Here is a 56,846-nt window from a genome sequence, read left to right as displayed (position 1 = left end):
CACGGCGGCCAGCAGGCGGTCGCCGACGCGGTGGCCGAGGGTGTCGTTGACGGCCTTGAAGCCGTCCAGGTCCAGGTAGCACAGGCCGATCCGGCCGGTGCCGCCCTGCTCGTACGACTCCGTCTCCAGTGCGGCCGTGAGGCGTTCGAAGAACAGGGTGCGGTTGGGCAGCCGGGTCACCGGGTCGTGCATCTGCAAGTGGCGCAGCCTGGCCTGGAGTTCGCGGTGGCCGCTGATGTCGGCCACGGACAGCAGGACGACGCCGGGTCCGTCCTGCGGGAGGGGGGCGACCGTGACCTGAGCCCAGAAGGACTGGCCGTCGGGGTTCTTGATGCGGCGCGTGCAGCGCAGCTTGGCCTGCCGGCCGCGCAGGATCTCCCGGTAGGCGTGCCAGGAGCGGGCGTCGGAGGCCAGGTCCACCAGATCGGCGGCGATGCGCCCGGCCAGTGCCTGAGGTGCGCTGCCGAGGAGTTCGCCGAGCTGGTCGTTGGCGCCGACGACCAGACCCTCGCGGTCGACGACGGCCATGGCGAGCGGCGCGGCGTCGAACACCGAACGGTACGCCTCCGCCGTACGTGGAGATGCGATGCTGTCACTCTCTGTGGCGGCGGACCCGTCGAGGTCTGCCGCGGGCGTCGGCCCTTCGGACGTTCCGCTCACCGCTCACTCCCGCAGTGCATTCGATCGCTGTCCGCCAGGAAAGTGTGCCGATCATAGGGGGCTGGCCCCGGGCCCTTCCAGCCACTGTCCAGTGTCCCGGACGGACCGGCACTTCTGACAGATCGTTTCTGCTCGCGTCTGGACGGGTTCCTCGGACGCCTGACCAGTTGTGACGTTCCGTGAGCGATCCGGGGTGTCGCTTCTGACGATCCCTCCGCCTTCTCACTCGTCCGGTGCAGCCAAACAGGGCGTTGTATGACAAATTCTCACAAGCTGGGTTCGGTGTCCCGTGAACCGTTCCCGGAGGTCCCAGTGCCGCGTCAGTTCCCGCGCCCCCGACTGCGCAACACCGCGGCCGTGTTCACCACCCTTTCGGCGCTCGCCGCGACCTCCGTCGTGACCGGCCCCTCGGTCGCCGAGCCGTTCGCGGCGGCCCCCTGCGCCCTGGAGCGCACCGACGCCCACCACTCGGAGGGGCTGGACACCTGGAACGCCGCGTATCCGCGCCCGAGCCGCTCGCTCGACGCGGTGATGGTCTTCCTGTCCTTCCCGGACTCGGTGCCGTTGACCACACCCGCCGAGTTGACCGCCGACCATTTCCCGGCCACCAGCGACTTCTTCGAGCGCGCTTCCTACGGCCGGTTCACCCTGCGCCCGCACCCGCTCCGGCACTGGATCCGGATGCCGCGGCCCTCGATGTCGTACGCCATGCAGCGCGACTGGAGCACCGCGCACCGGGCCGCCTACCTGCGTGACGCGCTCGCCGTGGCCGATGGGCAGGTCGACTTCTCGCGCTACGACATCGTCTACTTCGTCGCCGATCCGCACGCGCCCGGCGTGGACTCGGACGCGACGAAGGTGGTCAACCTGGACGAGCCGATGCGGGTCGACGGCACGGACCTCCGGCGGGTCGTCACGGTCTTCGAGCGGCATCCGCCGGACCGGCTGGTGCTGGCCCACGAGACCGGGCACGTGTTCGACCTGCCGGACCTGTACCACCGGCCGATGGACGGCAAGGGCGACTGGGACACGTTCGTCGGGGACTGGGATCTGATGGGCAGCCAGTTCGGACTGGCGCCGGACCTGTTCGGCTGGCACAAGTGGAAGCTGGGGTGGATCGAGCCGCGGCAGGTGGCGTGCGTACGGCCGTTCGAGCCGACGCGGCTGACTCTGGAACCGCTCGGCGCGGGACCGGGCGTCCCCGTCGCGGGCGCGGCCGGGGCTCCGGCCTTCGGGCTCGGCAGCGGCACCAAGCTGGCCGTCGTGCGCACCGGGGTCGACAGCGCGCTCGCCTTCGAGGCGCGCGGGCCGGTGGGCAGCGACGAGGCGGCCTGCCGGCCGGGGATCCTCGTCTACCGGGTGCACAGCGGGGCCGAGTCCGGTCGCGGACCGGTCGAGGTGATCGACGCCCACCCGCACACCGAGGCGTGCTGGGAGGACTCCGTCTACCCTCCGCTCGCGGACGCGCCGGTCGCTCTCGGGGAGAGCTTCACCGTGCCGGGGGAGGACGTGCGGGTGGCGGTGGAGGGGCGTACGGCCTCGGGGGCGTGGACGGTGAAGATCGCGGTCGGGTAGTGCGGTGCCCTGCGGGAGCATGCGAAAAGGCCCCTCGCTTCCGCGAGAGGCCTTTCGGTGTCGTGCGCCGCCAGGGACTCGAACCCCGGACCCGCTGATTAAGAGTCAGCTGCTCTAACCAACTGAGCTAGCGGCGCCTGCTGACGTCGTAGACCTTAGCACCCTGATCGGCGGGAGGAAAAATCGATATCCGCACGGCCGCGCGGGCCGCCCGGACAGCCGCCCACAGCAGGACCTCGGGACCTGGCAGCCAGGGGCGACGGGTGTCCGGCGCGACCAGCCAGCGGGAGCCGAACCGGTTGCGCGAGGCGCCGCCCGCGGGGGCGGGGACGGTCACCGCGTCGCCGGTGCCGTGGCACAGCAGCGGCGGGACGGCCCCCGCGCGGCCGAACTCCTCCCAGCGCAGTAGCGAGGGCAGCCGCTGTGCCGTGCCGGGGGCGGCGAACAGAAGCATCCTGCCCCGGAACGCCGCCACCGGCCCCGATCCCGGGCCCTCGTCCCACAGCCGGTCGAGCATCCGGCGCCCGAAGAGCGCGGGCGCGCTGACGACGTCGAAGGCGGTGCCGCTGGGCAGGACGACCGGTGCGTCCGGCCGTTCCTCCCAGAGTGCGAGGGCGCTGCGCGGATACGTTGCCGCGGAGGCGAGCCAGGCGGCGCCGTCCGGGGTGACCCCCGAGACGTCGCTGCGGTCGTCGATGCGGTGGGGGGTGCGGTGGGGGATGGTCTCGTCGCGTGTGCTGCTCATGCCACTACGTCTACCGGGCGTGAGGAATCCGTCTCCGAGAGTTGCCGGAAAACGGGACGAGAGGGGGTGGGAGCGAGTACCTTGCCCGCCTGGCATATGCCCCGTGGCGCCGGCGCCTCACACCGGGTCGGGGTGGTTCCGGCCCTCGGCGCCGCGCATCAGGTCCCGGCCGAACTCGACCATCTTCTTCGCGTAGTCCTCGGTCCACTCCGCGCGCGCGGCGATGTCCGCGGGCGTCAGCCGGTCGAAACGCCGCGGGTCGGCCAGCTGCGCAGCCGCGATCGCCTGGAACTCCACGGCACGGTCGGCGGCCGCGCGGAACGCCTGCGTCAGCTCCGTGGCGCGGGCCAGCAGCGCGCGGGGGTCGTCGATCGACTCCAGATCGAAGAAGTGCTCCGGGTCGGCCGCGGCCTCCGCGGGCTCGAAGAGCAGGGGCGCGGGGCGTAGCCGCGGTTCGTTCCGACGCGGCGTGGGCTCCGCCATGTCTTCTCCTCCTCGTACGTACCGGATGACCCGTCGGTGAGTGGGCCACCGTCCATTGTCCCGCGAACGCGCAAGAGGGTCGGAGGCCTCCCGCGGTATCAAGGTCTCCGGGCCACGCGATGTTCCCCTGACGTCACTGGCGCCAGGTCACTCGGTGTTCGGCCGCCATCCGGGCTGCATGCGTTGGCCACGCGTGTTCCCCAGGCTGCCGTCATGGCCAGCTCCGCGAGGTGCGCCAGCACGGCGTGGTTCGCCTCCCAGCCGTCCGGGCTGTATCCATTGGCCGCCTCCGGCGGCGTGCCGGGCTCCGCCCGGCGGCGTGGGGGCGCGCAGTCGGTGTGAGCCGGGTGAGGCCGGAGTGCGGATCTGCCCGGCCATGCGTGTTCCCCAGGCTGCCGTCATGGCCGCCAGGGCACCTTGTGCTCCGTGAGGTGCGCCAGCACCGCGTGGTTCGCCTCCCAGCCGTCCGGGAACTTCACGACCGTGCCGAGCTGGACCGGTTCCGTGGACGGGTAGTCGTCCAGGAGGTCGGTGACCCCGGCCCGGCACACCACGACGCAGGCGTGGCGGTGGCGGGAGGCCAGGACGCACAGGCGGCCCGTCTCCAGGTGGAAGGCGGTGGCGTCGGGGCGGCCGGAGAGCGGGTGGAGGACGACCGTGACGTCGTACTCGCGGCCCTGGAGGCGGTTCGCCGTGTCGACGGTGACGTCCGTGACGCCCAGGTCGGCGAGCGCCGCGCGGACGGCGGCCGCCTGGTCGCGGTGGGCCGTGCCGACGGCGATCCGGTCGGGGGTGAGGGGGGTGGGGTCGGGCGCGCGCTCCGACGTGGCCGCGCCGCCCCGGTCCAGCAGCCGTCGTACGACCGTCGCCACCGCCCGCACCGCCTCGGGATCCGTCCGCGGGGTGTGCCGCGCGGGCAGCTCCAGCAGGCCCCAGCCCGACTCGGCCGCCTCGTCGATCACCCGGTCGGGGCCCGAACCGTCCGAGGGGACCGCGAAGGCAAGGTGGCGGTCGCCGTGGTCCGTGCCGCTGCGGAAGGGCGTGTACGGGTAGAAGGCGTCGGAGACCAGGGGCGCGGCCGACGCGGGGAGCCGCCAGGACACCGGCAGGCGGTGCTGCGGCAGCTCGGGATTGTGCGCGAGCAGGGTCGTCACGGCGGACGCCGAGGGGTCGTACGACAGCCCCGCCCACTGCTCGCTGCCCACGATCGCGAACGGGTCCAGCTGGCCCGGGTCGCCCACGAACAGCGCCCGCTCGAAGAGGCCGGCCACGGCGAGCAGCGCGTCGGAGCGCATCTGGTAGGCCTCGTCGACGATCGCGTGCCGCCAGGGCTCGTCGACCTTGACATGCCCCCACTTGGCGGCGGTGGAGATCACGACCGCGAGCCCGGTGAGGTCGGCGGCCTTCGCCGACTTCCGTACGTTCGGCAGGTCGTCCAGCGCCTTGTCGTACGGGTCGGCGTCGCTGCTGTGCAGCCGGCCGACGGGCAGCTCGGGGTTCTTCTCGGCCAGTCTGAGCACCAGGTCGTCGACCTGGGCGTTCGTCTGTGCCACGACCATCAACGGGCGCCCCGCCTCGGCGAGCTCGAGCGCCGCACGGACCACGAGCGTGGATTTGCCGGCGCCCGGCGGGGAGTCCACGACGACGCCGCGCGCCGGACCGTGCAGGGTGTCGCGGAGGATCGCGTCGGTGGCACGGGAGGCCTCGGCGCCGGGGTCGAAGGCCTGCGGGGCAAAGGCCTGGGTGGTCACAGGACGTCCTCCTCGGTCACGGGGTCGGGATCAGGAGTCGACGCCTCGCCCGGCGGCCCGCCGTGCGTCCACGGCGTGTCCTGAGGGTCGGGCAGTTTCGCGCCGCCGCGCTGCTCGTGCTCGAAGAGCGTGAAGCAGACCCGGTCGCCCTTCTCCGGCACCGAACCGGCCTCGGGTTCTTTCCCCCGGCCCATCTTGTCGACGATCCGCAGGACCAGCAGATCCTCCGCTTCCTGGCCGACGAACTCTGCCGCCTGCGGCTTGCCGCCCAGCGACCGGTACACCTTGGCCCGCTCGCCGAGGTGCGGCCGGTCGTCGGTCCGTACGGTCACCAGCGGGCGGGGGCTCGGCCGCTTGCCCTCGCTGTACGCCATGACGACATCCGTGACCTCGCCCGCGAACGCCTCCCCGGACAGCCGCCGCCCCGCCATCACCAGCGGGTCGTCGAGGGCCTCCTGGGCCTCGAGGCGGGCCTGTTCGCGCTCGCGCGCGGCGAGCTTGTTCGCGGCGGTGACCGCGTCGTCGCGGCGTGGCTGCGGGGGCTCGCCGGCCAGGACACGGTCACGGTGGCCGGTGAACGACCAGCGGTCGCGCGTCCACCGCTCCTCGACGTGCGCGCCGTCGGGCAGCGCCCGCAGCAGGTCCACACCGCGCCACACCGCGTCCCAGGTGGGGCGCGTCCGGCTCTCGACCAGCGCGCGGATCTCACGCTCGGCGGCGGTGAGCGCGCCGAGCCGGTCGTCGGCCTCCAGGCCGTCCTCGGCGGCGGCGAGGGCGGTGCGGGCGCGGTCGTAGCGCTCGATGGCGGGGGCGAGGAGCTTGTTGTCGAACGCCGGGTCGGTGGCGGGCCCGGCGGGTGGGCACAGCAGCTGGCCCTGCGCGTCCCGCCGTAGCTCGGCGTGGAGCGCGGCCTCGGCGCCGGTGGTCCCCTCCGGCGGGTCGATCCAGGCGAGCAGCGCCCCCAGGTGCTGGTCCTCCAGGGTGGACTGGCCGGTCGCCCAGTGCCGGGCCAGTACGTCCGTCATGGCCAGCAGCAGCGAGGACCCGGGGACGCGGGCGCGCTCGGCGAAGTGGGTCAGCCACCGGCCGAGCAACGGCAGCCGCGGCGGCGCGGGGTACGGGGTCTCCGGGTCCTGTTCCGCCGTACGCCTGAAGCGCATGGAGCGCCCGAGCAGCCGGAGGAACTCGATGCCCGCGCGGCTCGGCACGATCAGCTGCGGGGCGTCCGCGCACAGGTCGACCTCGACCTTGACCCGCTTGCCGGTCTCCGCGTCGGTCTCGGTGCGCTCGGCCGCCTCGACGACATCGGCGTACGCGTCCACATACGGCAGTACGACATCGGCCAGCTCGGCCAGGAACACGAACCTGAGGTCGCGGTCGCGCGGCTGCGGGACGACCAACAGCCGTGGCGCGTCCCGGTCGGTGCCCACCAGCGCGCCGAGCGGCGCACCGGCCTCACCGGCGGTGGTGAGCGGCACGAGGACCAAGGGCCGCTCGGACAGGTGCCGGTGCCGGACGGTGGCGGCGGGCTGGGCGCGGCCGGTACTGACGGCCTCCAGCCGGGCCAGTGTGGCGATCAGCGACATGCGGCCCCCTGCTCTGCCCGCAGCACTTCCGCCCGCAGGGCCGCCGCACGCCGCAGCGCCGCCACGGCCGGGTCCTCGGGGTCCCCGGCCTGTCCGTGGGCCGCCGCGAGGACGTCGTCGACCGTCGTCAGACCGCCCAGCTCGGCGCGCACAGAGCGGCCGAGGGAGGTCACCGCGCCTTCCGTCCGGGAACGGTCGCGGCAGTGGAAGGCCAGCTCGCACGCGGACAGGCACTCGGGCGCGTAGGTCGCCGGAACCGATTCCACCGCGGCCGTCAGCTCGTCGGCCGGCAGGTCGGGGGAGAAGCAGGTGCCCTCGGGCAGGCCGTCGGCGATGTCCTGGACCCGGGTGAGGCGAGCCAGCTGACGGGCGGTCACCGCGCGCTGCTTGCGGACATCGACGGCGGACGCGGTGGGCAGGTTAGAGAAGTCCTTGGGGCAGACGAGCAGGACGTGGTGCCGCACGCGCGAGGGTGGGATCAGGTGTGCCGCGACCCCTTCCAGCGCCAGCACGTACACCGCGGCCTGCCGCGCGGCCGCGCCCACCTTCGCCGGGTCCGCAGAGCCGTCCAGCATCGGGAACGACTTGATCTCCACGACCGTCCAGCTGCCGTCCGGGTGCACCACCACCGCGTCCGGCTCCAGGAAGGCGGGCGAACCGGCGACGTCGAGCGACAGCATCGGATGGTCGAGCAGCGTCCAGGCACCGGCCGCGGTGGCCTCGCGCAGGGCGAGGGCCGTACGGGCCGTGCGGCCCTCGGGGCCGATCGCGGTGAGCTCGGGCACCTGGGCGTCCGACGGTGGCTCGGCGCCCCGGTCCAGCTTCTCGTGCACCAGCCGCAGCAGCTCCGCGCCGCCGTCCGCCTTGACCCGTTTCTCGAAGGCGTTCCCCCGCGTGAGCGCGAACTGCGACTGCCCGAAGGCGGACGGCGAGCCCAGTGCGCTCGCCAGCGACGCCTTGTTCACCCCGGCCCCGTCGAGGATCGCGCGCCGTCTGCACCCGGGGTTCGCGGCGAGCGCCGCGAGGGCGCGTGCGTCCAGGGCCTTGGCCGGTACGTCGGGACCGCGCAGCTCAGCGAGCCGCTGCCGGAGCGCCGTCCCCCGCGTCCTTGGGGGCGGCACTGGGCGGCTCGGCTCCGTCTGAGAACCGTGACTCGCGCTGCCGTGGAATTCGCTCACCCGCGGAAGTCTTCCATCCGCCACTGACAATCGAGGCACGTGCGCCCGGAGAGACCGGCGCGACGGCCGCGACCCGGGCCCGCATCCGCGCCATCACCGGGTCCGCGTACCGCAGAACGACCGGGGCGAGCAGCAGCCCGATCGCCATCACGACCGCGCCCGCGGCCGCGTCGAGGAAGTAGTGGTTCGCGGTGCCCATCACCACGATCGTCGTCACCAGCGGATAGACGACGCCGGCGACCTTCGTGGTACGCGTCCCGCCGTACTTCCACAGAATCACTCCGCACCACAGCGCCCAGCCCACGTGCAGACTCGGCATGGCCGCGTACTGGTTCGTCATACCGCCCAGACCCCGCGGCGCGCTCGCCTCGCCGCCCCACCAGCCGTACGAGCTGTACTGGGCCATCGTGTCGACGAAGCCGTGGTCCGAGGAGAGCAGACGGGGCGGACAGGTCGGCAGCAGGGTGAAGCCGATCAGACCGATGAAGGTGGACGTCATCAGCCAGGTGCGGGCCATGCGGTAGTGCACGGCGCGGGATCTGAAGAGCCAGACCAGGAGCACGGGCGTGACCAGGTAGTGCAGCGACGCGTACCAGAAGTCGGCGGGTATGCCGATCCACGCCTCGCGCGTGAACAGCCGGTTGAGCGGGTGCTCCGCGTTGATGTGCAGGAACTTCTCGACGCGCAGGATGGCCAGACCGTGGTCGACGGCACTGGTGACGTCACCCCGTACCATCAGCCGGCCCGCGGAGTAGCAGGCGTACACCAGGAGGATCAGCGGCAGCTCGGTCCACCAGCGCAACCGGGTCCTCGGGACCGCCTCGATGCCTGGTGACTCGGTCTGCGGCATCCGATCGCCCTCCCCCTTCGTGTCGCGCGGCGTCCCGTGGTGTGTTTTCGGTCGTGCCACTTTACGGCGCGTGTGCGCGCTCCCGTGGAGCGCCCCCGGCCCTCAAAGACGCAAAGATCGCCCGTCGGGTTGCCCCTGAACAGGGTGCGCGATGATGGAGCGGTTCCGCCTCTCATTTCTCCTGGAGGTTCCGTTCATGGCACCGCGCATCCTGCTCGCCCGGCACGGACAGACGCAATGGTCGCTGTCCGGCAAGCACACGGGCAGGACCGACGTGCCGCTCCTGGAAGAGGGCCGCCGGGGCGCGAAGCTGCTCGGCGAGCGCCTGCACCGGGCGCCGTTCGACGGCCTGACCGGAGTCGAGGTGCGCACCAGCCCTCTGGCACGCGCGCGTGAGACGTGCGAACTCGCCGGGTTCGGCGAGCGGGCGCGCACCTGGGACACGCTGATGGAGTGGGACTACGGGGCGTACGAGGGGATGACTCCGGAGGAGATCCAGGCCGTGCGGCCGGGGTGGCTGATCTGGCGGGACGGGGTGCCGGAGGGTGAGTCGACGGCCGAGGTGACGGCGCGGGCGGACGAGGTGGTGGGCTGGGCGCGGGCCGAGGAGCGGGATGTGCTGGTGTTCGCGCACGGGCACATATTGCGGACCATCGGGGCGCGGTGGTTGGGGCTGCCGATTGATTTCGGGGCGCGGATCAGGCTGAATCCGACGTCCTTGTCGGTGCTCGGGTGGGCTTATGGGGAGCCTGCGATCGAGAGCTGGAACGACTTGGGGCACCTGACGGGGTAGTGCGGTGCTCGGTGCTGGTGCGGGCGGGTGGGTTTCGCTCGCCGGCGCTGGCCGGGTGCCGCTCTCTTTGGGTCGGGAGCCGCCCCAGCGGCACGACTGCCCGCAGCTAGGCCGTGCGCGGCAGGCTCCCGTGCCTCTCCAAGAACGCCGAAACCCCCGAAGCCCGCCGGTGAGGCAGCAGCACCCTCGCCGTCCCCGCCAGCATCGTCTGGATCCGCGACGACTGCACCTCGCCCAGCAGATCCAGCACCCGCATCCCCGCCGCCGCGGCCTCGTCGGGGCGCCCGCCGCGCGCGAGGTCGTCCGCCAGCTCCGCCGTGTACAGCGCGATGTTCCGCGTGAAGTGCGGGTCCTGGAGGCGGGCCGCACGGCGCGCGTGCCGGGCCGCGCGAGGCCAGTCGCCCAGCATCGACCAGCACTGCGCCTCCAGCCCCTCCAGCTCGGCCTCTCCGTAGAAGCTCATCCACTCGGGGTCGGCGTCCGAGTGGCCGCGCTCGTAGAGGGCCTGCGCGCGGGCGAGCGCCTGTTCGCAGCCGGTGCGGTCGGCGAGCCCGGCCCAGCCGCCCGCCTCGCGCAGTGAGAGCAGCGACATCAGGCGGGCGGAGCCCAGGGGGCGCGCGACGCGTTGCGCGGCCTGCGCGGCGCGCACTGCTTCCCGTGGCCGTCCGGCGTCGCGCGCGAGGAACGCCGTATTGCAGAAGGCGTGCGCCTCCAGGGCGTCGTCGCCGGTCATCCGGGCGGTCGCGAGCGCCTCCGCGTAGTGCGAGCGGGCGTCGTCGAAGCGGCCCGAGTCGTGGGCCAGCCAGCCCACCGAGATGGCCAGCTCACCGGCGCCGGAGTGGAGTCGTTCGGCGCTCGTCGGCCGGGTCACGCCCGCGTCCAGCAGTGCGTAGGCGGCGCGCAGAGGTTCCGCCGCGCGCCGGTACAGGCCGTCGGCGCCGTGCCGGTCGTCGAGCAGCCGGATCCTGCGAACGGCCTCTTCGAGGGCGCTCACCTCGTTCGTCCCGACGCGACGGACGGGACGTTCCGCGGCCGCGGCGTCGAAGGCGAGCCCGATGGGGCCCAGGGAGGCGGCGGCCACCGTGGCACCACCGCCGGTCATGAATGCGCGACGCAGCACGTCGCTCTCCTCGTAGTTGTCGTGCGTCTCGTACAGGTCCTGCGGGTCGTACGGGTCTTGCGGGTCGTGCGGGTGATAACGCTCGTGCGGGTCCTGCGTTTCATACGGCTCGTACGCCCCTGGCGTCTCACTCGTGGCGTACGCCGGGAGTGTGGCGCCCGAGGGGGGCGCGTCCTCGGGTGCGTGCGCCCGGCGTCCGCGTACGGACGAGCGGGGCGCGAACCCAAGGTCGGTGAGGGTGCGGCCGGGAAACATGTGCAAGAACACCCGCTCGTACGCGTAGTTGGGGCAGCGGATCTCACCCGCCTCGACCCGGCCGACGTAGCGTGCGTCGCAGCTGACCCGCTCGCCGATCTCACGGGCGGCCCGCCGTACCGCCGCGGCGAACTCGGCCGGCGAGCGCTGTCCGCGCAGGCGCCGGAACGCGAGGTTCGGCTGCGGTGGTGTGGGGGACTGGGGCGGGGTGTCCTTTGACGACGCCATGGCCGGGTCCTCTCGTGCGAACCGTCGAACCATGCCGGATTCACCATGACTTGACCGATTAATCGAATTAATCGATGTTGTCACCTTGCTTCCGGCGGGCAAGAACGTACCGGCTGTGCCGGACCCGCCACGCTGTGTTTGGCTACAAACCGGATATCTCATCCGGGATCTGCCATGAACTGCCATCCTTTGCGGCGGACTTCCGCCGTAGCCGTTGACGCGTGGGCGCGTTGAACCTTGCGGACCGGGAGCGGCCCGACTCCCGAGCCGCTCGTTGGAGGAGAGGTTCCGTGGTGGAGGCCGGGATGGAGACCAGCCAGAGCATCGATCCTTGTACGCCGACCATGTCCAGTGCGCCGCCCGCGTGTCCGGACCCCGGGTGCGATGTCGTCACGGTGCCGACGCGGCACGGGCTCGAGGCGGTCGACATCCTGCGGCGCGGGGCGGGTGACGAGGCGGTGGGGCCCGTTCTGCACGACGACGGCGGCGACACCCTCGGGTTCGTGGTGCCGCCGGGGACGGCGGCCGGGTGGGACGTGCCGGGCAGCTCGTGCACGGAGACGGACGGGCGCGGGGTGCGGCTCAGCCTCGAGCCGCCGGTCGAGGGCTCGGACTGGCTGCTGCCGCCGGGCGATGCGGACCTCGCGACCGATCCGGCGGTGCTGCGGGAGGCGCTGGGGGAGGCGGCGCGGATCATCGAGGCGGCGGACAACTGCACGTGACGGCCAAGGCTCACTGAGCCCACCGCCCCACCGCGCCGGATAATGGCCCAATGGGAAAGTCCAGGAGCCCCCGGCGCGACAGCGCGGCCGTCGTCGTCGAAGCCGTCGACGGTGGGCTCGCCGAGCTCATACCCGACCGGGACCGGACGCGGGCCTGGACGCTGCTTGTCGACGGGGCTCCGCAGTCGCATGTCGATCTGGACGACCCGGCGTATCTGTCCTTCGAGTACCAACGGCGGCTCGGGCACGTCATCGACCTGGTCGCCCCACCCGGCCGGCCCGTACACGCCGTGCACCTCGGCGGCGGCGCGCTGACCCTGGCCCGCTACGTCGCCGCCACCCGCCCCCGCTCCACCCAGCAGGTCGTCGAGCGCGACGCGCCCCTCGTCCAACTGGTCCGCCGGGAACTGCCGTTGGCGCCGAACACGCGGATCCGGGTCAGGTCGGCGGACGCCCGCGAAGGCCTCGCCAAGGTGCCCGACGGCTGGGCCGACCTCGTCATCGCCGACGTCTTCAGCGGGGCCCGGACCCCGGCCCACCTCACCTCGACCGAGTTCCTCGACGAGGTCCGCCGGGCCCTGAAGCCGGGCGGTTTCTACGCCGCCAACCTCGCCGACGGCCCGCCGTTGGCCCACCTGCGCGGCCAGATCGCCACCGCGTCGGCCCGCTTCCCCGAGCTCGCGCTGCTCGCCGACCCGGCCGTCCTGCGCGGCAAACGCTTCGGCAACGCGGTCCTCGTCGCCTGCGACCACCCGCTCCCGCTCACCGAACTCACCCGCCGCGCCGCCTCCGACCCGCACCCGGGCCGCGTGGAACACGGCAAGGCCCTCACCGACTTCACAGGAGGGGCCGTACCGGTGACCGACGCGGCCGCGGTGGCCTCTCCGGCGCCGCCGCCATCCGTATTCAGGTGACGCGGGGGTCTCCTGGCAGTTCCCTGGCGGCCGGGGTTTGTCCACAGCCGCGGAGTTGTCCACAGATGCCGGATGGGCCTGTTCGACATGGCGTACGGTGCGGCGCATGGCAAGTGTGCTCGTGGTCGAGGAGGACCAGTTCGTACGCTCGGCGCTCATCCGGCATCTGACCGACGCTTCGCACACCGTGCGCAGCGTCGGTACGGCACTGGAGGCGCTGCGCGAGGTCGCCCATTTCCGCTTCGACGTGGTCATTCTGGACCTCGGTCTGCCCGATCTGGACGGCTCCGAGGCCCTGAAGATGCTGCGCGGCATCACCGACGTGCCCGTGATCATCGCCACCGCCCGGGACGACGAGACGGAGATCGTCCGGCTGCTGAACGCAGGGGCGGACGACTACCTGACCAAGCCGTTCTCGGTCGAGCATCTGTCGGCGCGGATGGCGGCCGTCCTACGGCGGTCCCGTGCCGCCACCGGGGACGCGCCGTCGGCGACCGTGCTCCGGGTCGGAGGCCTGACCGTGGATCCGCTCAGACGGCAGGCCGAGCTGGACGGCGTACGGCTCGACCTCACCCGGCGCGAGTTCGACCTGCTCGCCTTCCTGGCCGGCCGGCCAGGTGTCGTCGTCCCGCGCAAGGAACTGCTCGCCGAGGTCTGGCAGCAGTCGTACGGCGACGACCAGACCATCGACGTCCATCTGTCCTGGCTGCGCCGCAAGCTGGGCGAGACGGCCGCGCGGCCGCGCTATCTGCACACTCTGCGGGGCGTCGGCGTGAAACTGGAGCCGCCCGCCAGGGCGTCGCCCCCATCTCCCTGATCCGCCCTCCTGGATCTCCCGGCTCTCCCGGAGGGGAGGCGGCCCCGTCGATTGGTCTCTACCTTCAGCCGCGAGTGATCCACAACGCCGAGGCGAGCGGTGTTGTGTCGATTACGTTTCGACAAACGGGGGCGAAAGCTATTGACGTATGACCTGACATGCGGCTGTTATTGCGCCATCGTGTTCGGTCAAGTTGATTTCTGGTTGATTGCGACCGGCTTTCGAGCATCCCCCGGCTGAACCCTGCCCTCAGGAGCCGTCCATGCACCACACCTCCCCCTCCTTCCCCGCTGCCACCCGCCGCACCCTGCTGCGCGGCATGGGCGGCGCCGCCCTGCTCGGCGCCGGTATACCCCTGCTGAGCGCCTGCGGCGGCAGCGGCACGGCCGCCGACCCGAAGACGGTCACCCTCGGCTCCAAGGCGTCCGACCCGGTCCCGAAGAAGGCCTTCGCCGACATCTACGCGGCCTACAAGAAGAAGTCCGGCATCACGGTCGACGTGAACACCAAGGACTCCAACACCTTCCAGGAGCAGATCAACTCCTACCTCCAGGGCACGCCGGACGACGTGTTCACCTGGTTCGCCGGATACCGCATGCAGTTCTTCGCGGCCAAGGGACTGGCCACCCCGATCGACGACGTGTGGAAGACCATCGGGGGCAACTTCCCCGAGGCGATGCACAAGCTCAGCAAGGGCGAGGACGGCAAGTACTACTTCGTGCCGCTGTACTCGTACCCGTGGGCGATCTTCTACCGGAAGAGTGTCTTCCAGGAGAAGGGCTACGAAGTCCCCACCAAGTGGGACGACTTCGTCGCCCTGTGCAAGCAGATGAAGAAGGACGGGCTCACTCCGATCGCGTTCGGCGACAAGGACGCGTGGCCCGCGCTCGGCACCTTCGACCAGATCAACTTCCGCCAGAACGGCTATGACTTCCATGTCGACCTGATGGCTGGCAAGGCCTCCTGGACCGACGCCAAGGTGCGCAAGGCCTTCGACCTGTGGGCGGAGATCCTCCCCTACCACCAGGAGGGCGCCGTCGGCCGCACCTGGCAGGACGCGGCCCAGACGCTCGCCTCGAAGAAGGCCGGCATGTATCTGCTGGGCACCTTCGTCGCCCAGCAGTTCACCAACAAGGCCGACCTGGACGACCTCGACTTCTTCGCCTTCCCGGAGATCGACCCGGCGTACGGGCAGGACACCGTCGAGGCGCCGACCGACGGCTTCATGATGAGCAAGAGCCCGAAGAACAAGGCCGAAGCCGTCAAGCTGCTGGAGTACCTGGGCACTCCGGACGCCGAGACCATCTACCTGAAGTCCGACCCGAGCGTGGTCCACGCCTCCACCAAGGCCGACACGTCGTCGTACACCCCCCTGCAGAAGAAGGCGTACGACATGATCAGCGGGGCGAAGAGCCTGACGCAGTTCATGGACCGTGACAGCCGGCCGGACTTCACCTCCACGGTGATGCAGCCCGCGCTGCAGAAGTTCATCCGCGACCCCAAGGGCGTCGACGGCATCCTGTCGTCGATCGAGCGCCAGAAGAAGACGATCTTCGCCTCCTCATGACGACCGACATCACCAAGGAGACCCCGGAGGCGGCCGCCGTGCCGCCTCCGGGCGCTGCCCCCGCCAAGAAGGTGCCCCAGGGGCACCGTCGCCTGCTGACCCGCCGCGACCGGCTCATCCTCGGTCTGATGGCGGGCCTGCCCACGATCCTTCACATCGCCCTCGTCTGGGTGACGGCCCTGGCCTCGATCGCGCTGGCCTTCACCACCTGGGACGGCATCGGCTTCGACTCGATCCAGTGGGTCGGGCTGCAGAACTTCAAGGAACTCTTCGAGCAGAACCCGCAGTTCTGGCCCGCCGTCCAGCACAACGTCGTCTGGTTCGTCGTCCTGATCCTGATCCCGACCCCGCTCGGCCTGTTCCTGGCCGTGCAGCTGGACAAGAACATCCGGTTCAGCCGCGTCTACCAGACCGCCTTCTTCCTGCCCGTCGTGATGTCGATGGCCGTCATCGGCTTCGTCTGGCAGCTGATCTACAACCCCGACACCGGCCTGATCAACAGCATCATCGGGGCCAACGAGCCGGGCAAGTACATCGACTGGATCGGCGACCCGGACCTCAACCTCTGGGCGATCCTGGTCGCCGCGTCCTGGCGCCACGCCGGCTACATGATGATCCTCTACCTGGCCGGACTCAAGGGCGTCGACCCCTCGCTGCGGGAGGCGTCCGCGCTGGACGGGGCGAGCGAGTGGCAGACGTTCAAGAACGTCATCTTCCCGACGCTGCGCCCCACCAACACCGTCGTCCTGGTCGTCACCATCATCGAGGCCCTGCGCGCCTTCGACCTGGTCTTCGTCTTCAACAAGGGCGCCGAGGGCACCGAGCTGCTCTCGATCCTGGTCACCAACAACATCATCGGCGAGTCCAGCCGCATCGGGTACGGCTCCGCGATCGCGGTCGTCCTGCTGCTGATCTCCCTCGTCGTGATCATTCCCTACCTGGTGGCCACCTTCCGGAAGGAGCGGCGCGCATGAGCACCACCGCCGTGACCAAGGTCCGCACGCCCGTCCGCCCGGCCCGGATCCTGCTGCACCTCTTCCTCGCCGGCGCCTCACTGGCCTGGCTCGCGCCGCTGCTGTGGGCGCTGTACTCGGCCATGCGGCCATACGCGGAGACCAGTGAGAAGGGATACGTGTCCTGGCCGGACACGCTGACCTTCGACAACTTCACCAACGCGTTCACGCAGTCGGACATGAGCCACTACTTCGTCAACACGATGATCATCGCCGTCCCGGCGGTGCTGTTGACGCTGTTCCTGTCGTCGATGGTCGCCTTCTACGTCAGCCGCTTCGACTTCCGCCTCAACCTCGCGCTGCTGCTCGTCTTCACCGCGGGCAACCTGCTCCCCCAGCAGGTCATCATCACCCCCCTGTACCGCCTGTACCTGCTGATCGACCTGCCCGGCATCACCATGTCCGGCAAGCTCTACGACTCCGCGCTCGGCCTGGTCCTCATCCATGTCGCGTTCCAGTCGGGCTTCTGCGCCTTCGTGCTCAGCAACTACATGCGCACGCTGCCGCACGAGCTGACCGAGGCCGCGCTCGTCGACGGCGCCTCGGTGTGGCGTCAGTACTGGCAGATCGTGCTGCCGCTGTGCCGCCCGGCGATGGCGGCCCTGGCCACCCTGCTCTCCATCTGGATCTACAACGACTTCTTCTGGGCCCTGGTCCTCATCTCCACCGGCGAGAACATGCCGATCACCTCGGCGCTGAACAACCTCACCGGCGCGTACTTCACCGACCCCAACCTGGTCGCCGCCGGCGCCCTGCTCACCGCGATCCCGACCCTGATCGTGTACTTCGTGCTCCAGCGCCAGTTCGTCAGCGGCCTGACACTCGGCGCCAACAAGGGCTGACCAGCCCTTTCCCTGAAATTCCGTGAAAGAGACCTCCGTGCACAACCCCTTCACGCCGATCGCCTCCCTGCCCGTGAACCCGCGCACCGCCCGAGTTCACGAGGAGGGCTGGCAGTCCTGGAGCCCCAGCGGCGCCTACGCCCTCGGCGACAAGCCGTACCGCCCGACCAACGACAACTGGGCGACGGTCTGCTACCGCCCCGGCGTCACCGTCCCCGAGGACACCTTCCAGGGCGAGGGGCTGCTGGCCCTGGACCCCGGCGACGGCACACCGGTGCGGCTGTGGGCGGCTGTCGAGCCGACGCGCGAGGTGCCGTCGATCCGCCTGGTCGTCACCGCCGACCGGGCGGAGGTCAGCGCCGACGGCCCGGTGAAGGAGTGGACCGGCACGGACATCCAGTCGGTGCTGGCCGACTGGGCCTCGGGGCTCGGGCTGCAAGCTCCCCGCCCCGCCCCCAGCGTGTGGTGCTCCTGGTACGAGTACTTCACCGCCGTCACCGAGGAGGACATCCACGAGAACCTCCGCGCGATGGACACCCTCGACCTGCCCATCGACGTCGTCCAGATCGACGACGGCTACCAGAAGGCCCTCGGCGACTGGCTCACCCTCTCCGGCCGCTTCCGCTCCCGCGCCGGCATCGCCGACGCGATCCGGGCCCGGGGCCGTAGGGCGGGCATCTGGACGGCACCCTTCCTCGTCGACCCGGCGAGCGACCTGGCCGCCGAACACCCGGACTGGCTGGTCCGGGACGTGGACGGCGGCTTCACACACGCCGGCCGCAACTGGGGCCACGACCTGCGCGTCCTCGACACCACCCACCCGGCCGCGGCGGCGTATCTGACCTCGGTCTTCACGACCCTGCGCGCCGAGGGCTTCGACTACTTCAAGGTCGACTTCCTGTACGCGGGCGCCCTGGACGGCGTACGGCACGCCCGCGTCGACGCCCTCCAGGCGTACCGCTCCGGCATCGAGCTGATCCGCGAGGCGATCGGTCCGGAGGCCTACCTCCTGGGCTGCGGCGCGCCGATGTTGCCGTCGCTCGGCCTGTTCGACGCGATGCGGGTCAGCCCCGACACGGCCCCGCACCGCCGCCCCGAGGCCGACGACTACAGCCAACCCGGCCAGGACCCGGCCGAGTTCACCGGCGTCGGCCGCCAGTGGCAGCACTGCCGCCTCTGGATCAACGACCCCGACTGCCTGATGGCCCGCCCCGCCGTGGAGACCCGCGAACGCTGGGCGGCACACGTGGAGGCGACGGGCGGCCTGATGGCCTCCAGCGACCGTCTGCTGTCGCTGGACGAGTGGGGCGTGACCACAACGCGCCGCCTTCTGTCTGGAGTTGACCAGTGATCCCGGGCCACGGCATCGCGTACGGCGGCGACTACAACCCCGAGCAGTGGCCCGAGGAGGTCTGGCACGAGGATGTACGGCTGATGCGCGAGGCCGGGGTGACCATGGTCAGCGTCGGCATCTTCTCGTGGGCGCTGCTGGAGCCGGCGGAGGGCGAGTACGACTTCTCCCGCATGGACCGCATCCTGGACCTGCTCCACGAGAACGGCATCGCGGCCGACCTGGCGACCCCGACGGCGGCGCCCCCGGCGTGGTTCTTCCGCGCGCATCCGGAGGCACTGCCCGTGGACCGGGACGGCCGCGGACTGTCGTACGGCAGCCGCCAGACGTTCTGCCCGAGCAGCCCGGCCTACCGCACGGCGGCCCTGCGGATCGCTCGCGCGGTCGCCGAGCGCTACGCGGACCATCCGGCGGTCGAGATGTGGCACGTCCACAACGAGTACGGCTGCCACAACGCGGAGTGCTACTGCGAGGTGAGCGCGGAGGCGTTTCGCGGGTGGCTGCGCGCGAAGTACGAGAACTTGGCGGCGCTGAACGAAGCCTGGGGCACCACCTTCTGGAGCCAGTGGTACTACGACTGGGACGAGATCATCCCGCCCCGCGCCACCGGTGCCGTCCCCAACCCGACCCACCAGCTGGACTGGCGCCGCTTCTGCAGCGACGAGCTGCTGTCCCTGTACAAGGCGGAACGCGAGGTGCTGCGTACGGCGGCCCCGTCGATCCCCGCCACCACCAACTTCATGGTGATGTACAACTTCGACGCGCTGGACTACTGGCGCTGGGCCCCGGAGCTGGACGTGGTCTCGAACGACCACTACCTGCGCTCCACGGACCCGGAGTCGCAGATCGACATCGCGCTGAGCGGCGACCTGGTGCGCTCGCTGGCGGGCGGCCGCCCCTGGTTCCTGATGGAGCACTCGACGGGCGCGGTCAACTGGCAGCCGGTCAACCGGGCGAAGACGGCGGGGGAGCTGCGGCGCAACGCCCTCGCCCACGTCGCTCGCGGCGCGGACGGCATCGCCTACTTCCAGTGGCGGGCGGCGAAGGCGGGCGCCGAACAGTGGCACTCGGCGATGCTGCCGCACGCGGGCACCGACAGCCAGATCTGGCGGGACGTGGTCGCGCTGGGCGCGGACCTGAAGGCCCTGGCGGAGGTACGCGGCAGCACGGGCACGGCGTCGGTGGCCGTGGTCTGGGACTGGAACGCCCGCTGGGCCCTGGAGTTGCCGTCCCAGCCGAGCGAGCAGGTCCGCTACCTCGACCAGATCCGTTCCTGGTACGAGCCGTTGTGGCGCGCGGGCATCGCGGTGGACTTCGTCCGCCCGGACGCGGACCTGTCGGCGTACCGCCTGGTCCTGGCCCCGAGCCTGTACCTGGTGGACGAGGCCGGCGCGGCGAACCTGACGTCCTTCGCCGAGGCCGGCGGGACCCTGGCCGTCGGCTTCCACAGCGGCGCGGTCGACGAGAACAGCCACGTCCGGCTGGGCGGCTACCCGGGCGCGTTCCGCCATGCACTGGGCGTCCGCACGGACGAACTGTTCCCGCTGCTGCCGGGGGAGTCGGTGGAGCTGAGCGGGGGCGGTACGGCGTCGCTGTGGTCGGAGCGGGTGGCCCTGGCCGGCGCGGAGGCGGTGACGTCGTACACATCCGGCCCGCTCACCGGCGTCCCGGCGGTGACCCGCCACACCCACGGCACGGGCACGACGTGGTACGTGGCGACCCAGCCGGACCCCGCGACTTTGGCCGCCCTACTGGACCGCATCCGTGGGGAGGCGGGCGTCGAGCCCGTACGCGTCACCCCGGAGGGCGTCGAGGCGGCACTGCGGCGGGGCGAGGACGCGGACTACCTGTTCCTGATCAACCACGGTGACCGGGAAGCGGAAATCGAGGTCTCGGCAGAAGCCACCGAACTCCTCACCGCAAAGCGGGTCCTGGAGGGGTCGGTCCATGTGCCGCCCGGGGATGTTGTGGTGATACGAGAGCCGCGTTCCGCATGATTCGGCGCTGGTTCAGAACGGGAACTCGAATATCCCCTCGCTTGCAGAGTTAACCGGAAAATCGTGGTGATCCCTCGATTCCCGCCGCTACGATGCACGAGCCGCAAGGCGCGTGCGCCGGAGCGCGCACGGGGAATCGGGGGATCCATGGGCCATGCACGGGTACGTCTGCTCTCTCTACCCCTGGCCGGGGTGTCACTGCTGGCTCTGGTGGGCGCGGCGGGTTGTGAGGACACCGACCCGTCCATTTCCTTCACGCCGGCTTTCTCTCCGATCACTTTCACCCTGGACGCCTCAGGAAAGATCACTGTCTCGGCGGGAAAGGCGATCGTGACACCCATCGGGATCTTCTCTGTGGACGCCGGGGTGGAACACCAGTTCTCCGTCAATCCCAAGGGATATCTGACCGCGGTCTTCCGTTACGTCAAACCGAAACTCGGATTGGTCGAAGCCGGTTATCTGATCCGCACCGACCACCGGATCGAGCCGGAACTCGACGGCCAGTCGCTCGCCGCGGCGCAGGGCGGCCTGCTCCGGGTCGACGCCACCGAGGCCGAGCCCGGCGAGGTCACCCGACTGAAGATCTCCGACGTCCCGCAAGACACGCCGGTCCCCACGGCCTCGGCGTCGACCTGCCCCGGCTCCGGCAGCACCGAGGTCGAGTTGCCCGAGGTGTCGGCCGGCGACTCCGTCGAGGACACCGTCGCCGAGCTGGCCGCGGCCTGCCTGAACGTCCAGTACGCCTCGGAGGCCGCGGACGCCGACGAGGGCACGGTCTCCCGCGTGGTCGTCCCCACGACCGTGCCCGGCGGCGAGGTCCAGCTGCCGCCGGCCGACGACGGGGCCCCCGGCCCGGGCGACAAGGTCACCACCGACGAACGCAGAGTGGCCACGGTGTTCGTCGTGGCACCACCCGAGGAGCCCTCCCCGACACCGACGGACACCTCGGCCTCGCCCACCGCCACTGCGACGGACACGGCCACCCCCACGGACACCACCCCGCCCGCGGGCACCACGACCGTCCTCGGCACTGCGAGCGCCCCCGTCCGCGCCGAACCGAGCACCGCCGGCCCCCAGGTCAGCAGCATCGCCGAGGGTTTCACCTACGACGCGCTGTGTTGGCAGCACGGCGAGGAGGTCACCGCACACGGCAGGACCAGCGACGTGTGGATCCAACTGCGGCGCGACAACGGCGAGACGGGCTGGGTGACCGCGACGGCGATCGACGGCGACCCGGAGACGGTCGTGCCCGCTCTGTGCTGAGCCTGTCATCACGCCGAAGGCCCCGGCCTGCCCACCCTTCGCACCTCCACCCCCGACGACGAGGACGGCCGCGGCATACACCTCATCTCCACCGGCGCCGACGCCTGGGGCATCTGCACGCACGGCCCGCGCCGAGGCAAAGCCACCTGGTTCGAGCTCGGACCCGGAAGCTGAACAACAGCGGGGCGCGGCACACCCCCTCGATGTGCCGCGCCCCATCCCCCGGTTCCCCCCGGGTGTGTGACCCCGCCTAGTCGGCCGCGGTCACCGGTGGAAGGTCCATCGTCAGCGGCGGGAGCGTTCCCGTTCGGGCCGCCCGGCCGTACCAGAGCGCGCTCGACTTGGGGGTGCGTTCCAGCGTCGCGTAGTCGACGTAGACCGCGCCGAAGCGCTTGCCGTAGCCGTACGCCCATTCGAAGTTGTCCATCAGGGACCACAGGTAGTAGCCGCGGACGTCCGCGCCGTCCGCGATGGCGCGGCGGACCGCCCTGAGGTGGCCGTGCAGGTAGGCGATGCGCTCCGGGTCGTGGACGCGGCCGTCGGGGTCGGGCTTGTCGTCGTACGCCGCGCCGTTCTCCGTGACGTACAGCGGAAGACCCGGGGCCTCGCGCGTGTAGCGCATGATCAGATCGTGCAGGCCCGTCGGGTCGATCGTCCAGCCCATCTCCGTACGCTCACCGGGGGTCTGGTGGAAGGCGACGTCGTCCGCGCCCGGCCAGGGGGAGTACGAGCTGGCGCCGTGGCCGTCGGCGCGCGGGCCCTCGACCTGCGTGTCCACCGCCGACACCAGCGCCGGGGTGTAGTAGTTCAAGCCCAGTGCGTCCAGCGGCTGGTTGATCGCCACCAGGTCGCCGTCGAGGACGTACGACCAGTCCGTGACCGATGCCGTCGCCGCGAGGAGCGTCTCCGGGTACGCGCCGTGCAGCATCGGGCCGTGGAAGACGCCGTTGGCCAGGTCGTCGATCTTCTGGACCGCCGCCAGGTCGGCCGGGTCCTGCGAAAGAGGGCGGACCACCGAGGAGTTGAGGCTCACCGCGATCGAGTTGCGGGCCGGCATCGCGGCCCGCAGGGCCGACGCGCCCAGTCCGTGCGCCAAGTTGAGGTGGTGCGCGGCCTTCAGCGAAGCCGCCGCGTCCGTACGGCCGGGCGCGTGCACCCCGGAGCCGTAACCCAGGAAGGCGCTGCACCACGGCTCGTTGAGCGTGATCCACTGCTCCACCCGGTCGCCGAGTGCCTCGCCGACGATCTGCGCGTACTCCGCGAAGCGGTACGCCGTGTCGCGCTCCGGCCAGCCGCCCGCGTCCTCCAACTCCTGGGGGAGGTCCCAGTGATACAGGGTGACGGCCGGTTTGATCCCCACGGACAGCAGCTCGTCCACCAGCCGCCGGTAGAAGTCCAGGCCCTTCTGGACGGCCGGGCCCCGGCCCGTCGGCTGCACCCGCGACCACGAGATGGAGAAGCGGTAGGCCGTCAGGCCCAGCTCCGCCATCAGCGCCACGTCGTCGCGGTAGCGGTGGTAGTGGTCGACAGCGATGTCACCGGTCTCGCCGCCGGCCGTCTTGCCCGGCGTATGGCTGAAGGTGTCCCAGATCGAGGGCGTACGGCCGTCCTCCCGCACCGCCCCCTCGATCTGGTACGCGGAGGTCGCGGCGCCCCAGAGGAAGGCGGGAGGAAAGGTCGCCGGGGTCGCCGGCGTTTCGGACTCAGGCATGGAATCGCTCCCATAGCAGGTCGTGGAGACCGTCGGGTGGATGGGGGGAAGGGAGGGAGAGAAGGGGCCGAGGCGGCGGTGACCCGGCCCCCGAAGAGCATCAGAGCGAGCATCAGAGCGAGCATCGGAGCGAGCGCGGGGCGTCAGCCCTTGACGGCCCCCTGCATGATGCCGCCCACGATCTGCTTGCCGAAGATGGCGAAGACGAGCAGCAGCGGCAGTGTGCCCAGCAGCGCGCCCGCCATGATCAGCGACTGGTCGGGCGTGAAGCCCCGGCCGAGGCCCGCGACCGCGACCTGGACGGTCGGGCTGCCGGTCTGGGTCAGGACCAGGAACGGCCACAGGAAGTCGTTCCACGTCTGGACGAACATCAGCATGCCCAGGACGGCCATCGCGGGCCGCGCGGCCGGGAAGACCACGTGCCACACCACCCGCCAGCTGCTCGCGCCGTCCACCCGGGCCGCCTCGATGATCTCGTCCGGCAGCGCCTGGATCAGGTACTGCCGCATGAAGAACACCCCGAACGCGCTCACCAGCGACGGGAAGATGACGGCCTTCAGCTGGTCGGTCCAGCCGAGCTCGGCGACCATCATGTACAGCGGGATCACGCTGAGCTGGGGCGGCACCATCATGGTGCCGATCACGATCAGCATCATCGCGCCGCGGCCCTTGAAGCGGAGCTTGGCGAAGGCGAACCCGGCGATCGTCGACAGGAACACGATGGTCAGCGCCGACACCCCCGCCACGAACGTGGTGTTGATGAACGCCTCGCCCAGGTTGGCGTCCTTCCACGCGATCTCGAGGTTGTCGAAGAGGTTGGAGCCGAACCAGAACGGCGGCGGCGACTGCGCCAGACGCTGGGTGTCGCGGGATGCGGCGATCGCCGTCCACACCAGCGGGAACAGCGAGCCGACGGTGAACAGGGCGAGGATGATGTACGCGATCGGACCGGCATGCATCTGCCCGCCCGCGCGGGCCGACTTGGGGCGCCGTACACGCTTCGGCTTGGGTTCGGGCGTGTCCACCGGGGTCAGTGTCGTCGTCACGGCCGGGTCTCCTAACTACTGGCGCGCAGCCGGCGCGAGATGACGTAGTTGACGATCCCGATCACGATGAGGATCAGGAACATCGTCCAGGCGATCGCCGAGGCGCGGCCCAGGTGCTGGTTGACCCAGCCCTGCTCGTACAGGTACAGGCCGAGCGTCTGGAACTGGTGTTGGGAGCCGCCCGAGGTGCCCTTGTTCGCGTCGAACAGCAGGGGTTCGCCGAAGAGCTGGGAGGCACCGATGGTCGACACGACACAGGTGAACAGGATCGTCGGGCGCAGCGACGGCAGGGTGACATGGAAGAACTGCTGCCAGCGGTTGGCCCCGTCCAGGGCCGCCGACTCGTACAGGTCCTGCGGGATCGCCTGCATCGCGGCCAGGTAGATCAGCGCGTTGTAGCCCGTCCAGCGCCAGATCACGATCGACGAGACGGCGATCTGGGAGGCCCACTTGTCGTTCTGCCAGTCGATGTTGTCGATGCCGACGGCACCCAGCGCCCAGTTGATCATGCCGTAATCGCGGCCGAAGAGCAGCACGAACACCAGGGAGGCGGCGGCGATCGACGTCGCGTACGGCGCGAGCATCATGACCCGGTAGAAGGTCGAGGCGCGCAGCTTGTAGTTGAGGATGTGGGCGATGCCCATGGCCATCAGCAGCTGCGGGACCGTGGAGATGATGCCGATGGTCAGGGTGTTCTTCGCCGCGTTCCAGAAGAAGTCGTCGTCGAAGATCCGGGTGTAGTTGCGCAGGCCCGCCCACTCCATGTCGGTGGGCGCGGTCATCTCCACCGTGTGCAGCGAGGCCCAGCCGGTGTAGATCAGCGGGAACAGGCCGAACGCGAGAAACAGCAGGAAGAACGGCGAGACGAACGCGTACGGGCTCCAGCGCATGTCCCGCTGCCAGCGGCGGGAGAGCCGGGCCCGGCGGCGCTTGTCGGCCTCGGTGGGCACGGCGACGCTCGGGCGGCCCGGGGCCGCGCCCCCCTCCTTGGCGGGGGGCGCGGCGGTGTCGTGCCGGGTGGCCATACCGGTCACTTCTCCAGGTTGTTGTCGATGGTCTTGGTGGCCGTGTTCCAGGCCTCTTCCGCCGACTTGCCCTGGGTGACCAGGATCACGCCGTTGTCGGTCAGACCCTGCTGGATGATCTGGTCCTTCGGGCCGATCACCTGGGCCGGAATCTGCTGGGCGGCCGCGGCGAAGATCGTGCCGATCGGGGCGTCACCGGTCATGGTGTTCTTCGCGCCGGTGACCTGCGGCAGGTCGTAGGCGGCCGGGGCGCTCGGGAAGCTGCCCTGCTTGGCGAACAGCTTGGCCTGCTGCTCGGGCGCGGTCAGCCACGCGGCCAGCTTCGCCGCCTCCTCGGTGTTCTTGCCGGACTTCGGCACCGCGAGGAAGGTGCCGCCCCAGTTGCCGGGCTTGGGCGACGTGGCCACGTCCCACTTGCCGGCCGCCTCGGGCTTCGACTTGCCCTTGATGTAGCCGAGCATCCACGGCGGGCAGGACATCGCGGCGAACTTGCTGTTGGCGATCGTCGTGTCCCAGGCGGGCTGGAACTGCGTCTGATTGCCGATCAGCCCGTCCTCGGCGGCCTGCGCGGTCAGGTCGAAGGCGGCCTTGATGGCCGGGTTCGTCTTGTAGATGACCTCGCCGGAGGCGTCGTAGAACTTCTCGCTCTCACCGCTGACGATGGCGTTCAGCAGACCACCGGGGGAGTCCAGGAAGGTGGTGCCCTTGGGTGCCTTCGCCTGGTAGTCCTTGCCCACCTCGACGAACTTCTCCCAGCTGCCCGCCCACAGCTTGCCGACCTCCTCACGGTCGGACGGCAGACCGGCCTGCTCGAACAGGTCCTTGCGATAGCAGATGGCCATCGGGCCGACGTCGGTACCGACGCCGATGGTCTGGCCGTCCTTGGTGGTGGCCTGCTTCCACTTCCAGTCGAGCCAGTTGCTCGACTTGACGCCCTCGACCTTGGACAGGTCCATCAGCTTGGCGGCCTGGGTGTTCACGACCTCGGCGATGTTGCCGACCTCGACGGCCTGGATGTCCTGGAGGCCGCTGTTGGTGGTGAGGTGGTTGACGAGAGCCGGGTAGTAGTTCTCGTTCCGCTCCACGACGTTCTCGGCGATCTTGATGTCCGGGTTGAGCTTCTCGTACTCGGTGTAGAGTCCGGCTTCCTTGAAGCCCTGCGTACCGAAGAGTCCCAGCGTGATCGTGGTCTTGCCGCCGCCGCCACCCGACGACGAGTCGGAGTCGTCGTCTCCGCCGTCGTCGGCACAGCCGGCCAGCAGCCCGGCGCCCAGCGACGCGACGGCCGCGAGGACCATCGCCTTGCGGGCGGTTCGGTTGCGTGCTCGCATTGCGTCCTCCTGTTGCCCTGACGTGCCGACCCCCCGGCCAACTGCGTTGTTGGGCCCGTTAGTTCTTGCTGCGGCTCGGGCGGGGAACGTGCGGGTTGTGTATGTGTCAGGTACCGTGGGAGCGCTCCCACTTGTGATGTGTTGAAGGTTCGTCGGTCCGAGCGGGGGTGTCAAGGGACTAGGGGCGCAGAGATGCGTTCAGTTATCGGGCTGTTAACTGGAACCAGGGGGTAACGATCCAGCCAGCCGCAGGGGCCTCTTGCGGCCCTCCTGCGGAAACAGTCCCCGGCAGGCCGGAGCCCACCAGGGCCCCGGTCGCCTCCGACAGGACTGTTAGATTCCAGGCCAACGTACGGGTCGACGAGAGGGCGGAGCCCATGGTGAGCCACGGAGCGCGGGGCCGGAGCGGTGGCCGGCCCACACTCGAAGAGGTGGCGGCACGGGCGGGCGTCGGGCGCGGCACCGTCTCCCGGGTGATCAACGGCTCGCCCCGGGTCAGCGACGCGACCCGCGCGGCGGTGGAGGCGGCGGTCGCCGAGCTCGGCTACGTCCCCAACACGGCCGCACGCGCCCTGGCCGCCAACCGCACGGACGCGATCGCCCTCGTCGTCCCCGAGCCGGAGACCCGCTTCTTCGCCGAGCCGTACTTCTCGGACATGCTCAAGGGCGTCGGCGCGGAGATCTCCGAGACCGAGATGCAGTTGCTGCTGATCTTCGCGGGCAGTGACCGCGAACGGCAGAGGCTGGCCCAGTACTTGGCCGCGCACCGGGTGGACGGCGTCCTGCTGGTGTCCGTCCACGCCGACGACCCCCTCCCCGACCTCCTCGCCCAGCTGGAGATCCCGGCCGTGATCAGCGGCCCGAGGTCGGCCGCGGAAACGCTCCCCTCGGTGGACTCCGACAACTACGGCGGCGGCCGCTCGGCGGTCGAGCACCTGCTGGCCCGAGGCTGCCGGGCGGTCGCCCACATCACCGGCCGCCTCGACGTCTACGGCGCCCAGCGGCGCGTCGACGGCTACCGCGACGCCCTGCTCGACGCGGGGCACGCGGTGGACGAGCAGCTGATCGAGCCCGGCGACTTCACCGAGGAGGGCGGCCGTCGCGCGATGACGACCCTGCTGGCCCGCCGACCCGACCTGGACGCGGTCTTCGCGGGCTCGGACGTGATGGCGGCCGGCGCCCGCCAGGTCCTGCGCGAGGCGGGCCGCCGTATCCCCGACGACGTGGCGCTGGTCGGCTACGACGACTCCGCCATCGCCCGCCACATGGATCCGCCGCTCACCAGCGTCCGCCAGCCCATCGAGGAGATGGGCCGCAGAATGATCGACCTGCTGCTGTCGGAGATCGCGGACCGCCGTCCGACGGTGTCCCGGGAGCTGGAGCGGCGGCAGGTGGTGCTGGCGACGAAGCTGGTGCCGCGGACGTCGTCCTGACCCCGGCCGGCGTCAGTGCCGGTGCCGGCCTCTGCGGTGCCGCGGCCCCGGCCGCTCGGTGCGGTGGGTGACCAGCCAGGCGACGCCCAGCAGCACGACGCCCGTCAGCCAGAAGAAGATCACCAGCCAGGCACCGAGGGTGGAACCCGGATCGTTGACGTCCCGGCACAGCTCCCCGACACACCTCTCGCTCGCCTCGTCGAGGGCGATCACGAGCCACAGCAGCATCGCCAGATTGAACGCGAGGATCACCCACGTCAGCAGCCGCCACCGGGGAATCCGCCGGGACCGCATGACGAGCCTCCCAACCTCACGAACGGCTCATAAGGTGACAATACGCCGTTACATATAGGTCGGGGGGAGACGCCGCTCAGGAGCTCAGGAGCTCAGGAGCTCAGGAGCTCAGGAGCTCAGGAGCTCAGGACTGGTACGGCTGCTGCTGCGGCTGCCCGTACTGCTGACCGCCCTGGCCGCGCGCGGCCTGCGCCTGCAACTGCTCCGCCTGTTCCTTGGTCACCTTGTGCTCCGCGCCGCAGAAGGTGCACTGCGTCGCGTACTTCGTCGAGATCGGGAACAGAGGGATGAAGAACAGCGTGAACTTCGTGACACGCTTCCTGAGCGTGTGCGCGGCGGGGTTACCGCACTGGCCGCACACCAGCGTCAGTATCGCGAGTTGGTACAGGTATCCCTTGGTGCCGAAGATGATCACGTCTCGGTCCTTCCGGATCGGCTTGGCTGGGGCCGGCCCCAGGAGGGATCGGCCAGGTGGCCGATGGTACTGAGGCTCTTGATTCGCCTTCTGACACGACTTCGGCCGGTGACCTTGTCGCCAAGGTCACCGGCCGAAGAACCAGGGTGAGTGACGGGACTTGAACCCGCGGCATCCTGGACCACAACCAGGTGCTCTACCAGCTGAGCTACACCCACCACGACCGGTGCTGGGTTGTCCCCGACCGGCCGAGAAAAAGTGTACAGGGTCCGAAGGGGTGCTCGCGCCAGGCTTTTGCGGCGCTCCCTTCGCCCGCCCCCTGACCTGGCCTACTGCACCGGCAGGACGTACTTCGCGGCGATCGTCTTCGCGGTGTCGGAGTCGGGGCCCGGCTGCGGTACGAAGATCGCCTCGCGGTAGTAGCGGAGTTCCGCGATGGACTCGCGGATGTCGGCGAGGGCGCGGTGGTTGCCGTTCTTCTCGGGGCTGTTGAAGTACGCCCGCGGGTACCAGCGCCGGGCGAGCTCCTTGATGCTCGACACGTCGACGATCCGGTAGTGCAGGTAGTCCTCGAGGGTCGGCATGTCGCGGAGGAGGAAACCGCGGTCCGTGCCGACCGAGTTGCCGCACAGCGGGGCCCTGCCGGGTTCCTTCACGTGCTCCCGTACGTACGCCAGGACCTGCTCCTCGGCGTCGGCGAGCGTCGTGCCGCCGGGCAGCGCCGCGAGCAGTCCGGACGCGGTGTGCATCTGACGCACCACTTCCGGCATCGTCTCCAGCGCCCGGTCCGGCGGGCGGATGACGATGTCGATACCGTCGCCGAGGATGTTCAGCTCGGAGTCGGTGACGAGGGCGGCCACCTCGATGAGCGCGTCGTCGGACAGCGAGAGGCCGGTCATCTCGCAGTCGATCCACACCATGCGATCGTTCATGCGACCACCCTACGGCTGACGTCCGTTTTTGGGGTCCCCGGCGTTGACGCCAGGGGGCTCCGCCCCCCTGGACCCCGGCCTGTGCCCACCCACCACCCGACTCGGTTGGCAGAGAGGTGCACCACAACTCAGCCCGTCCGGCGTTTGAGGACGAGGCCGTTCAGGCCGATGGGGTCCGGGGCGGAGCCCCGCGAGGGGTGCAGGGGACGCAGTCCCCGCCGGGGTCCGGGGCGGAGCCCCTGGCGGGGTCGAAGGGGCGGAGCCCCTGGTGATGGGACGGGTAGGGGCGGCGGGGGCGAGCTGCATCATCAGCGGCTTCGCCGCGGGCCCCGCGCTCGCCCCCACCCGTCCCAGCCGTCACATCCCGCTGCGCTGCCCCGGCAGACTCGCCCGGCTCCCCGCATACGCCTCGCGGCCGTTCTCCGAAGACGAAGACGAAGACGACGACAGCGACGCCGACGTCCCCACCGGGCTCGGCGGTGCCGTGCGGCGGGTCTGGAGCGGGACCGGGCCGCCCTCGGGGTGCAGGGGCGCCGGTGCGCTCGCCTGGCCCTGATGCGCTGTCGGCCCGACCGGACTCGCCGTACCGTCACCGTCCGTCGGCGGCCGCTCACCCTGCGGCCTGCGCGCGCGGTACGCGGCCCGGTACGCCGCCGGCGACGACCCCAGCTGCCGGCGGAAATGCCCACGCAGCGCCACCGGCGAACGGAAGCCGCAACGGCCCGCGACCTCGTCCACCGAGTAGTCCGACGTCTCCAGCAGCCGCTGCGCCTGCAGCACCCGCTGCGTGATCAGCCACTGCAACGGCGCGCTGCCCGTCAGGGACCGGAACCGGCGGTCGAACGTACGGCGGCTCATGTACGCCCGCGCCGCCAGCGTCTCCACGTCGAACTGCTCGTGAAGGTGCTCCAGCGCCCAGGCGACGACCTCGGCGAGCGGGTCGGCGCCGATCTCCTCCGGTAAAGACCGATCGAGGTAGCGCTCCTGGCCGCCCGACCGGCGCGGGGGGACCACCAGGCGTCGGGCCAGCGCGCCCGCCGCCTCGTTGCCGTGGTCCGTCCGCACGATGTGCAGACAGAGGTCGATCCCTGCCGCCGTACCCGCCGACGTCAGCACATCGCCGTCGTCGACGAACAGCTCCCTCGGATCGACGTGCACCGACGGATAGCGCTTGGCCAGCGTCGGCGCGTACATCCAGTGCGTTGTCGCGGGGCGGCCGTCCAGCAGGCCCGCCGCCGCGAGGACGAAGGCGCCGGTGCACAGCCCGACGATGCGGGCGCCTTCCTCGTGCGCCCGGCGCAGTGCGTCGAGCGCCTCCTCCGGTGGCGGAGAAGTGATCGAACGCCAGGCCGGTACGACGACCGTGCCCGCTCGCGAGATCGCTTCCAGGCCATTCGGTGCGGTGAGTTCCAGGCCCCCCGTGGTCCGCAGCGGGCCTTCCTCGCCGGCGCACACCAGCAAGCGGTAGCGCGGCACGCCGGCGTCCTGGCGGTCGATCCCGAACACCGAAAGTGGTATGGAACTCTCGAAGATGGGGCCGCCGCTGAACAGCAGCACCGCGACGATCTCCTTGCGGCGTCGCCCGGAAAGTTTCCGGGCCGCGGCTTCCGGCGCGGCAGTGGAGTCGTGGCTCATACTGCTAAGCCCCCCTCGGTGGTCGCGGCTCCTCGGTTGTGTCGCTCCTGCACGTTTCCCCTCGGTCCTGCACGAGTCCCCCGCCGTAAGACAGTCAAGATCGAATCTACTGCGTCCCGTGGTGCCGGGAAGACCAGTTCGTCATCCGGCACATTGTCGACTTGGCAACTTGGCGTGAAGCATTCGATCACGAAGCGTTGCACTCGTGGGCCGTGCAGGGAAGTGCGCCTTGTCGCAGTGGCCAATCCACGTAGGGTGCGCAGACCCCCGGCGGCCCTTTCCGTGCAGGTGGAACGCGGGTTGGGGGGTGGTTCGGGCCGGGGACACGCCGGTGCCGGAAGTTGGCTGAAAAGAGTCGGACGCAGGCGAGAAAACCGGTCAACCGACCGGTGTATTTCCCCCGGTGTGACGTCCGCCTCGGTGAGCCCCCGTTCCGGTCCTGTGATGGCGACCGCGATGCGGGGGGCGCTCCTCGGCGAGCAGGCGGGCCGCGCCGCGCTCGGACTGGCGCAGGAGGATACGGCAGACGGCGGTGACGGCGGCGAGACCGAGGGCCGTGCCGGCGGCGCCGGCGAGGGAGGTGCCGAACCAGAGGAGTACCACGGGGACGAGCGCGCAGCTGAAGGTCGCCCAGCGGACCACGTCCGTGGCGGAGTTCTGGGCGGGTGAGGTCGCGAGGGGGGTCTCGGAACGGCGTCTGGGACCGGGCATGCGTGCTCCCTGGGGCGTGGCTCCTGAGTTCAACGCGTGCTCGATCCATCGGTCACTGTGTGTCCGGTGTGACCCGGCCGTAAGTGAATGCTGTGCAAACCGCCTGTACAGCGCAGCAACCATTGCGTTACGGGCGCCCCCTCGTGCATGCTCCCTGGAATCCCCACGCACCGTGGGCGGGATCTGGGCTAAGGAGGCGTGCCGCCGTACCCTTGGGGGTATGGGGTTGGGAAGATGATTCCCGGACACAGCTCAGCCGCACACTGTCGTCCCACCCGATCAAGGATCACAACGCCGAGACAGCCATGGCCGGTCACGAATTCTTCGAACCCGCGGACCGCAAGCGGCCGGTCGCCGACCCGACGGCGGCCGATCCCCTGGCGGCGGAAGAGCCACGCCAATCCTGCGACCCCGCCTTCAAGCACGGCGTCGTCGTGGGCTTCGACGGCTCCACATCCAGTGAGCGCGCCCTCGCGTACGCCATCGGCATGGCCCATCGCTCCGGGTCGGGCCTGATCATCGTCCATGTCGCCAACCGGCTGCCCACCACCGTGTGGGCGGGCTGTGAGCCGCCGGTCTTCGTCGACGTCCCCGATCACCGCACCGAGGTGCTCGGCCTCGAGCTGGCCTGTGCGGACTACCTCGCCGAGGTGCCCTGGATCCTCGTCGAGCGTGGCGGGGACATCTGCCACGAGCTCGAAGAGGTGGGCCGGGAGTACGAGGCGGACGCGATCGTCGTCGGCTCCACGCACGGCATCGTGGGCAGGATCTTCGGCTCCGTCGCGGGGCGGCTCGCCAAGCGGGCGAAGCGGCCCGTCGTTGTCATTCCGTAACTCGCCGTTCTCCCTGGTGAGATGCGTGCTGGGTACGGCCAACTCCCTTTGTGCGCCGCATAAATCTACTCGTGCGTAGAGGTGTTTGTGCCCTTGTGAAGGGCATATACCGGTCACCGCACAACTGCACATGCATGAAGGGAGCCCGCCGTGGACAATGACGTCTCCGCGGGAAGCACCACTACGATCGTCGGCCGACTCGCTCTCGGCATCACCCTGTTGGCCTTCGGCCTCGGACACACCGACGTGATCGACGGCGTGACGGCGGCGGATGCCGTTTCGGTCGCGCAGTACGTGGGCGGAGTCGCCCTCTTCGTCGCCGGACTATTGGCGTTCCGCGAGCGTGACGCCGCTACCGGTACGGCCTTCTCAGCTCTCGGCGCCCTCTGGTTCACCTGGGCCGTCTCTGAGCAGGTCTCCGACAATGCAGCCGGGTTGTTCCTGCTGCTGTTCGCCCTTGTGGCGCTGTCTCTCACCCTCGCGGGTGGCGACCAACTCGGCCAGGCCGCCTACGGTCTGTTCTTCGTGTCCCTGCTGCTCATGGCGATCGCCAACTTCGCCGACAACGACGGTCTCACCCAGGTCGGCGGCTGGTTCGCCGTCGCCGCGGGTGCGGTGGCCTGGTACGCGGCGACCGCGGCCCTCGCTCACTGGCCCACCGCCCTTCCGCGACGCGCTGCCGGCCGGAGGGTGACGGCTACCGGTTAGCTGCGCAGGCCGGGGGTTGGGCGGCCCCCGGTGATGAGAACGGACCCCCCGTGTTCGGTGGCCACACGTGGGGGTCCGTCCCCTTTTTGCGCCTAAACCGGCGCCGCTCTCGCGGACGTGGTTGCTCGCCGTGGGGGTTCCTCAATTATCGCTTCCGCCGCCGGGTGGATTTTCTACTCCACCGTCACCGACTTGGCGAGGTTCCTCGGCTTGTCGATGTCCCTGCCCAGGGACAATGCCGTGTGGTACGCGAGGAGTTGGAGGGGGATGCCCATGAGGATCGGGTCCAGTTCGTCCTCGTTCTTCGGGACCACGATCGTCTGGTCGGCCTTCTCCTGGTCCTGGTGGGCCACCGCGAGGATCTTGCCGCTGCGAGCCTTGATCTCCTCCAGGGCGGCGCGGTTCTTCTCCAGGAGGTCGTCGTCGGGGACGATCGCGACCGTGGGGAGGGCGGGCTCGATGAGGGCCAGGGGGCCGTGCTTGAGCTCGGAGGCCGGGTAGGCCTCGGCGTGGATGTACGAGACCTCCTTGAGCTTCAGGGAGGCCTCGCGGGCCACCGGGTAGCCCCGGACGCGGCCGATGAAGAGCATCGAGCGGGCCTCGGCGTACTCCTGGGCCAGCTTCTTGATCTCCTCCTCCTGCTCCAGCATCTCGGAGATCTGGCCGGGCAGCTTCCGCAGGCCCTCGATGATCCGCTTGCCGTCGCGGACGGAGAGGTCGCGGGTGCGGCCGAGGTGGAGGGCCAGGAGCGCGAAGGCGACCGTCGTGTTCGTAAAGCACTTCGTCGAGACGACGCAGACCTCCGGGCCCGCGTGGACGTAGATGCCGCCGTCGGCCTCGCGGGCGATCGCCGAGCCGACGACGTTCACGACGCCCAGGACCCGCGCGCCCTTGCGCTTCAGCTCCTGGACGGCCGCGAGTACGTCGTACGTCTCACCGGACTGCGACACGGCGACGTAGAGGGTGTCGGGGTCGACGACCGCGTTGCGGTAGCGGAATTCGGAAGCGGGCTCCGCGTCTGCCGGGATGCGGGCCAGCTCCTCGATCATCTGGGCGCCGATCATGCCCGCGTGGTACGAGGTGCCGCAGCCGAGGATCTTCACGCGGCGGATCCGGCGTGCCTCGCGGGCGTCCAGGTTGAGGCCGCCGAGGTGCACAGTGGAGAAGCGGTCGTCGATGCGGCCGCGCAGCACGCGGTCCACGGCGTCGGCCTGCTCGTGGATCTCCTTGTGCATGTAGGTGTCGTGGCCGCCCATGTCGTAGGACGCGGCCTCCCACTCCACGGTGGTGGGCTCGGCCGTGGTGCGGGTGCCCTCCGTGGTGTAGGTGCGGAAGTCGTCGGCCTTGAGGGTGGCCATCTCGCCGTCGTCCAGCGTGACTATCTGGCGGGTGTGGGTGACCAGGGCGGCGATGTCCGAGGCGACGAACATCTCCTTCTCGCCGATGCCGAGGACGACCGGCGAGCCGTTGCGGGCGACGACGATCCGGTCGGGGAAGTCGGCGTGCAGGACGGCGATGCCGTACGTGCCCTCGATGACCCGCAGGGTCTCGCGGACCTTGTCCTCCAGCTTGACGGCCTGGGAGCGGGCGATGAGGTGGGTGAGGACCTCGGTGTCCGTCTCGGAGAGGAACTCGACGCCGTCCGCCTCCAGCTTGCGGCGCAGGTCGGAGGCGTTGTCGATGATGCCGTTGTGGACGACGGCGACCTTGCCCTCGGCGTCGAGGTGCGGGTGCGCGTTCACGTCGGAGGGGGCGCCGTGGGTCGCCCAGCGGGTGTGGGCGATGCCGGTCGTGCCCTTGAAGCGCGCCGGGACCTTCGCCTCCAGGTCACGGACGCGGCCCTTGGCCTTGACCGTCTTCAGGCCGGACGCCTTCGGTGACGTGACGGCGATGCCCGCCGAGTCGTAGCCCCGGTACTCCAGCCGCTGGAGGCCCTCCAGCAGCAGGGGCGCCACGTCGCGCCTCCCGATGTAACCGACGATTCCGCACATATATAGGTATTCCTCAGCGTTTCGCAGTCGTTTTCGATGGATCAGCTTCGATGGATCAGCTTCGATGGATCAGCCGTAGACCATGCGGCGCAGCTGCCGGAGGGTGAGCTCCGGCGGTGCGACCGCCCGGTACTGCAGGTCCGCCCCGATCCGTTCGAAGATCGTCGCGTTCACCAGGCCCTGGGCCTGCAGCTCGCGGTGGCGGCGACGGACGTAGTCCTCGGTCGTCTCGTCGAAGTAGGCGAGGACGTCCTGGATCACACGCAGCGCCTCGCCCCGGCTGAGGGGCGTGGACCGCGTCAGATGATCGACAAGTTCGTCGTGCACCCGGTAGATCCTGGGGTACCGGCGACAGTTTCGCAAGAATCCTGCCCGATTTCGGGCAGGGGCGTGTTGGAGCACTTATGGGGCGCCCATGGGAGTCCTTTGGCCGGTTGTTCCCCGGGCAGATGTGTGGGGTGTGCAGCTTGTGACCTCATGGACATTCCTCGTATGGGCGTACCCGAGCGGCTCGCCGAAGGCATGAGCATGGCCGAGCAGCACGAGTACCTGTGCGCCAGATTCTCCCGGCGCACGATGATCAGGGGCGGCGCGGTCACGCTGGGCGCCGTCGCGGGTGGCGCGTTCGTGCCGGGTGCCACCGCACAGGCCGCCGTGAAGACCCCGGCGGTCGCTCCCGCGACCGAGACCGTCGACGGCGCCCTCGTCGCCCCCTTCGGCCGCCACCTCGCCTACGGCAACGACCCGCGCACCGAGATCACCGTCTCCTGGCAGGTCCCGGTCGCCGTCAGGAAGCCCTTCATCCGGGTCGGCGGCCACCCCTGGGACCTCTCCCGCAAGATCGACGCCGAGGTGCGCACCCTGTACACCCCGGCCGGCGTCGGCGCGAGCGCCGACCACACCCAGTACTACGTCCACGCCCGGCTCACGAACCTGCGCCCCGGCAAGACGTACTACTACGGAGTCGGCCACACCGGCTTCGACCCCGCCGAGCCCCACCTGCTCGGCACCCTCGGCACCTTCACCACCGCCCCCGCCCACAAGGCCCCCTTCACCTTCACGGCCTTCGGCGACCAGGGCGTCAGCTACCACGGCCTCGCCAACGACGCCCTGATCCTCGCCCAGAACCCCGCCTTCCATCTGCACGCCGGTGACATCGCCTACGGCGACCCGGCCGGGCAGGGCAAGACCTCCGACACGGGCTTCGACTCGCGCGTGTGGGACCAGTTCCTGTACCAGACGGAGTCCGTCGCCAAGCAGGTCCCGTGGATGCCGGCGTACGGCAACCACGACATGGAGGCCTGGTACTCGCCGAACGGCTACGGCGGCGAGGAGGCCCGCTGGACAGTCCCCGACAACGGGCCCGACAGCAAGAACCTGCCCGGCGTCTACTCCTTCGTCTACGGCAACACCGCGGTCATCTCGCTCGACGCCAACGACATCTCCTTCGAGATCCCGGCCAACCTCGGCATCTCCGGCGGCACCCAGACCAAATGGCTGGAGGCTCAGCTGAAGAAGTACCGGGCGTCGAAGGACGTCGACTTCGTCGTCGTCTTCTTCCACCATTGCGCCTACTGCACCTCCACCTCGCACGCCTCGGAGGGGGGCGTGCGCCAGGAGTGGGTGCCGCTGTTCGAGAAGTACACCGTCGACCTCGTCATCAACGGCCACAACCACGTCTACGAGCGCACGGACGTCATCAAGGGCGGCGAGGTCACCAGGCAGCTCCCGATCGGCGGCACCGCGTACCCCGAGACGGACGGCGTGGTCTACGTGACGGCGGGCGCGGCCGGCCGCAGCCTGTACGCCTTCAGCGCCGACCAGTCCTACGAGGGCCATGTGAAGGACGACGACGCCGTCGCGTCCTTCGTCTGCCTCGCGGACGGCGCCCAGCAGAAGGAGACCGTCGCCTGGTCCCGGGTGCGCTACCTCGACTACTCCTTCCTGCGCGTGGACGTCACCCCGGCCGCCGCGGGCCGTACGGCCACGCTGAAGGTGCGGGGCATCGCCGAGACCGGCGAGCAGGTCGACCACTTCACGGTGGCGCGCAGGGTGAGGTGACGCAGGGCGAAGCAACTCCCTGCATCACATCCTCTTGAGGATCGCCTGCTTGGCCATCGCGAACTCCTCGTCGGTCAGCACGCCGGTGCGGTGCAGCTCGCCGAGCTCCCGCAGCCGGCGCAGCAGCGCGTCGTGGTCGTCCTCGCCGGTGGACGGGGCAGTCGGCTCGGGCTGCGGCGGTCGTACGTCCTTCGGGGCCGCCGCGGCCGGATGAGGGAGGCGGGCCTGGACGGCCGCCGCGACCAGGGCCATCAGCGGGTCCTTCTTGAAGCCCCACAGGTCCACGGAGTTGGGGTCGTACTTGGGCGGGGCCTTGGTCGGGGCGTTCCGCACGGTGAAGCGGAGGTAGCCGTTCTCCAGGCCGACCGACGGCTGCCACTCCACGGCGACGATGTCGGCCAGTTCGAGGATGCGGGTGCCGGCGGCGGCCTTGGAGTCATCGGTCTTCCAGTTCCAGTCCAGGCGGACGCGCTCGCCGTCGAAGCGCGCGGTGCCGTCCCCGGCGGAGACCGACAGCGGTATCGCCGGGCCCGGCAGCAGGTACGTGTCCACCGGGTCGGCCGGGACCTGGTCCAGGAGCAGGGCGTTACGGACCTCGTCCGCGAAGTACTCGGCGACGCCGTAGCGGTCGGACTCGACGGTCAGCTGGTACGGGTCGTGCGGCTCGATGAGCCGGCCGCCGGTCGCGTGCAGCAGCGGATCGGAGCCGTCGCGCAGCCGCAGCCTCAACCGCCCGGTCTTCTTGCCCTGCTCGAACGAGATCCCCGCCAACGCGCCCAGCGGGACGACGAGTTCACCGAGGGTCTTGCGGAGCAGACTGACGTTCTTGTCCCGCCCCGGGGTCAGTCGCAGGGCATCGCCGTCGAAGGTCCAAGTGCCGTCCTTCTGGAGGATTTCCGCCATACAAGGATTGTTTCACCCCAAGGCGACGGGCACCCCGGAGGACCGTACTCCGGGGTGCCCGTCTGTCTGTGGGGGCGGGGTCTACAGCCCCGCGATGGGGTTCTCCAGGTTGCCGATCAGCTGAAGCGCGGCCGCCGGGTCCGCCAGGTCCACCATCTGCTCGTTGTTGCGCAGCTGGAGGCGGTTGAGGCAGGACAGCGCGAACTCGGGGGTGAACATGTCGTACTGCTTGAACTTGTCGGCGAGTTCGGGCACCGAGCGCTGGTAGTCGCGGGTCACCTCCGCGACCGTCCGCCAGAAGTCCTCCTCCTCCAGGACCCCCTCGGTGGCGAGGTTCGCCGCGAGGAAGCGGAAGAAGCAGTCGAAGACGTCCGTGAAGATCGACAGGAGCTTCTTGTCCTCGGGGACCTCGACCCGGATGCGCTGCACCTCGGGCGGCAGCACCGCGTCCGGGTCCATGACGGCGATCTCCTCGGCGATGTCCTTGTAGATCGCGCGCTGGACCACGCCGTCCTTCAGGACCAGGATCACGTTCTCGCCGTGCGGCATGAACACCAGGTCGTAGGCGTAGAAGCTGTGCAGCAGCGGGGTGAAGTACGCCCGCAGGTAGCGGCGCAGCCACTCCGTCGGGGTGAGTCCGGACTGCTCGATCAGCGCGCCCGCGAAGGACGCGCCCTCGTGGTCCATGTGGACGAGGGAGGCCATGGTGGCGAGGGACTCGCCGTCCTGGAGGGAGGAGACCGGGCTCTCCCGCCAGAGCGCGGCGAGCATCTTCCGGTACGGCGAGTAGCGGTCCGTCGCCGCCTCGTACTCCAGGTGCCGGTAGCCCACGGCAGCCCGCTCGCGGATGATCGACAGGCCCGTCGACTTCAGCACCGGGTCGCCCTCGATCAGCTGGCCGAGCCAGTCGTTGATCGCCGGGGTCGCCTCCATGTAGGCGGCCGACAGACCGCGCATGAAGCCCATGTTGAGGACGGACAGGGCCGTCTTCACGTAGTGCTTCTCGGGATGCGAGTGGTTGAAGAAGGTACGGATGGACTGCTGGGCCAGGTACTCGTCGTCGCCCTCGCCCAGGCAGACGAGGTGGCCACGAGCGATCTCGGCGGCGAAGGTGACGGTGAGCTTGTTCCACCACTGCCAGGGGTGGACGGGGATGAGCAGGTAGTCGGCGGGGTCGAGGCCCTGGTCCGAGAGTGTGTCGCGGAAACGGTTCAGCGTCACATCGCCCAGCTCGTCCCGCAGGAAGGACTCGTACTCGATCCCGACGCCCGCCGTGAACGCCGCCCGCGAGCGGTGCGCGGCCAGCCACACCAGCCGGACCGGGCTCGCGGTCTCGGGGGCGTACGACAGGTACTCGTGGATCCCGAAGCCGAGCCGCCCGTTGTTGGCGACGAAGCAGGGGTGGCCCTCGGTCATGCCGGTCTCGATGTCCTGGAAGCCGCTCTTCGTGAGCTCGGCGACCGGGACCTGCGGCTTGGTGAGCTTGTAGCAGGTGCCGGAGAGGGTCGAGGAGATCTCCTCCAGGTAGACCGGCAGGATCTCGTCGCTCAGGCCCAGTGTCTGCTTCAGCTCGATGAAGAAGTCCAGGGCGGCGAGCGGGAGTTCGGCGCTGTTCCGGGTGCGGGTGATCGAGTCGGCGTCCACCTGCCAGTGGTCGAGGGCGCGGCGGGTGGCGGTGAAGCGGTAGCGGGTCAGGCCGTCGTCGCTGCGGACGACGTACTCACCGCCTTCCTTCTCCGGCGCGATCAGCCGCTCGTGCGCGAACTCGGCGAGCGCCTTGCGGAGGAGTTGGCGGTTGGCCTGCTCCCAGCGCTCGGGGGAGAGGTGGGCCACGGCGTCGGCGAGGCTCATGCCATCACCGCCGTGGCCGCGACGCTGTGCCTGTCAAAGAACTGTTCCCGGGTGCAGAAGCTCAACAACGCCTTCTTCTCCGGCTTCTGGATCTCTCGGTCGGGGACGAACCCGACGGCTTCGTTCAGGGCGTGCACGGCCTTGTTGGACACGTCCGGCTCGACGACGACGCGTTCCACCGCCGGGTCCTCGAAGAGGTACGCCATCACGGCGGTGATGACGGCCCTGGTGAAGCCGTGCACGGGCCGGTCGGTGGCCGGCACGAGGAAGTGCATGCCGACGTCTCCCGGCTGCGGCTCGTACAGGCCGACCAGCTCACGGTGGGCGGGGTCGTACCGCTCCATCAGGAAGGCGGGCTCGCCGTCGCGCAGGCCGAGGTACGCCTGCTGGTGCTCGTCGGCCGCGATCTCCATGTAGGCGCGCTCGACGTCCTCGAGCCTGGCGTCCTGCATCATCCAGAAGGCCGCCTTGGGGTGGGTGAGCCAGGAGTGCAGCAGCTCGGCGTCCTTCAGGGGATCGAGCGGGCGGAACGTGATGGTCATACGGCGAACTCCTGGAATGCGATGGACTTCTCGACCGGGTAGTACTCGGTGCCGAGCAGCTCGCGGATGATGTAGCTGTTGCGGTACGCGCCCATGCCCAGGTCGGGGCTGGTGACGCTGTGCGTGTGCACGCCGGCGTTCTGCAGGAAGACGCCTCTGCCCGTCACGTCGATCGCGTAGTTGCGGGCCACGTCGTAGTTGCCCTGGGAGTCGTAGCGCAGCCGGTCCCGGACGGGCGCGAGGAACTCCGGCTCGGCGTACTTGTAGCCGGTGGCGAGGACCAGGCCCTGGGACTCGATCTCGTAGTCCTTCTCCTGCTCCTCCTGGCGGAACGACAGGGTGTACGTGCCGTTCTCGTACCGCGCGCCGGTGAGGGAGGAGTTGGTGAGCAGCCGCGTGGGCACGGGACCGCCGAGGTTCTTCTGGTACAGCAGGTCGAAGATCTCGTTGATCAGGTCGCCGTCGATGCCCTTGAACAGGCCCTTCTGCTGGGCGGTGAGACGGTAGCGGGTGGCCTCCGGCAGCTCACGGAAGTAGTCGATGTACTCCGGGGAGGTCATCTCCAGCGTGAGCTTGGTGTACTCCAGCGGGAAGAAGCGCGGGGAGCGGGTGACCCAGTTCAGCCGGTAGCCGTGGACGTCGATCTCGCTGAGCAGGTCGTAGTAGATTTCGGCGGCGGACTGGCCGCTGCCGACCAGCGTGATCGACTCCTTGCGCTGCAGCTCCTGCTTGTGCTGGATGTAGCGGGAGTTGTGGATGAAGTCGCCGCCCAGGCCCTGGCAGGCCTCGGGGATGTACGGGGGCGTGCCCGTGCCGAGGACGAGGTGGCGGGCGCGGTACACGTCCCCGGCCTCGGTGCGTACGAGGTAGTGCTCGTCCTCGTACGTCACCTCCGTGACCGTCGTGTTGAACCGGATGCTGCTCAGCTTGTCCGCGGCCCAGCGGCAGTAGTCGTCGTACTCGACCCGCAGCGGGTAGAAGTTCTCGCGGATGTAGAACGAGTACAGACGGCCTTGGTCCTTGAGGTAGTTGAGGAACGAGTACGGCGATGTCGGGTCGGCCAGGGTGACCAGGTCCGACATGAACGGCGTCTGGAGGTGGGCGCCGTCCAGGAACATGCCCGCGTGCCACTCGAAGTTCGGCTTGGACTCCAGGAAGACGCCGTCGAGTTCGGCGATGGGCTCGGTGAGGCAGGCCAGGCCCAGGTTGAACGGGCCGAGCCCGATCCCCACGAAGTCGTAGGTCTTTTCCGTGGCACCAGTGGGCTCAGGAAGCGCGGTCAAGGGACTCTCCCAGGTACTGCTCGGCATGGCCGGCGATCAGATCGAGGACGGCGGCGATGTCGGACGCCTGCGTCTCGGGGTTGAGCAGGGTGAACTTCAGGTAGTGGCGGCCGCCGACCTTGGTGCCCGCGACGATCGCGTCGCCGGAGGCGAACAGGGCCTTGCGGGCGTAGAGGTTGGCACGGTCGATCTCGGCCGGGTCGGTGACGGCCGCCGGGATGTAGCGGAAGACGAGGGTGGAGAGCGTCGGCTCGACGACGACGTCGAAGCGCGGGTCGGCGGCCAGCAGCTTCCAGCCCTCCACGGCCAGCTCGCAGACCTCGTCGAAGAGCTGGCCGATGCCGTCGGCGCCCATGACGCGCAGGGTCATCCACAGCTTGAGCGCGTCGAAGCGGCGGGTGGTCTGGAGAGACTTGTCGACCTGGTTGGGGATACGTTCCTGCACCATGCGGCGGGGGTTGAGGTACTCCGCGTGGTAGGTGGCGTGGCGCAGGGTGGCCGCGTCCCTGACCAGGACGGCGGACGAACTCACCGGCTGGAAGAAGGACTTGTGGTAGTCGACGGTGACCGAGTCGGCGCGCTCGATGCCGTCGATGCGGTGCCGGTACCTGACGGAGGCGAGCAGTCCGCAGCCGTAGGCGGCGTCCACGTGCATCCACACGCCGTACTGCTCACACAGCTCGGCGACCTCGGGCAGCGGGTCGATGGAGCCGAAGTCGGTGGTGCCGGCGGTGGCGACGACGGCCATGGGGACGAGGCCGTCCTTCTTGCAGCGCTCCAGCTCGCGGGCGAGGGCGACGGTCTGCATGCGCTTGTCGGCGCCGACGGGGATGGAGACCACGGCGTCCTGGCCGAGCCCGAGCAGCTTCGCGGACTTCTTCACGCTGAAGTGGCTGACCTCGGAGGCGAAGATGCGCAGTTTGGCCAGGCTGTCGGTCTTGGCCTCCTCGCGGGCCAGCAGCAGCGCCTGGAGGTTGGACTGGGTGCCGCCGGAGGTGAACACACCGTCGGCGTTCTCGCCGAGGCCGATGCGGGCGGTCGTCCAGTCGATCAGCTTGCGCTCGATGAGGGTGCCGCCGGCCGACTGGTCCCAGGTGTCGAGGGAGGAGTTGACGGCGGAGAGGATCGCCTCGCCGAGCACGGCCGGGATGACGACCGGGCAGTTGAGGTGGGCGAGGTAGCGGGGGTGGTGGAAGTAGATCGCGTCCCGGAGGTAGACGTCCTCCAGTTCGTCGAGCACCGCCACGGTGTCGTGCAGCGGCTTGTCGAGGTCGATCTCGTCGATGCGGGGAGCGAGGGCGTCGACGGTGACGCCGGTGAACGGACTTACGGTGGTGGCGAGTTTGGCCGCCACCCGCTCTATTCCTTCGGTCACGGAGCGGCGGTAGCGCTCCGCGGTCGTGTCGTTGAGCAGGTGCGAGCGCATGTGCGGGTCCTCCGGTGGGGACAGTCCGTGGGGCGGGGAGCGGGGCGGAGCCTCGGCTTCAACTTAGGTTAGCCTAACCTAATTAACTTGGCCGAAACCCTGCCCCTGCCGTGACTGCCGTCACTCTGAACGCAGTTGTCGGGGTCACCCAGCCTCGCGCAGCTGCTCCTCGGTCAGACCCTGCCGCCAGTAGCCGACGAAGGTGACTCTGCGGCGGTCGATCCCGCGCTCACGCACGAAGTGCCGGCGCAGCTCCTTCACACACCCGGACTCGCCCGCGATCCAGACGTACGGGTGCGAGGCGTCGGCGAGTTCGGCGGAGCGGATCGCGTGGAGAGCCATGGGGGAGCTCTCCACACTCTCCTCGTCCTGGACGAGCCAGGTGATCTCGGCCTCCGCCTCCGTCTGAACGTCCTGGATGTCGCCGGCGTGCGGCACCTCCAGCCAGACCCGGGCACGGGTGCCGGCGGGCAGCGACTCGACGATGGCGCAGGCGGCGGGTACGGCGGTCTCGTCGCCCCAGACGACCACGAGATCGGCATCCTCGGGCGGCCGGAAACGGATCGCCCGGTTGTCCGCGATCGCCGGACCGAGCAGCACGACCTTGTCACCGGCGGCGGCCCGCGAGGCCCACCGGGAGGCGGGGCCCGCGGCGATCGCCGCCCCCGGCTCCACGCCGTGCAGGACGAAGTCGATGTCGATCTCGTCGGGGGCGCGCCTGAGGGCCCGGAGCGTGTACGAGCGCATCACCGCGCGTACGTCCTCCGGGAGATCACGCCAGCCCTGCCACCAGTCGTCCCCGAGTTCGACCGGGATGACCGGCTCGGGCTGGCCCGGGTGCGGGAGGAACAACGACAGGGACTGGTCCCGTCCGTCGGAATGAAAGTCCTTCAACTCGGGCCCGCCGAAGGTGACCCGGACGAGGGACGGGCCGAGCCGCCTCGTCCGTACGACCTGCAGGGAGAAGAAACGGAACGGGGCGGCTACAGCCGTAGTCATGGGGCAACTCCTGAATCGACGTCAGGTAGACGTACCTCTAGGGGCGCGGGGAACTGCGCGACCAGCCACATACGGCCCGCAGCTCGCAAACCACAGAAACCCCCACGGCGCTGAGCGTCTAGCTGACCTTCTTTGCCTTCTCAATGGCTTCGGCCAGGTCCTCGACCAGAGGCACGCACTTGTCGTACGACAGAATCGGCTCAGGCGAACGCCCAATAACCTGCCCCGCCTTGACCGCAGGCAGCTTCTTCCACGTCGCCTCGCTGACTTCCGCCGGCTGAATCGTCGAGGAACGGTCATCCATCATGATGATGTCGGCCGCGTACTTGTCGACGTTCTCCCAGCTCAGGCTCTCGAACCAGCCGCCGCCCTCCTTCTTCGCACTCTCCGGCGGCTCGACGAAGTTCACGCCGAGGGCCTTGAAGTACTCGAGGTCGATGGAGAGGTTGGTGCCGGAGACGTAGAACAGCTCCTGGCTCGCGGAGCCGGCCATCACCTTGATCTCGGGCTTGGCCTTGGCGGCCGCGCGCAGCCGGGTGGCGGCCGCCTCGAACCGCTTCTTGGCGTCGGTCACCTTCGCGGACGTCATGTCGCCGCCGAGCGACTCGGCCAGCTCCCACATGCGCTCCAGCGGCTTGGTGAGCTGCCGGTCGTAGACGGAGATGCCGACGCTCGGGGCGAGCTGAGCGATCTTGTCCTTGGACGCCTCGGGCACGTACCAGAGGGTGCCGGCGTCGTCGAACATCGTGCTGATCAGCACGTCGGGTGCGAGGGTCGCGTACTTCTCGACGTTGAACTGGTCCCAGACGTTGCCGAGGACGGTCAGCTTGCTGACGTCCATGTCACCGGCCTGGACATCGGGCTTGCCGTCGGCGGTCTTGGTCGGGCCGAAGACGCCCTTGACCGAGACGCCGTAGTCGTAGAGGGCGGCGGCGACGCCGGTGAACGCGACGATGTTCGCGGGAACCTGGTCCAGCTTCACGGTGGTGCCGCGGTCGTCCTTGAAGGTCCAGGGGCCGGAGGCCTTGGCGCCCGCCGTCGAGTCCGAGCCACTGTCCTTCGAGTCGCTGTCGCCGCACGCGGCCAGGAAGGCGCCGAGACCGAGGGCGCCGCCGGTGGCGAGCAGGCCGCGGCGGGAGAAGTTGGCGGTTCTGGCGTTCGACATGGGATGGATCTGCTTTCGTACGTACGTGGGGCCACTGGGGGGTCCGCGCCTGCGAGTGGCTGGATCGAGATTAGGTTAGCCTAACCTCATCTTTTGTCCAGGGGGCACTGGTACCTGTGCCCCTCGCGGCGCGGGCGATGCCCGTCGTAACGGTGATCCGAATCACAGCGGCACCGCCGGCGGGTCGCCGACGGCGCCCTGCGCCCTACGTCGTCATCCGTCTCGGTCAGCCCGCCAGCCCCAACTCCCGTGCGATCAGCATCCGTTGCACCTCGCTCGTGCCCTCGCCGATCTCCAGGATCTTGGAGTCGCGCCACATGCGGGCCACCGGGTACTCGTTCATGAAGCCGTAGCCGCCGTGGATCTGGGTGGCGTCGCGGGCGTTGTCCACGGCGATGGTGGAGGAGTACAGCTTGGCGAGGGCCGCCTCCTTCTTGAAGGGCTCGCCGGCCACCAGGCGCGAGGCGGCGTCGCGCCAGGCCAGGCGGGCCGTGTGGGCCTTCATCTCCATGTCGGCGATCTTGAACTGGATCGCCTGGTTCGCGCCGATCGGACGGCCGAACGCGTGGCGTTCCTTCGCGTACTTCACCGACTCGTCCACACAGCCCTGCGCCAGGCCGGTCGCCAGCGCCGCGATCGCGATGCGGCCCTCGTCCAGGATGCGCAGGAACTGGGCGTAGCCCCGGCCCTCCTCGCCCAGCAGGTTCGCCGCCGGGACGCGGACGTCGGAGAAGGACAGCTCGCGGGTGTCCGAGGCGTTCCAGCCGACCTTGGAGTAGGGGGCGGCGACCGAGAAGCCCGGGGTTCCGGACGGGACGATGATCGACGAGATCCGCGGGCCGCCGTCCGGCTTGCGGCCCGTCACCGCCGTGACCGTGACCAGGCCCGTGATGTCCGTGCCCGAGTTGGTGATGAAGCACTTGGTGCCGTTGATCACCCACTCGTCCGTCGCCGGGTCGATCCGGGCCGTCGTACGCGTCGCGCCCGCGTCCGAGCCGCCGTCGGGCTCGGTCAGGCCGAAGGCGCCGAGGATTTCGCCCGTGCACAGCCGGGGGAGCCATTCCTGTCGCTGGGCCTCCGTGCCGTACAAGAAGATCGGCATGGCGCCGAGCGAGACGCCCGCTTCGAGGGTGATGGCCACCGAGGAGTCGACCCGGGCCAGTTCCTCCAGGGCCACGCCCAGCGCCAGGTAGTCGCCGCCCATACCGCCGTACTCTTCCGGGAACGGCAGCCCGAACAGGCCCATGCGGCCCATCTCGCGGACGATCTCGTACGGGAATTCGTGGTGCTCGTAGAACTCGCCGATCTTCGGCGCCACGACGTCGTGGGCGAACTCCTCGACCGTACGGCGCAGTTCTTCGAGTTCGGGGGAGAGTCGGTGGTCCATTGTTCTTCACTGCTCCTGGTGGGAGAGGGCCCGGACGGTGCGGGACGGGCTGGGTCGGCCCAGTCGGTCGGCCATCCACACGCTTGTGGCGACGAGACGGCCGAGGTCGACCCCGGTGTCGATGCCGAGGCCCCGCAGCATCCACACAAGGTCTTCGGTGGCGAGGTTTCCGGTGGCGGACTTCGCGTACGGGCAGCCGCCGAGGCCGCCGGCGGAGGCGTCGACCGTGGTGACGCCGTGCTGGAGGGCGGCGAAGGTGTTGGACAGCGCCTGGCCGTAGGTGTCGTGGAAGTGCACGCCAAGGGTGCCGACGGGGATGTCCTGTTCGGTGAGGGCGGTGAGGAGCGCGCGGACGTGGCCAGGGGTCGCGACCCCGATCGTGTCGCCGAGGCTCAGCTCGTCGCAGCCCATGTCGAGGAGCGCCTTGCAGACACGGACGACCTGCGGGACCGGGACCGCGCCCTCCCAGGGGTCGCCGAAGCACATGGAGAGATAGCCGCGGACATGGACGTCCTCCGCCTTCGCCCGCGCCACCACCGGCTCGAACATCGCCAGGGCCTCGTCGAGCGTGCGGTTGAGGTTGGCCTTGGCGAAGGACTCGGTGGCACTGGCGAAGACGGCGACACGGTTCGCCCCCAGCGCCAGGGCGCGGTCCAGGCCGCGTTCGTTCGGCACGAGGACCGGGAGCGCGACGGGGAGGTCGCTGACGAGTTCGCTGACGAGGGGGAACAGCTGCTCGGCGTCGGCCAGTTGGGGCACCCACTTGGGATGCACGAAGCTGGTCGCCTCGATGGTGGTCAGGCCCGCGTCGGCGAGGCGGCGGACGAACTCCGCCTTGACCTCGGTGGGCACGGTCGACTTCTCGTTCTGCAGCCCGTCCCGGGCGCCGACCTCATGGATGCGGACGCGGGCGGGGAGGTCCGCCGCCGGTACGGTCATGGGGAGTCCCTGCACGGTCATTGCGCCGCCACCCCTTCCTCGTCGTGCGGTGCGATGACGGCCAGGACCTGATCCATCGCCACCGTGGTGCCCGGCGTCACGTCCAGCTCGGTGACCGTGCCGGCGTGCGGGGCGGAGATGACGTGCTCCATCTTCATCGCCTCCACGACCAGCAGACTCTGACCGGCGGTGACCTCGTCGCCGACGGCGACCTTCACGACGGTCACCGTCCCGGGCATGGGCGCGGTGAGCGAGTCGGCACCGGAGTGCGCGGCCCGGGTCAGCGACGCGGCGACCGGGTCGTGGTCGCGCACGTGCCAGGCGTCGCCGTCGCGGCCCAGCCAGGTGCCTCCCGGCAGGGCGGCGAAGGTGTGGGCCACGCCGTCGAGCCGGAAAGTGAACCGGAGATCCTCTCTCGTGCCCGGGAGCAGGCTCTTGGCCCTCCGGAGGGACCGCTGGAGGGACCGCTCCTCGCCGTCGAGCAGTACCTCGACGTCGCCGTCCCCGGTGCCGCGCACGCGGACGGTCACGGGGTCGTGCCCCGGCACCCGCATGTGGTGGGCCGTCCAGGCGCGTTCGCCGCCGAGGCGCCAGCCGCCCGGCACGGAGAACGGATCGACCCAGCCGGACCTCCGCGGGGCAAGACCGGCCTGACGCAGCAGCGCGGCGGCCACGTACACCGCTTCCGGTACGTCCGCCGAGACCAGCCCCTCGACCTCCCGCTCGACCAGCCCGGTGTCCAACTCGCCCGCGACCACCGCCGGATGCGCGAGCAGCCGCCGCAGAAACCCGGCGTTCGTCTGCACGCCCAGGACGACCGTCTCCGCGAGGGCCGCGCGGAGTTTCCTGATCGCCGTGGCGCGGTCCGGTCCGTACGCGATCACCTTGGACAGCATCGGGTCGTACAGGCTGCCGACCTCGGTGCCCTCGCCGAGCCCGGAGTCGGTGCGGACGCCGTCGCCCTGGGGTTCGTGGAGCTTGAGGACCGTGCCGCCGGAGGGCAGGAATCCGCGCGACGGGTCTTCCGCGCAGATGCGGGCCTCGACCGCGTGCCCCGTCAGCCGGATCTCCGCCTGCGCGAACGGCAGCCGCTCGCCCGCCGCGACCCGCAGCTGCCACTCCACCAGGTCAAGGCCCGTGACCAGCTCGGTGACCGGGTGCTCCACCTGGAGGCGGGTGTTCATCTCCATGAAGAAGTACGACTTCGGGTCCCCGCCGGGGACGATGAACTCCACGGTGCCCGCGCCCTCGTATCGGCAGGAACGGGCCGCCTGGACCGCCGCCTCGCCCATGGCCGCGCGGGTCTCCTCGTCCAGGAGGACGGAGGGCGCCTCCTCGATGATCTTCTGGTGGCGGCGCTGCAGGGAGCACTCGCGCTCGCCCAGATGGACCACACCGCCGTGGCCGTCCGCCAGGACCTGGATCTCGATGTGCCGGGGCCGGTCGATCCACCGCTCGACGAGCAGCGTGTCGTCGCCGAAGGAGGCGCGGGCCTCGCGGCGCGCGGCGGTGATCTCGTCCGCCAGCTTCTCCGCGTCCCGTACCAGCCGCATGCCCTTGCCGCCGCCACCGGCGGAGGGCTTCAGCAGCACGGGCATGCCGATCTCGCGGGCCGCGTCGGCCAGTCGCGCGTCCGTCAGGCCGCTGCCGCTGGACCCGGGGACCACCGGCACCCCGGCCGCCTGCACCGTCTCCTTGGCCCGGATCTTGTCGCCCATGAGGGAGATCGCCTCGGCCGGCGGCCCGATGAAGACGAGCCCCGCGTCGGCACACGCGCGTGCGAAGCCGGCGTTCTCCGCGAGGAAGCCGTATCCCGGGTGCACGGCCTGGGCGCCCGTGCGGGCGGCGGCCTCCAGGATCCGCTCGGCGGACAGATAGCTCTCGGCCGCGGGCGCCGGTCCGATGCGTACGGCCGTGTCGGCCTCGCGGACGTGCCGGGCGTCGGCGTCCGCGTCGGAGAAGACGGCCACTGAGCGCACGCCGAGCGCGCGAAGGGTGCGGATGACGCGGACCGCGATCTCACCCCGGTTGGCTACAAGCACCGTGTCAAACATGGGTCCTCACATCCGGAAGACGCCGAACTGGGGCTCGCCCAGAGGCGCGTTGGCGCACGCGGTCAGGGCCAGGCCCAGCACCTGCCGGGTCTCCAGCGGTTCGATGATCCCGTCGTCCCACAGGCGGGCAGTCGCGTAATAGGCATTCCCCTGGCGCTCGTACTGCGCGCGGATCGGCGCCTTGAACGCCTCTTCCTCCTCGTCGGGCCACGCCTCCCCGCGGGCCTCCAGCTGGTCCCGCTTGACGGTCGCGAGAACGGACGCGGCCTGCTCGCCGCCCATGACGGAGATCTTGGCGTTCGGCCACATCCACAGGAAGCGGGGGGAGTAGGCCCGCCCGCACATGGAGTAGTTCCCCGCGCCGTACGACCCACCGACCACCACGGTCAGCTTGGGCACGCGCGTGCACGCCACCGCCGTGACCATCTTGGCGCCGTGCTTGGCGATGCCGCCTGCCTCGTAGTCCTTGCCGACCATGAAGCCGGAGATGTTCTGCAGGAACACCAGCGGGATCCCGCGCTGGTCGCACAGCTCGATGAAGTGGGCGCCCTTCTGGGCGGACTCGGAGAACAGGATGCCGTTGTTGGCGACGATCCCGACCGGGTGGCCGTGGATCCGGGCGAAGCCGGTGACGAGGGTCTGCCCGAACTCGGACTTGAACTCGGCGAAACGGGAGCCGTCGACCACGCGCGCGATGATCTCGCGTACGTCATAGGGGGTGCGGGAGTCGACGGGTACGGCGCCGTACAGCCCGTACGGATCCACCTTGGGCTCTGCGACAGACGTGACCTCCCAGGGGAGCGGCCCGCGCGCGGGGAGCGTGGCGGCGATGGTCCGCACGATGCGCAGGGCGTGCGCGTCGTCCTCCGCGAGGTGGTCGGTGACGCCGGACACGCGCGCGTGCACGTCTCCGCCGCCCAGCTCCTCCGCGGTGACGACCTCACCGGTGGCGGCCTTCACCAGGGGAGGCCCGCCGAGGAAGATGGTTCCCTGGTTGCGGACGATGACGGCCTCGTCGCTCATGGCGGGGACATACGCCCCGCCGGCCGTGCAGGATCCGAGCACGGCGGCGATCTGCGGGATCCCGGCGCCGGACATCCGGGCCTGGTTGTAGAAGATCCGCCCGAAGTGCTCGCGGTCGGGGAAGACCTCGTCCTGCATGGGCAGGAAGGCGCCGCCGGAGTCGACGAGGTAGACGCAGGGCAGGCGGTTCTCGAGGGCCACTTCCTGCGCGCGCAGGTGCTTCTTCACCGTCATCGGGTAGTACGTCCCACCCTTGACGGTCGCGTCATTGGCGACGATCACGCACTCACGCCCGCTCACGCGCCCGATCCCGGCGATGACCCCGGCGGCCGGGGCCTGCCCGTCGTACATCCCGTCGGCGGCGAGGGGAGCCAGCTCCAGGAACGGTGAGCCGGGGTCGAGGAGGCTGTCGACCCTGTCCCGCGGCAGCAGCTTCCCGCGCGCGGTGTGCCGGGCCCGCGCCTTCTCACCACCGCCGAGGCGGGCGGCGGCCAGCTTGGCGTGCAGTTCCTCGACGAGTGCCAAGTGGGCCTGTTCATTGGCCCGCCAGGCCTCCGACGCCGGGTCAGCCGCGCTCGTCAGCTCCGGTGCCTGCTCCATCCTGCGGCCCCTCACCTTGTTAATGAGCGTTAACGCGTTTCCTTCAGGTTAACGACCGCTAACCTCTCTGTCTAGAATTGCTTCCATGGCCACCAGAACCGACGCCCCCACCCGCCGCGAGCAGATCCTCAAGGAGGCCGCGCGGCTGTTCGCCGAACGCGGGTTCCACGGCGTGGGGGTGGACGAGATAGGCGCCGCGGTCGGCATCAGCGGGCCCGGTCTCTACCGGCACTTCCCCGGCAAGGACGCGATGCTCGCGGAGCTGCTGGTCGGTATCAGCGGCCAGCTGCTGACGGGCGCGAAACGCCGCCTCCAGGAGGCGGACGGCGTGGGCCCGGAGGAGGTCCTCGACTCGCTCATCGAGGGTCACATCGACTTCGCGATCGACGACCGCCCCCTCATCACCCTGCACGACCGCGAGCTGGACCGCCTCCGGGACAGCGACCGGAAGCTGGTACGGCAGCTGCAGCGGCAGTACGTCGAGCTGTGGGTGGGGGTGGTCCGTGAGGTGTATCCGGGGCTGGCCGAGCCCGCGGCACGGTCGGCGGTGCACTCGGTGTTCGGTCTGCTGAACTCGACACCGCATCTGGGGCGGGCGGGGGTGCTGCCGGGGCGGGGGGCTACGGCTCAGTTGCTGCATCGGATGGCTCGGGGGGCGTTCGGGGCGGCGGTCGCCCAGGAGTGACGTGCGTCTCTGGACAGGCGTCCCAACTGGCCGGTAGCTTTTTGGCTGAGCAAGCGCTTAGCCATCGGTCCGCAACCATCAATTGAGGAACCCCGACGGCGAGCAACCACGTACGCGAGAGCGGCGCCGGTTTAGGCGCAAAGAAGGGCGGTGGCGCGGTGCGCCGGACTGTGTTCAACGAGGATCACGAGGCGTTCCGGGAGACCCTCCGGGCCTTCATCGAGGCCGAGGTCGTCCCCGTCTACGACGAGTGGTTCGCCGCCGGCCAGGCGCCGCGCGACTTCTACTACAAGCTGGCCGAGCTCGGCGTCTTCGGCATCCGCGTCGACGAGGAGTACGGCGGCGCCGGCATCGACTCGTACAAGTTCGAGGCCGTGATGTACGAGGAGACCGCCCGCGCGGGCGTGAGCTTCGGCGGCTCCGGCGTGCACGTGCTGCTCGGCCTGCCGTACATCAAGATGCTCGCCACCGACGAGCAGAAGAAGCGCTACCTGCCGAAGTTCGTCTCCGGCGAGGAGATGTGGGCCCTGGCGATGACCGAGCCGGGCACCGGCTCCGACCTCGCGGGCATGAAGACCACCGCCAAGCTGAGCGACGACGGCACGCACTACGTCCTCAACGGCTCCAAGACCTTCATCACCGGCGGCGTCCACGCCGACCGCGTGATCGTCTGCGCCCGCACCGCCGCGCCCACCGCCGAGGACCGCCGCCACGGCATCTCCCTCTTCGCCGTGGACACCAAGTCCGAGGGCTACTCCATCGGCCGCAAGCTGGACAAGCTGGGCCTGAAGACCTCCGACACCGCCGAGCTCGCCTTCGTCGACGTCAAGGTCCCCGTCGAGGACCTCCTCGGCGAGGAGAACAAGGGCTTCTCCTACCTCGGTCACAACCTCGCCTCCGAGCGCTGGGGCATCGCCTTCGGTGCCTACGCGCAGGCCAAGGCCGCCGTCCGGTTCGCCAAGGAGTACGTGCAGGAGCGCACCGTCTTCGGCAAGCCGGTCGCCGCCTTCCAGAACACCAAGTTCGAACTGGCCGCCTGCCAGGCCGAGGTGGACGCCGCCGAGGCGGTCGCCGACCGCGCGCTAGAAGCCCTCGACGCGGGCGAGCTGACCCCTGCCGAGGCCGCCAGCGCCAAGCTCTTCTGCACCGAGGTCGCCCACCGCGTGATCGACCGCTGCCTCCAGCTGCACGGCGGCTACGGCTTCATGAACGAGTACCCGATCGCCCGCCTGTACGCGGACAACCGCGTCAACCGCATCTACGGCGGCACCAGCGAGATCATGAAGACGATCATCGCGAAGGACATGGGCCTGTAAGGTTCCGGAAATTACTGGCCAGTACAACTGTCGTCCATGAGTCAGGCACTGCACAGTCTCCTCGATCTGCTCGACCTGGAGCAGATCGAGGAGAACATCTTCCGCGGCCGGTCCCGGGCCGCCGTCGTCCCGCGCGTCTTCGGCGGCCAGGTCGCGGCACAGGCGCTCGTCGCCGCCGGCCGGACGGTCCCCGCGGACCGGCCCGCCCACTCCCTCCACGCCTACTTCCTGCGCCCCGGCGACCCCGGCGCGCCCATCGTCTACACCGTGGACCGCATCCGCGACGGCCGCTCCTTCACCACCCGCCGGGTGGTCGCGGTCCAGCACGGGCAGCCGATCTTCCATCTCTCCGCGTCCTTCCAGGCGTACGAGGACGGCCTGGACCACCAGACCCCGATGCCGGCCGCGCCCGACCCGGTCACGCTGCCCACCACCGAGGAACAGGTGCGCGGCTACGACCACCTCGACCCCGACGTCGTCGGAAAGTTCATCGAGATGCGCGAGGCGATCGACCTGCGCTACGCCGACGAGCCGCCGTACGGCAGATTCGGCGAGCCGCGCGAGCCGCACTCCCAGGTGTGGTTCCGCACCAACGGCAAACTCGCTGACGACCCCCTTCTGCACGTCGTCCTCGCCACGTACGTCTCCGACATGACGCTCCTCGACTCCATCCTCCTCGCGCACGGCCGCGGCGGCTGGGCCGTCGGCGACGTGGTCGGCGCCTCCCTGGACCACGCGATGTGGTTCCACCGCCCGTTCCGCGCCGACGAATGGCTCCTGTACGACCAGGAGTCCCCGTCGGCGTACGGCGGCCGCGGCCTCGGTCAGGCCCGCATCTACACGCAGGACGGACGGCTCGCGATCTCGGTGATCCAGGAGGGCGTGGTGCGCGTCCCGCGCTGACGGTTGTCTGCGGAGCTCACCGCAGGTCGTCACCCATTCGTAAGTTTTCGGCCAGGTCCCATTGATCACTCTGCCGTTACCCTGGAAAGCGCTTCACCCCTGTCAGAAGGGCCGCTTTCGGTCTCCCCACGCCACCTGACCCGCGCTGCCACAGGCTCGCCGCACCGACGCTCGCCGTCGTGGCGCCGCGCTCGTGGCCGCCCGTCCGTGAGGAGCCTCCTAGCCGTGTCGATCTTCGGAAGACGCAGCAAGCGTGCTGCCGGGCGCACCGCTTCCGTCGCCGCGCCACAGCCGCCCCCGGCGTTCGCGATCACGATGGACGAGCTGCGGTCGATCGAGCGGGTCACGCTTCACGCCCGGGCGCAGCTGCGCAAGCTGAGCGGCAGCTCCGCATCGACGGTCACCGACGCCAGTGGATCCGCGCTCGTGCCCGTGCTCTACGAACGCGCCGGCGCCGCGCACGCCCTCGGCCACTCCGGCATACCGATGCTCGTCAGCGAGATCGCGCACGTCGAGGCCGCCGTTGTCAACCTGGAGTCGTACGACGGCCACGAGGTGGTGCTGTGCGAGGGATACGCCCTGCTGAACCGGCTCGCGTTCCTCAACGGGCAGGCCCGCGTCACCCAGGAGATCGGCGGAGTCGTCACGCTGCCGGGCGAGCCGGCCGACACTCCGAAAACGACCCGGAGTTGACCTACTCGCCCCCCGCTGCCTCGCCGGACTACGCCAGCCCCGCCTCTTCCAGCAGATACGCCGTCATCGGGTCGTAGTAGCGCGGGCTGAGCACATGGTCGTCGAGGGGGACCGCCACCTGGAGGGTGCCTTCCGACTCGGCGAGGAAGAGGGCCGGGTCGTTGCAGTCGGCGTAGCCGACGGAGTCGATGCCGTGCTGGCCGGCGTAGCCCGCCCAGCCGTGGTCGGCGACGACCAGGTCGGGCAGCGGGCGGCCCTCGCTCTCCAGGGCGGTGAGGATGGCCTTCATCGGTTCGCCGGAGTGGGTGTGCCACAGCGTGGCGCCGTGCTCGAGCATCGCCACGTCCGCGAACTGCATGACGTATCCCTCGTCCGTCTGCAGCCCGTCCGGGATGACCATGATCTCGCAGCCGGCCGTCCGCAGCGCGTCGGCCGTGGCCCGGTGCACGTCCAGCAGGCCGCCCGGGTGGCCGGTCGCGAAGAGGACCCGCTGCTGCCCGTCGGCCGCCTTGCGCAGGCGCCCCGCCAGGCGCTCCAGGGCGGTGACGGTCAGTTCGGGGTCGATGGTGTCCTGGCCGTACCGGTACTCCGGGTCGTCGTTCACGCCCACCCGCTCCGCCATCACCGCGAGCACGTCCTGCTCGTCGGTCCAGCGGTCGCCGAGCTCCAGTCCGAGCCAGAAGTTGCGGACGCCGTTGGCCAACTGGCGGTAGTGGGAGAGGTTGTTCTCACGCGGGGTTGCGACATCGCCCGCGATACGGGTCTTCACAAGGTGCTCGACGAGCTCGGCGCGGCTGGGTGTCCCGGGTATCGGCATGCTCACCATTGTGAGGCAGACAACTGTGGGAACACCCCGCGTCCCGCACGCTGGGACGCGCGTCACGTGGCGCGGGTCACGTGGTGTCCAGAGCTGCTCATGTCTAGAGCCGCTTGTGTCTAGAGCCGCCGCAACGCGAACCACAGCTCCATCCGTACGTCGGGATCGTCCAGGTCCGCCTCCAGCAGGCCCGCGCACCGCGCGATCCGCTGCCGCACGGTGTTGCGGTGTACGGACAGCGCCACCGCCGTACGGTCCCAACTGCCGTGCAGGGACAGCCAGGTGCGCAGCGTCTCGACGAGCACGGGGGCGAGGGGCGCCAGCAGGGCACGCGCGTGGGCCTCGGCCTCCTCCTCGGGCACCAGGTCGGCGAGGGCCGGGCGGGCGCCCTGCCGGGCCAGCGGCGTGCGGGCGGCGCGGGCAC

General features: G+C 70.1%; 51 protein-coding genes and 2 tRNA genes (1 of these 53 running past the window's edge). 19 read left to right on the top strand and 34 right to left on the bottom strand.

The features are described from left to right. Window positions 1-660, bottom strand: partial view of a bifunctional diguanylate cyclase/phosphodiesterase gene (locus CLM62_RS45885; RefSeq protein WP_095755847.1) — the beginning only. It extends 1,146 nt beyond the left edge of the window; the window shows 660 of its 1,806 coding nt (coding positions 1-660); the start codon lies at window positions 658-660; its stop codon lies beyond the left edge, outside the window. A gap of 282 nt (window positions 661-942) precedes the next feature. Here CLM62_RS45885 and CLM62_RS45880 point away from each other — a divergent pair, with 282 nt between their 5' ends. After that, window positions 943-2,235 (top strand): M6 family metalloprotease domain-containing protein, encoded by a 1,293-nt coding sequence (locus CLM62_RS45880; RefSeq protein WP_257004481.1) that lies wholly within the window; start codon window positions 943-945, stop codon window positions 2,233-2,235. Window positions 2,236-2,298: 63 nt separating this feature from the next. On the opposite strand, the gene CLM62_RS45875 is transcribed toward CLM62_RS45880, so the two are convergent. From CLM62_RS45875 to CLM62_RS45845, 7 genes are all read right to left on the bottom strand, one after another. After that, a tRNA-Lys gene (locus tag CLM62_RS45875) sits at window positions 2,299-2,372 on the bottom strand. Next, on the bottom strand, window positions 2,363-2,980 hold the full coding sequence (locus CLM62_RS45870) for a bifunctional DNA primase/polymerase (protein WP_179382499.1): 618 nt from the start codon (window positions 2,978-2,980) through the stop codon (window positions 2,363-2,365). The genes CLM62_RS45875 and CLM62_RS45870 overlap by 10 nt, the downstream gene beginning before the upstream one ends. Before the next feature lie 117 nt (window positions 2,981-3,097). Next, entirely contained in the window at window positions 3,098-3,463 is a 366-nt protein-coding gene (locus CLM62_RS45865) for a hypothetical protein (RefSeq protein WP_095755845.1), read from the bottom strand. Between the two features lie 398 nt (window positions 3,464-3,861). After that, window positions 3,862-5,214, bottom strand: coding sequence for an AAA family ATPase (locus CLM62_RS45860; RefSeq protein ID WP_095755844.1), 1,353 nt, complete (start codon window positions 5,212-5,214; stop codon window positions 3,862-3,864). Next, window positions 5,211-6,800 carry a hypothetical protein gene (locus CLM62_RS45855; RefSeq protein WP_095755843.1) on the bottom strand — a complete coding sequence of 530 codons (1,590 nt, stop codon included), beginning with the start codon at window positions 6,798-6,800 and terminating at the stop codon, window positions 5,211-5,213. Before CLM62_RS45855 ends, CLM62_RS45860 begins: the two co-directional genes overlap by 4 nt. Further along, the gene (locus CLM62_RS45850; RefSeq protein WP_095755842.1) at window positions 6,791-7,921 is read right to left on the bottom strand and encodes a hypothetical protein; all 1,131 of its coding nucleotides are present in this window, start codon (window positions 7,919-7,921) and stop codon (window positions 6,791-6,793) included. The genes CLM62_RS45855 and CLM62_RS45850 overlap by 10 nt, the downstream gene beginning before the upstream one ends. Continuing rightward, window positions 7,872-8,828: a phosphatase PAP2 family protein gene (locus CLM62_RS45845; RefSeq protein ID WP_095755841.1), complete on the bottom strand. Its 957-nt coding sequence runs from the start codon at window positions 8,826-8,828 to the stop codon at window positions 7,872-7,874. Before CLM62_RS45845 ends, CLM62_RS45850 begins: the two co-directional genes overlap by 50 nt. Window positions 8,829-9,024: 196 nt before the next feature. On the opposite strand from CLM62_RS45845, the gene CLM62_RS45840 reads away from it, so the two are divergent. Further along, on the top strand, window positions 9,025-9,621 hold the full coding sequence (locus tag CLM62_RS45840; protein WP_095755867.1) for a histidine phosphatase family protein: 597 nt from the start codon (window positions 9,025-9,027) through the stop codon (window positions 9,619-9,621). A gap of 106 nt (window positions 9,622-9,727) precedes the next feature. On the opposite strand, the gene CLM62_RS45835 is transcribed toward CLM62_RS45840, so the two are convergent. Then, a complete protein-coding gene (locus tag CLM62_RS45835) occupies window positions 9,728-11,224 on the bottom strand; it encodes a hypothetical protein (RefSeq protein ID WP_095755840.1) in 1,497 nt (498 codons plus the stop codon). Between the two features lie 305 nt (window positions 11,225-11,529). On the opposite strand from CLM62_RS45835, the gene CLM62_RS45830 reads away from it, so the two are divergent. The 9 genes from CLM62_RS45830 (at window position 11,530) to CLM62_RS45790 (ending at window position 21,710) form a co-directional block, all read left to right on the top strand. Then, on the top strand, window positions 11,530-11,946 hold the full coding sequence (locus CLM62_RS45830; protein ID WP_095755866.1) for a hypothetical protein: 417 nt from the start codon (window positions 11,530-11,532) through the stop codon (window positions 11,944-11,946). 50 nt (window positions 11,947-11,996) lie between these two features. After that, window positions 11,997-12,860: a spermidine synthase gene (locus CLM62_RS45825; protein WP_095755839.1), complete on the top strand. Its 864-nt coding sequence runs from the start codon at window positions 11,997-11,999 to the stop codon at window positions 12,858-12,860. A gap of 106 nt (window positions 12,861-12,966) precedes the next feature. Continuing rightward, entirely contained in the window at window positions 12,967-13,677 is a 711-nt protein-coding gene (locus CLM62_RS45820) for a response regulator transcription factor (protein ID WP_095755838.1), read from the top strand. Window positions 13,678-13,939: 262 nt separating this feature from the next. After that, entirely contained in the window at window positions 13,940-15,244 is a 1,305-nt protein-coding gene (locus CLM62_RS45815) for an ABC transporter substrate-binding protein (protein WP_095755837.1), read from the top strand. After that, window positions 15,241-16,218 carry a carbohydrate ABC transporter permease gene (locus CLM62_RS45810; RefSeq protein ID WP_095755836.1) on the top strand — a complete coding sequence of 326 codons (978 nt, stop codon included), beginning with the start codon at window positions 15,241-15,243 and terminating at the stop codon, window positions 16,216-16,218. The genes CLM62_RS45815 and CLM62_RS45810 overlap by 4 nt, the downstream gene beginning before the upstream one ends. Beyond that, window positions 16,215-17,099: a carbohydrate ABC transporter permease gene (locus CLM62_RS45805; RefSeq protein WP_095755835.1), complete on the top strand. Its 885-nt coding sequence runs from the start codon at window positions 16,215-16,217 to the stop codon at window positions 17,097-17,099. The genes CLM62_RS45810 and CLM62_RS45805 overlap by 4 nt, the downstream gene beginning before the upstream one ends. A gap of 37 nt (window positions 17,100-17,136) precedes the next feature. After that, window positions 17,137-18,450 (top strand): glycoside hydrolase family 36 protein, encoded by a 1,314-nt coding sequence (locus tag CLM62_RS45800; RefSeq protein ID WP_095755864.1) that lies wholly within the window; start codon window positions 17,137-17,139, stop codon window positions 18,448-18,450. Further along, entirely contained in the window at window positions 18,447-20,447 is a 2,001-nt protein-coding gene (locus CLM62_RS45795) for a beta-galactosidase (RefSeq protein WP_373559250.1), read from the top strand. The genes CLM62_RS45800 and CLM62_RS45795 overlap by 4 nt, the downstream gene beginning before the upstream one ends. A 330-nt stretch (window positions 20,448-20,777) precedes the next feature. Next, window positions 20,778-21,710 carry an SH3 domain-containing protein gene (locus CLM62_RS45790; protein WP_143659280.1) on the top strand — a complete coding sequence of 311 codons (933 nt, stop codon included), beginning with the start codon at window positions 20,778-20,780 and terminating at the stop codon, window positions 21,708-21,710. 250 nt (window positions 21,711-21,960) lie between these two features. Here CLM62_RS45790 and CLM62_RS45785 read toward each other — a convergent pair whose 3' ends face one another. The 4 genes from CLM62_RS45785 to CLM62_RS45770 form a co-directional block, all read right to left on the bottom strand. Next, window positions 21,961-23,421 (bottom strand): GH1 family beta-glucosidase, encoded by a 1,461-nt coding sequence (locus CLM62_RS45785; RefSeq protein ID WP_095755833.1) that lies wholly within the window; start codon window positions 23,419-23,421, stop codon window positions 21,961-21,963. A gap of 143 nt (window positions 23,422-23,564) precedes the next feature. Then, on the bottom strand, window positions 23,565-24,467 hold the full coding sequence (locus CLM62_RS45780) for a carbohydrate ABC transporter permease (protein ID WP_095755832.1): 903 nt from the start codon (window positions 24,465-24,467) through the stop codon (window positions 23,565-23,567). Between the two features lie 11 nt (window positions 24,468-24,478). After that, window positions 24,479-25,492 (bottom strand): carbohydrate ABC transporter permease, encoded by a 1,014-nt coding sequence (locus CLM62_RS45775; protein WP_095755831.1) that lies wholly within the window; start codon window positions 25,490-25,492, stop codon window positions 24,479-24,481. Window positions 25,493-25,497: 5 nt separating this feature from the next. Next, window positions 25,498-26,823 (bottom strand): ABC transporter substrate-binding protein, encoded by a 1,326-nt coding sequence (locus CLM62_RS45770; RefSeq protein ID WP_095755830.1) that lies wholly within the window; start codon window positions 26,821-26,823, stop codon window positions 25,498-25,500. A gap of 377 nt (window positions 26,824-27,200) precedes the next feature. Here CLM62_RS45770 and CLM62_RS45765 point away from each other — a divergent pair, with 377 nt between their 5' ends. After that, a complete protein-coding gene (locus CLM62_RS45765) occupies window positions 27,201-28,256 on the top strand; it encodes a LacI family DNA-binding transcriptional regulator (protein ID WP_095755829.1) in 1,056 nt (351 codons plus the stop codon). A 12-nt stretch (window positions 28,257-28,268) separates the two neighbouring features. On the opposite strand, the gene CLM62_RS45760 is transcribed toward CLM62_RS45765, so the two are convergent. The 6 genes from CLM62_RS45760 to CLM62_RS45735 all read right to left on the bottom strand — a co-directional run bounded on the left by CLM62_RS45760 (window position 28,269) and on the right by CLM62_RS45735 (window position 32,243). Then, the gene (locus tag CLM62_RS45760; protein WP_095755828.1) at window positions 28,269-28,550 is read right to left on the bottom strand and encodes a hypothetical protein; all 282 of its coding nucleotides are present in this window, start codon (window positions 28,548-28,550) and stop codon (window positions 28,269-28,271) included. A gap of 124 nt (window positions 28,551-28,674) precedes the next feature. Next, a complete protein-coding gene (locus CLM62_RS45755) occupies window positions 28,675-28,965 on the bottom strand; it encodes a zinc-ribbon domain-containing protein (protein ID WP_095755827.1) in 291 nt (96 codons plus the stop codon). Between the two features lie 145 nt (window positions 28,966-29,110). Further along, a tRNA-His gene (locus CLM62_RS45750) sits at window positions 29,111-29,183 on the bottom strand. A gap of 111 nt (window positions 29,184-29,294) precedes the next feature. After that, entirely contained in the window at window positions 29,295-29,897 is a 603-nt protein-coding gene (gene orn / locus CLM62_RS45745) for an oligoribonuclease (RefSeq protein WP_095755826.1), read from the bottom strand. Between the two features lie 357 nt (window positions 29,898-30,254). Further along, window positions 30,255-31,532: a helix-turn-helix domain-containing protein gene (locus tag CLM62_RS45740; protein ID WP_095755825.1), complete on the bottom strand. Its 1,278-nt coding sequence runs from the start codon at window positions 31,530-31,532 to the stop codon at window positions 30,255-30,257. Between the two features lie 378 nt (window positions 31,533-31,910). Beyond that, complete coding sequence (locus tag CLM62_RS45735; RefSeq protein ID WP_095755824.1) at window positions 31,911-32,243, bottom strand: hypothetical protein; 333 nt, start codon at window positions 32,241-32,243, stop codon at window positions 31,911-31,913. 305 nt (window positions 32,244-32,548) lie between these two features. On the opposite strand from CLM62_RS45735, the gene CLM62_RS45730 reads away from it, so the two are divergent. Both CLM62_RS45730 and CLM62_RS45725 read left to right on the top strand, forming a co-directional pair. Beyond that, window positions 32,549-33,076 carry a universal stress protein gene (locus tag CLM62_RS45730; protein ID WP_095755823.1) on the top strand — a complete coding sequence of 176 codons (528 nt, stop codon included), beginning with the start codon at window positions 32,549-32,551 and terminating at the stop codon, window positions 33,074-33,076. 150 nt (window positions 33,077-33,226) lie between these two features. Beyond that, the gene (locus CLM62_RS45725) at window positions 33,227-33,784 is read left to right on the top strand and encodes a GPR1/FUN34/YaaH family transporter (RefSeq protein ID WP_095755822.1); all 558 of its coding nucleotides are present in this window, start codon (window positions 33,227-33,229) and stop codon (window positions 33,782-33,784) included. Window positions 33,785-33,957: 173 nt separating this feature from the next. Here the strand turns inward: CLM62_RS45725 and glmS are convergent, their stop codons facing one another. After that, a complete protein-coding gene (gene glmS / locus CLM62_RS45720; protein WP_095755821.1) occupies window positions 33,958-35,775 on the bottom strand; it encodes a glutamine--fructose-6-phosphate transaminase (isomerizing) in 1,818 nt (605 codons plus the stop codon). Between the two features lie 69 nt (window positions 35,776-35,844). After that, a complete protein-coding gene (locus CLM62_RS45715) occupies window positions 35,845-36,102 on the bottom strand; it encodes a hypothetical protein (RefSeq protein ID WP_095755820.1) in 258 nt (85 codons plus the stop codon). Window positions 36,103-36,267: 165 nt separating this feature from the next. Here CLM62_RS45715 and CLM62_RS45710 point away from each other — a divergent pair, with 165 nt between their 5' ends. Further along, complete coding sequence (locus CLM62_RS45710) at window positions 36,268-37,836, top strand: metallophosphoesterase family protein (protein WP_179382501.1); 1,569 nt, start codon at window positions 36,268-36,270, stop codon at window positions 37,834-37,836. A 24-nt stretch (window positions 37,837-37,860) separates the two neighbouring features. Here CLM62_RS45710 and CLM62_RS45705 read toward each other — a convergent pair whose 3' ends face one another. From CLM62_RS45705 to CLM62_RS45655, 11 genes are all read right to left on the bottom strand, one after another. After that, window positions 37,861-38,739, bottom strand: coding sequence for a DUF4429 domain-containing protein (locus CLM62_RS45705; protein WP_095755818.1), 879 nt, complete (start codon window positions 38,737-38,739; stop codon window positions 37,861-37,863). Between the two features lie 81 nt (window positions 38,740-38,820). After that, a complete protein-coding gene (locus CLM62_RS45700) occupies window positions 38,821-40,590 on the bottom strand; it encodes an IucA/IucC family siderophore biosynthesis protein (protein WP_095755817.1) in 1,770 nt (589 codons plus the stop codon). Beyond that, window positions 40,587-41,132: a GNAT family N-acetyltransferase gene (locus CLM62_RS45695; protein WP_095755816.1), complete on the bottom strand. Its 546-nt coding sequence runs from the start codon at window positions 41,130-41,132 to the stop codon at window positions 40,587-40,589. Before CLM62_RS45695 ends, CLM62_RS45700 begins: the two co-directional genes overlap by 4 nt. Next, on the bottom strand, window positions 41,129-42,415 hold the full coding sequence (locus CLM62_RS45690; RefSeq protein ID WP_095755815.1) for a lysine N(6)-hydroxylase/L-ornithine N(5)-oxygenase family protein: 1,287 nt from the start codon (window positions 42,413-42,415) through the stop codon (window positions 41,129-41,131). The genes CLM62_RS45695 and CLM62_RS45690 overlap by 4 nt, the downstream gene beginning before the upstream one ends. Then, the gene (gene desA, locus CLM62_RS45685) at window positions 42,399-43,841 is read right to left on the bottom strand and encodes a lysine decarboxylase DesA (protein WP_095755814.1); all 1,443 of its coding nucleotides are present in this window, start codon (window positions 43,839-43,841) and stop codon (window positions 42,399-42,401) included. The genes CLM62_RS45690 and desA overlap by 17 nt, the downstream gene beginning before the upstream one ends. 144 nt (window positions 43,842-43,985) lie before the next feature. Then, a complete protein-coding gene (locus tag CLM62_RS45680; protein ID WP_095755813.1) occupies window positions 43,986-44,840 on the bottom strand; it encodes a siderophore-interacting protein in 855 nt (284 codons plus the stop codon). Window positions 44,841-44,958: 118 nt separating this feature from the next. Further along, window positions 44,959-46,005 carry an ABC transporter substrate-binding protein gene (locus CLM62_RS45675; RefSeq protein WP_095755812.1) on the bottom strand — a complete coding sequence of 349 codons (1,047 nt, stop codon included), beginning with the start codon at window positions 46,003-46,005 and terminating at the stop codon, window positions 44,959-44,961. Window positions 46,006-46,231: 226 nt separating this feature from the next. After that, window positions 46,232-47,392, bottom strand: coding sequence for an acyl-CoA dehydrogenase family protein (locus CLM62_RS45670; protein ID WP_095755811.1), 1,161 nt, complete (start codon window positions 47,390-47,392; stop codon window positions 46,232-46,234). A 6-nt stretch (window positions 47,393-47,398) separates the two neighbouring features. Beyond that, window positions 47,399-48,352, bottom strand: coding sequence for a hydroxymethylglutaryl-CoA lyase (locus tag CLM62_RS45665; protein ID WP_095755810.1), 954 nt, complete (start codon window positions 48,350-48,352; stop codon window positions 47,399-47,401). Continuing rightward, complete coding sequence (locus tag CLM62_RS45660; RefSeq protein WP_095755809.1) at window positions 48,349-50,385, bottom strand: acetyl/propionyl/methylcrotonyl-CoA carboxylase subunit alpha; 2,037 nt, start codon at window positions 50,383-50,385, stop codon at window positions 48,349-48,351. Before CLM62_RS45660 ends, CLM62_RS45665 begins: the two co-directional genes overlap by 4 nt. A 6-nt stretch (window positions 50,386-50,391) precedes the next feature. After that, window positions 50,392-52,008: a carboxyl transferase domain-containing protein gene (locus tag CLM62_RS45655; protein ID WP_095755808.1), complete on the bottom strand. Its 1,617-nt coding sequence runs from the start codon at window positions 52,006-52,008 to the stop codon at window positions 50,392-50,394. 85 nt (window positions 52,009-52,093) lie between these two features. Between CLM62_RS45655 and CLM62_RS45650 the strand changes: the two genes are divergently transcribed. The 4 genes from CLM62_RS45650 to CLM62_RS45635 all read left to right on the top strand — a co-directional run bounded on the left by CLM62_RS45650 (window position 52,094) and on the right by CLM62_RS45635 (window position 55,605). Next, window positions 52,094-52,693 (top strand): TetR/AcrR family transcriptional regulator, encoded by a 600-nt coding sequence (locus CLM62_RS45650; RefSeq protein WP_095755807.1) that lies wholly within the window; start codon window positions 52,094-52,096, stop codon window positions 52,691-52,693. Between the two features lie 158 nt (window positions 52,694-52,851). Further along, window positions 52,852-54,009: an acyl-CoA dehydrogenase family protein gene (locus CLM62_RS45645; RefSeq protein ID WP_095755806.1), complete on the top strand. Its 1,158-nt coding sequence runs from the start codon at window positions 52,852-52,854 to the stop codon at window positions 54,007-54,009. A gap of 36 nt (window positions 54,010-54,045) precedes the next feature. Next, complete coding sequence (locus CLM62_RS45640; RefSeq protein ID WP_095755805.1) at window positions 54,046-54,912, top strand: acyl-CoA thioesterase II; 867 nt, start codon at window positions 54,046-54,048, stop codon at window positions 54,910-54,912. A 225-nt stretch (window positions 54,913-55,137) separates the two neighbouring features. Next, the gene (locus tag CLM62_RS45635; RefSeq protein ID WP_257004480.1) at window positions 55,138-55,605 is read left to right on the top strand and encodes a hypothetical protein; all 468 of its coding nucleotides are present in this window, start codon (window positions 55,138-55,140) and stop codon (window positions 55,603-55,605) included. Between the two features lie 28 nt (window positions 55,606-55,633). On the opposite strand, the gene CLM62_RS45630 is transcribed toward CLM62_RS45635, so the two are convergent. Continuing rightward, entirely contained in the window at window positions 55,634-56,422 is a 789-nt protein-coding gene (locus tag CLM62_RS45630; RefSeq protein WP_095755862.1) for a phosphatase, read from the bottom strand. Window positions 56,423-56,541: 119 nt separating this feature from the next. Beyond that, window positions 56,542-56,846, bottom strand: a 305-nt coding sequence (locus CLM62_RS45625) for a helix-turn-helix domain-containing protein (protein WP_143659279.1), incomplete at its 5' end; no start/stop codon positions are given.

It is taken from the genome of Streptomyces sp. SA15 (assembly GCF_002291145.1).
Classification (GTDB): domain Bacteria; phylum Actinomycetota; class Actinomycetes; order Streptomycetales; family Streptomycetaceae; genus Streptomyces.
The sequence above is the reverse complement of the archived record's forward strand: the minus strand, read 5'-3'. Positions and strand labels throughout refer to the sequence as shown.

Coding starts and splice junctions, on each gene's coding strand:
- CLM62_RS45870 (WP_179382499.1), bottom strand. CDS start 2,980: ATGAGCAGCACACGCGACGAGACCATCCCCCACCGCACCCCCCACCGC.
- CLM62_RS45865 (WP_095755845.1), bottom strand. CDS start 3,463: ATGGCGGAGCCCACGCCGCGTCGGAACGAACCGCGGCTACGCCCCGCG.
- CLM62_RS45855 (WP_095755843.1), bottom strand. CDS start 6,800: ATGTCGCTGATCGCCACACTGGCCCGGCTGGAGGCCGTCAGTACCGGC.
- CLM62_RS45845 (WP_095755841.1), bottom strand. CDS start 8,828: ATGCCGCAGACCGAGTCACCAGGCATCGAGGCGGTCCCGAGGACCCGG.
- CLM62_RS45840 (WP_095755867.1), top strand. CDS start 9,025: ATGGCACCGCGCATCCTGCTCGCCCGGCACGGACAGACGCAATGGTCG.
- CLM62_RS45835 (WP_095755840.1), bottom strand. CDS start 11,224: ATGGCGTCGTCAAAGGACACCCCGCCCCAGTCCCCCACACCACCGCAG.
- CLM62_RS45830 (WP_095755866.1), top strand. CDS start 11,530: ATGGAGACCAGCCAGAGCATCGATCCTTGTACGCCGACCATGTCCAGT.
- CLM62_RS45825 (WP_095755839.1), top strand. CDS start 11,997: ATGGGAAAGTCCAGGAGCCCCCGGCGCGACAGCGCGGCCGTCGTCGTC.
- CLM62_RS45820 (WP_095755838.1), top strand. CDS start 12,967: ATGGCAAGTGTGCTCGTGGTCGAGGAGGACCAGTTCGTACGCTCGGCG.
- CLM62_RS45815 (WP_095755837.1), top strand. CDS start 13,940: ATGCACCACACCTCCCCCTCCTTCCCCGCTGCCACCCGCCGCACCCTG.
- CLM62_RS45810 (WP_095755836.1), top strand. CDS start 15,241: ATGACGACCGACATCACCAAGGAGACCCCGGAGGCGGCCGCCGTGCCG.
- CLM62_RS45805 (WP_095755835.1), top strand. CDS start 16,215: ATGAGCACCACCGCCGTGACCAAGGTCCGCACGCCCGTCCGCCCGGCC.
- CLM62_RS45785 (WP_095755833.1), bottom strand. CDS start 23,421: ATGCCTGAGTCCGAAACGCCGGCGACCCCGGCGACCTTTCCTCCCGCC.
- CLM62_RS45775 (WP_095755831.1), bottom strand. CDS start 25,492: ATGGCCACCCGGCACGACACCGCCGCGCCCCCCGCCAAGGAGGGGGGC.
- CLM62_RS45770 (WP_095755830.1), bottom strand. CDS start 26,823: ATGCGAGCACGCAACCGAACCGCCCGCAAGGCGATGGTCCTCGCGGCC.
- CLM62_RS45765 (WP_095755829.1), top strand. CDS start 27,201: ATGGTGAGCCACGGAGCGCGGGGCCGGAGCGGTGGCCGGCCCACACTC.
- CLM62_RS45760 (WP_095755828.1), bottom strand. CDS start 28,550: ATGCGGTCCCGGCGGATTCCCCGGTGGCGGCTGCTGACGTGGGTGATC.
- orn (WP_095755826.1), bottom strand. CDS start 29,897: ATGAACGATCGCATGGTGTGGATCGACTGCGAGATGACCGGCCTCTCG.
- CLM62_RS45740 (WP_095755825.1), bottom strand. CDS start 31,532: ATGAGCCACGACTCCACTGCCGCGCCGGAAGCCGCGGCCCGGAAACTT.
- CLM62_RS45735 (WP_095755824.1), bottom strand. CDS start 32,243: ATGCCCGGTCCCAGACGCCGTTCCGAGACCCCCCTCGCGACCTCACCC.
- CLM62_RS45730 (WP_095755823.1), top strand. CDS start 32,549: ATGGCCGGTCACGAATTCTTCGAACCCGCGGACCGCAAGCGGCCGGTC.
- glmS (WP_095755821.1), bottom strand. CDS start 35,775: ATGTGCGGAATCGTCGGTTACATCGGGAGGCGCGACGTGGCGCCCCTG.
- CLM62_RS45710 (WP_179382501.1), top strand. CDS start 36,268: ATGGGCGTACCCGAGCGGCTCGCCGAAGGCATGAGCATGGCCGAGCAG.
- CLM62_RS45705 (WP_095755818.1), bottom strand. CDS start 38,739: ATGGCGGAAATCCTCCAGAAGGACGGCACTTGGACCTTCGACGGCGAT.
- CLM62_RS45700 (WP_095755817.1), bottom strand. CDS start 40,590: ATGAGCCTCGCCGACGCCGTGGCCCACCTCTCCCCCGAGCGCTGGGAG.
- CLM62_RS45695 (WP_095755816.1), bottom strand. CDS start 41,132: ATGACCATCACGTTCCGCCCGCTCGATCCCCTGAAGGACGCCGAGCTG.
- desA (WP_095755814.1), bottom strand. CDS start 43,841: ATGCGCTCGCACCTGCTCAACGACACGACCGCGGAGCGCTACCGCCGC.
- CLM62_RS45680 (WP_095755813.1), bottom strand. CDS start 44,840: ATGACTACGGCTGTAGCCGCCCCGTTCCGTTTCTTCTCCCTGCAGGTC.
- CLM62_RS45675 (WP_095755812.1), bottom strand. CDS start 46,005: ATGTCGAACGCCAGAACCGCCAACTTCTCCCGCCGCGGCCTGCTCGCC.
- CLM62_RS45670 (WP_095755811.1), bottom strand. CDS start 47,392: ATGGACCACCGACTCTCCCCCGAACTCGAAGAACTGCGCCGTACGGTC.
- CLM62_RS45665 (WP_095755810.1), bottom strand. CDS start 48,352: ATGACCGTGCAGGGACTCCCCATGACCGTACCGGCGGCGGACCTCCCC.
- CLM62_RS45660 (WP_095755809.1), bottom strand. CDS start 50,385: ATGTTTGACACGGTGCTTGTAGCCAACCGGGGTGAGATCGCGGTCCGC.
- CLM62_RS45655 (WP_095755808.1), bottom strand. CDS start 52,008: ATGGAGCAGGCACCGGAGCTGACGAGCGCGGCTGACCCGGCGTCGGAG.
- CLM62_RS45650 (WP_095755807.1), top strand. CDS start 52,094: ATGGCCACCAGAACCGACGCCCCCACCCGCCGCGAGCAGATCCTCAAG.
- CLM62_RS45640 (WP_095755805.1), top strand. CDS start 54,046: ATGAGTCAGGCACTGCACAGTCTCCTCGATCTGCTCGACCTGGAGCAG.
- CLM62_RS45630 (WP_095755862.1), bottom strand. CDS start 56,422: ATGCCGATACCCGGGACACCCAGCCGCGCCGAGCTCGTCGAGCACCTT.